This is a genomic window from Amycolatopsis sp. NPDC059027 (assembly GCF_042739735.1).
GTDB lineage: Bacteria > Actinomycetota > Actinomycetes > Mycobacteriales > Pseudonocardiaceae > Amycolatopsis.
Genome location: NZ_JBHYIK010000028.1, coordinates 1 through 47,965, shown reverse-complemented (window position 1 = coordinate 47,965; position 47,965 = coordinate 1). Strand labels below are relative to the sequence as shown.

Here is a 47,965-nt window from a genome sequence, read left to right as displayed (position 1 = left end):
CGCCGTCGGCCGCCCGGGCGCCGCCCCCCCCCCGCCCCCCCCCCGACACACGCCCCGGACCCACCGCATGCCGTGAAGGCCTCCTTACCGGCGCTCAACGCCGTCAATGTCCCCTTCGCGACACTCCAGTGCCGGGCCCCTGTCCCGAACACGGACCGACGGCCGATTGTCCACACGGGACTTCGCTGCCAGCGGCACAGTCCTTTGTGGATCTTGGCCCCCGCGGTGCGGGCGGGAGCGAAGGGGTATTCCGCGAGCGGTCCGCGGGGCTTACGCTGACCGCCATGACTCGCCTTGCTCGCGGCCTGACGGCCGTAGTGTTGCTGGGAGCGCTCGCCGCCTGTTCGGGGGACCGGACGCCGGGGCGGGACGAGATCATCGCCAAGATCAAGGCGGACCCGCAGACGCGGGGAACCTCGGACCAGACCGCCGGGTGCCTCGCCGACTGGTACCTGCGTTACGCCACCCCGGCGGAGACCAAGGCGTTCGTGGACGGGACGGCGGGCGGGAAGGCGCCGGACAGTCACGGTGAACAGGCGCGGGCGGCGATGCTGGACTGCCTGAAGACCGCCGCCGACACCCGCTGACTCGTCTGGTCTGTCCGATCGCTCCTAAGATCGTCTGTTTGGCTCTATATCGGACAGTCCGGCGCTGGTTAAGCTCATCCCAGCACGAGCGGCTCGTCCATCCTGCCTGGGGGAACGGCGTCCGCTCGCCGTGACCTGGGGGGAACAGTGCGCGTGCCGCGTCGTTTCGTTGTGCTCTCACGCCTTCTGGTACTGGCGATGGTGTTCGCCGTCGTTTCGCTTGGCCTGCCCGCGTCGGCTCCTTTGCCGCGTGGCAAGGAAAACGCGGCGTCGGCGCAGGCACAGAAACCCGCGGGACCGCCGACCCGGGTACGGGAACTGGCCGATCGCCGTGCGTCGGCGATGCGGGTGTACGAGCTTTCCAACGGCCAGTACGAGGCCGAGGTTTCCGCTCAACCCCAGCATTTTCGCGATGCCAAGGGGACGTGGCAGCCGATAGACACGACGGTGCGCGCCCGGGCCACGGACGGCTATCGGTTCGGTAACGACACCAATGCGTTCACCAGTTCTTTCGGTGACCGGACCGATCGGCTCGCCCGGTTCGCGCTGAACGATACCCGGGTGGAAATGGGCCTCGACGGCCCGGCCAGGCCGCTCGAACCGAAGGCGGAACGGGATTCGGTCAGTTATCCGAACGCCGTGGACGGCGCGGAGCTGCGTTATCAGGTCACGGCTGATTCCCTCAAGGAAAAAATCGTCCTCGCGGCGCCGCCGAAGGACGGGACGTACCGGTTCACCTTGCGCGCGCAGGGAGTCGTCGCACAGCCGCGGCCGGACGGTTCGATCGCTTTCTTCGCTTCCGCCCCTGGTCTCGCGGACGGTCCGCCGTTGTACGTGATGCCACGGCCGTTCATGACCGATTCCGCCGACGACGCCAAGTCGCCGCACGGAAAGTCGTGGAGTGACAAGGTTTCGCAAACCGTGGAACAGCACGGTGAAACGATCACCGTGGTGGTGCGTGCCGACCGGGAATGGCTGGCCGCCCCGCAGCGGAAGTATCCCGTGGTGATCGACCCGACGATCCGGGTCGAGCCGACGTCGAATTCGGGGCAGGACAGCCAGATCTGGTCGGACAGCCCGGACCGCAACGACGGCGCGGACTACCAGCTTTCGGTGGGGACCGACGACACCGGCATCGCGCGCAGCCTGGTGAAGTTCGACATGTCGGTGGTGCCGGCGGGCACGAGCCTGACGTCGGCGAAACTACGGATGTACTACGACAACGAGCTGTACACCGGCGCGAACGACGTCACGATGGAAGCGCGCCGGATCACCAGCCCGTGGGCGCAGAACACCGTCACGTGGAACAACGCCAACGCCGCGTTCGCCGAGGCGGGGCTTTCGGCCGCGGTCAAGCGCGCCAACGTTTCCCAGGTCTGGTCCGAATGGGACGTCCGCAACATCGCCCAGTCGTGGGTTTCCGGTTCGGCGCCGAACCACGGTCTCCTGGTGAAGGCGACCGACGAGACGCTCAAGCGCGGCGGCGCGGTCCACCACGCGGCCGAGTTCGTCTACAACGGCGACACGGCGACGTTCCCGAAACTGGTCCTGACCTATGGACGTCCGGGCGCGGTGCTCCAGACCATCACGAAGGCCTACGCCACCGGCGCGGAACTGAACTGGGCGCCCTACACCGATCCCGATCCCGCCAACGTGAACGACGACATCGTCGAATACCAGGTGCACCGCTCGGTCTCGCAGGTCTTCACGCCCTCGTCGGCGACGCTGATCACCTCGGTGGGCGCGCAGGCGACCCGGTTCGTCGACACCACCGCCCCGGTCACCCCGGACAGCGCGCCGGACCTCGGGTGGAACGCGTATTACTACATGATCGTCGTCAAGACCCGCGACGGCCAGCTCGTCCCGAGTGCCACGCAGATGACCAGGACACCCAAGGCGGGTCAGGTCCGGCAGACCTTCCGGGCGAGCGCGGACACCACCCTCGCCGCGAACCAGCCGAACACGAACCTCAACGTGCTGACCGGGCAGCCGTGGCTGCAGGTCGGTAACAACAGTGGCACCTTCGGCAAGACACGGGCGGTCGTGAAGTTCGACGGCCTGACCTCGATCCCGGCGGGAACCAGGATCGTGGACGCCGACCTTTCGCTCTGGGGCTTCTACTCGAACGGTGCCGGTGCGACCTTCGACGGGCATACGCTCACGAAACCGTTCGTGGAGAACGAAGCCACCTGGAACCGGGCGTCGGCGGCGACGGCGTGGTCCGCCCCCGGCGGGGACATCGCGGCCAGGGCCGACTTCGTCTCCGGTGTCCCCGACAAACCGACCTGGCACATCTGGGAAAACGCCGGCATGGTCCAGGGCTGGGTGGACAACCCGGCCACCAACAACGGGTTCCAGGTCAAGCTGCGTGACGAGGCGGGCGCGGCACAGCGCGTGCTCTTCCTGTCCGACGAAGCGACGGAACCGTTGCTGCGCCCCACACTCGCTGTGTCCTATTTGGGCACTCCGCCCGCCCCGCCCGCCGCTCCCGTAGTGTCCTCTTCGGACTATCCGGCCGACGGACAGCCGCACGGCGGCGCGGGCAAGGCGGGTTCGTTCACCTTCAAACCGGGTAGTACCGCGCCGATCAGCAAGTTCGTCTACCAGCTCGATTCCGACGCGAAGCCGACCGAAGTCCCGGCGACCGGCCAGGTTTCGGTGAACCTGACGCCCGCCGCGTCGGGCACCAGGACGTTGACGGTACGCGCGCTGGACGCGACCGGCGTGTCGTCGATCGCGACCACCTACTCGTTCGTCGTCGCCGAACCGTCGCGGCACAAGAAGACGAAGACCGACTTCAACGGGGACGGCAAGGACGACATCGTCACCTTCACCCGCGGAGACACGGCGGCGGTCTACGTTTCGCTTTCCGACGGCACGAAGTTCGTCCAGGACGGCTGGAAATGGCACGACCATTTCGCCGTGCAGAACGAGATCCCGCTGACCGGTGACTTCAACGGCGATGGCAAGGCCGACATAGCGACGTTCACGCGAGGAACCGGCGCGAAGGTCTACGTCGCCCTGTCCGATGGGACGAAGTTCTCGCCGACCGCGGGGCTGTGGCACGACTATTTCGCGGCGGGCGAGGAAATTCCGCTGGTCGGTGACTTCAACGGCGACGGCAAGGACGACATCGCGACGTTCACCCGGGGTGGCGACGGAGCCGTCTACGTGGCGCTGTCGGACGGGACGAAGTTCCTGCCGTCGGTGAAGTGGCACACCGCCCTCGCCCGTGGCACCGAAATGCCCGCGGTCGGGGACGTGGACGGTGACGGCAAGGACGACATCGTCGTGTTCACCGGTGGCGAGGCCGCCGACGTGTACGTGGCGCGTTCCGATGGCACGAAGTTCGCGCCCACCGCCGAGAAGTGGCACGACAACTTCGCACCCGACGCGAACCGGGCGGGCGTCGGCGACATCGACGGCGACGGTAAGGACGACATCCTGTCGTTCACGAACGGTCAGGTGACCGCCGCGCTTTCCAGCGGGACCGCGTTCGGCGCGGCCCGCCAGTGGAACGCGAACTTCGCGCCGGGCGGCGAACTGCCCGGTATCGGGGACTTCACCGGGGACGGCAAGTTCGACGTCGCCACGTTCACTCGCGGCACTGACGCGAAGGCCTACGTCGGCGTCTCGGACGGCACGCGTTTCGGCGCCGGTGCCCAGTGGCACGGCCATTTCGCCGTGGGCGCCGAAGTGCCGCGGCCGAGCCTGTTCGCCGCGGGGCCGGGCACACCCGCCCCGGTGCCGCCCGCCAAACCGCTGGTGTCCTCTGTGGACTATCCAGCCGACGGACAGCCGCACGGCGGCGTGGGCAGACCGGGCACGTTCGTCCTGAAGCCGGGCGATGCGGTGTCGGTCGCGAAGTACGTGTACCAGCTGGACACCGATGCTCAGCCGACCGAGGTCGCGGCGGCCGGGGACACCTCGGTGACCGTGACCCCGGGTGCGGCGGGCAACCGGACGCTGACCGTGCGCGCGTTCACCGCCGGTGGCCTGGCCTCGCAGCCGTCGACCTACGCCTTCGTGGTCGCCGCGCCGGCCCAGCCGCCCGCGGCGCCTGCAGTGTCCTCTTCGGACTATCCGGCGGACGGGCAGCCGCATGGTGAGCCGGGCAGGGAAGGGATCTTCGTCCTCAAGCCGTCCAGCGCCGTCCCGGTCACCGGATACCGGTGGCAGCTCGACGACGGCGGGCCCGCGGACGTCGCGGGCAGCGGCGAGGTGCAGATCAAGGCGACCCCGCGGACGCCGGGCCAGCACACGCTGACCGTCCGGGCGCTCGGCGCGGAGAACACCGTGTCACCACCGGCGACCTACACCTTCGTGGTGGCCGATCCGCCGGGTGGACCCGGTGCGCCGCAGGTGCTTTCGCTCGACTACCCCTCGGGCGGCGCCCCGTACGGCGCGCCCGGCAAGGAGGGCGCGTTCACCTTCCGGCCCACCGGCTCGACGGCGATCGCGGGATACCGCTGGCAGCTGAACGGCGGTCCGGCCGCCGACGTGGCGGGCACCGGCAAGGTCCTGGTGAAGATCACGCCCACCACAGCGGGGCCGCAGACGCTGACCGTGCGGACGTTCACCGGCGCGGGCGCGGTTTCCGCACCGACCGACTACCGGTTCGAGGTCGCCCCGCTGGCCCCGCCGGACGCCCCTGCTGTGTCCTCTGTGGACTATCCGGCTGACGGACAGCCACACGGCGACGCCGGTCGTGAGGGCGTGTTCACCTTCCGCGCCAACGGAACCACGCCGATCTCGGGTTATCGCTGGAAACTGGACGACGGCGCGACGAGCGACGTCCCCGGCACCGGTGACGTCCAGGCGCGGATCACGCCGCCGACCGGCGGAACGCACACGCTGGTGGTCTGGGCGATCGGCAGCGCGGGCTCGGCGTCGGCGCCCACGACGTACACCTTCGTCGTCGCCGGGGCGGCGCCGACCCCGGACGTGCCACTCGTTTCGTCGGCCGACTACCCGGCGGACGGGCAGCCGCACGGCAGCCTCGGCCAGGCCGGGACGTTCACGCTGCGCTCGCAGGGCGCCGTCGCGGCGGACGTGCTGCGGTACCAGCTCGACACCGACGCCGCGGCCACCGAGGTCCCGGCGGGCACCGGCACCGCGACGATCAGCCTCACCCCGGTCCGCTCCGGGCAGCGCACGCTGACCGTCTGGGCCAAGGTCACCGCGTCCGGTGTGCAGTCCGCGCCGGCGAAGTACGTCTTCGTGGCCGGCGCCCCCGCCGGTCCGCGCGACTACTTCTACGACGCCGCCGGGCAGCTCGCCGGGGTCACCAACAACTCCGGCGAGGCGGCCGCCTATCGGTACGACGCCGCGGGCAACCTCGAAGCCACCGACCGGTACCGCACGGACACCGCGTCGATCTTCGCCATGGTCCCGGCGCGCGGCCCGATCGGCAGCACCGTCGAGATCAGCGGAACCGGCTTCGCGGCGCAGCCCGCGGACAACAAGGTGACCTTCGACGGGATCGCCGCGCAGGTCACCGCCGCCTCGGTGAACCGGCTCACCGTGGTGGTCCCGGCGGGCACCGGCGCGGGCGCGGTGAAGGTCACCGCCAACGGCAAGACGGCGGCCGCGCGCACCCCGTTCATCGTCAGCCGCGGCGTCCCCGCACCCACGGTGACCGGGGTTTCCACCGACCGCGCCAACTCGGGCGACACCGTCACGATCACCGGTACCGGATTCGATCCCGACCCGGCGCGCAACGTCGTCCTGTTCCACCAGACCACCGCGCGGGTCAAGCAGGCGGGCACCACCAGCCTGACCGTCGAGGTGCCCGCGGCGGCGTCGTCCGGCCGGATCACCGTCCGCACCCCGGGCGGCACGGCCGCCAGCGGGAGCGATTTCCTCGTGGCACCACGGGGTTTCGTGATCGACAAGCTGGTGTACGGCGGCCGGATCGAACTCGGCAAGCCGCTGGAGCTCGACATCCCGGCAGGCAAGGACGCGGTGGTCCTGATCGACGGCAAGGCCGGCGAGCGGGTGCACCTCGACCTGGAGAACAACACGATCCCGGTCCGCTCGGCGATGTGGATGTTCACCCCGCACGGCGGCGACTTCGCCCGCCGCACCATGGGCGATCCGCTCGACCTGTGGGCGGGCAGCACGCTGCGCCAGGACATCCCGGTGTTCGGTGCCAACGGCACGTACTCCATCGTCGTGGCGCCGGACGACACCGCGTCCGGCAAGGTGCGGATCACCGCGTCGCACGAACTGACCGGCGACAAGCTGACGCGCGACGGCACCGGTGTCCCGTTCACCGTCACCGTGCCGCAGCAGCGCGCGGAGATGACGTTCACCGCCACCGCGGGTGAATGGCTGAGCTTCGGCCTGACCGATCTGAGCATGCCGGCCAACACCTTCGACGTGCTGGTCACCTACCCCGACGGCCACGGCGGCGGCACCTGGAAGGCGTCGCTGACCACGTACACCCCGACGATGGTGTTCCGGGCGAAGACGACCGGCACCTACAAGGTCGGCGTGACGTTCGGGCCCGAGGAACTCGGCGCGGGCAAGGTGTGGCTGTCCAGCGTGCTCGAACCGGGCGCGCTGGCCGTCGACGGGCCCGGCACGCTGATGAAGATCAACCGGCCTGGCCAGTCCGTCCGGCTGCCGTTCACCGGGGTGGCGGGCAAGCCGCTGCGGTTCGCCACCACCGAGAACACGTTGCGGGAGAACGGAAGACCCGGCTATCCCAGCGGCATCCTCGTCGAGCCGGACGAGAACCAGGTCGAGCTGCGGAACGGCACGCAGGAGATCCGCAACATCCCGGTCCGCAAGAACGGCGAGCACAACCTGTTCATGAGCGGCTGGGAGGCCGTCGGCGCCGCGCGGGGCTGGCTGACCTCCGGGACCGAAGCGGGCAAGCTGCCGATCAACGCGCACACCAAGGTCACCATCGACCGGCCCGGCCGCGAGGTGTGGTTCGACTACGACGGCGTCAAGGATCGCCCGCTGCACCTGCAGACCCGCGACAAGAGCCTGCCCGGCACCCTCACCATGCGGGTCTACCAGCCCACCGGTGGCAGGCTGGTGAACAGCTCGATCGACGGCAAGCTGGACATCCCCGCGCTGCCGGAGACCGGGAAGTACCGCATCCACCTCGATCCGGGCTACGCCACGACGGGCAGCGTCACGATCGCGGCGTCGGAACCGCTCGACCTCGGCCAGCTCGCGATCGACGGGCCGATCCCGAATCCGGCGATCTCCGTCACCGGCCAGACGGTGACCGGCAAGTTCGCCGGGCAGGCGGGGCAACGGCTCAGCCTCGGCTTCACCTCGCCGAACATCCCGTTCCTCAAGGTGAAGGTGCTCAAGCCGGACGGTGGCACGCTCGACGGCCCGCAGACGTTCAACCTGCCCAACGCTCTCGACCTCACCACGCTGCCGGTGACCGGTGACTACCGGATCCTCCTCGAACCGCTCGACGAGTCGAGCGGGCCCGCCACCGGTGAGCTGGGGATCGCACTGTCCGGGGAAGCCGACGGCGGCAAGGCCGAAATCGGCGGCCCGGCCAAGACGATCACCATCGCCAGGACCGGGCAGAACGGAAAGGTGACCTTCGACGGCACCGCGAACGACGTCCTGCAACTGGACGTCACCCGCAGCTTCCCGAACAACTACGGCGCCTACTACAGCCTGATCGCGCCGGACGGCACGGTTTCGCCGCGGCACTCGTGGATGTCGTACGACCGCTTCAAGCTGTCCCCGCTCAAGGCGACCGGTACCTACACGCTCGTGTTCGACCCGGCGGGCGCGGTCACCGGTTCGATGACCGTCGCGATCAGCAAACCGGCGGCGGCAGTGCTCGCGCAGAGCACGCGCATCGATCCGCCGAAACCGGTCACCCCGAAGTGCGTCCCGGCCGAGCCGCGTCCGCAGCCCGCCAAGGGTTCCCCGGTCCCGCAGGGGTCCGCGCAGCCACCGGCCGCACCGGAGCCCGCGGCCGCGCCGCCGTCCCCGTCCACCTGCGCACCGGCCGGTGGCTGGCAGCCGGACGCCGCCAACCTCGGCGGTACGGACTGGAACACGCGGTACGAGCCGGTGCCCGCGCGGGACCGTCCGCTGCAGTTCGCCGTCGGGTTCACCGGTGTCGTCGGCAAGATCGCCGCGACGTCCGGGCAGGCCCTGGCCGGTGTCGCCGTCAGTGCCGGCGGACAGCGGGTCGTCACCGACGACCAGGGCAAGTTCGCGCTCACCGGGCTGCCGGACGGGCACGTCGTCCTGCGCGTCGACGGCCGCGCGAACGCCACCGGCCGCGCGTTCGGCGCGTTCGACATCGGCGTGGACACCCACGCGGGACAGATGCTCGTCCTGCCGTACACGGTGTTCCTGCCGGAGATCGACACCGCCGCCACGGTGCACGTCCCGAGCCCGACCACCGGCGAGACCGTGCTCACCACCAAGGCCATCCCCGGCCTGGAGGTGCGGCTCCCGGCGGGCAGCGTCGTCCGCGACGCCGACGGCACCGTGGTGACCGAGCTGAGCCTCACCCCGATCCCGATCGACCGGCCCCCGTTCCCGTTGCCCCCGACCAAGGTCCCGGTGTACTTCACCGTCCAGCCCGGCGGCAGCTATCTGTTCCCCGAGGGCGCCACGATCGTCTACCCGAACTACACCAAGGAGGCGCCGGGCACCCGGACCCAGTTCTGGAACTACGATCCGGACGGCAAGGGCTGGCACATCTACGGCTACGGCACCGTTTCGCCGGACGGCAAGCAGATCGTCCCCGACGGGAACGTCAAGTTCTACCGGCTCACCGGCGCGATGACCGCGGTGCCGGGGATGAACCCGCCGCGGATCGCGCCACGGCCCAACGGCACCCGCGTCGGCGACCCGGTCGACCCGTCCACCGGTCTGCTGGTCGACGAGACCACGGACCTGGTCGTCGACGACATCGCCCCGATCGAGATCAAGCGCACCTACCAGCAGGGCGACACCGACATCCGTGCGTTCGGCGTCGGCACCAGCTTCAACTACGGTTTGTACCCCTGGTCGCCCGGCATCATCGGGCAGTTCACCTTCCAGGAATTCGACCTGGTGCAGCCGGACGGCAGCCGGATCCACTACCGGCGGACCTCGCCGGGCAAGGACTACGCGGGCGCGGTGTTCAAGGCCGACCCGACACCGACGAAGTTCGACGGCTCCGTGGTGCGCTGGATCGACAGCGGCTGGGACGTCACCCTGCGCGACGGCACCGTGATGGTGATCGGCGAAGAGGCGCCGCTGCAGGAGATCCGCGACAAGTTCGGCAACACCACCACCCTCACCCGCGCCACCGCGCCGCCGGGCACCGACGGCAAGGTCCGCGCGAACGGGCCGGTCACCCAGATCACCTCGCCGAACGGCCGCTGGGTGAAGTTCACCTACGACGAGGCGAACCCGCCGCGCGTCAAGTCCATTGAGGACAATCTCGGCAGGCGCGTCGGGTACACCTACGACGCCACGGGCCACCTGGAGACGGTGACCGACGTCCGCGGCGGCGTCACGCGGTACACCTGGGACAAGGGCCTGCTCAAGTCCATCACGGACGGCAGGAACACCCGGTACCTGCTCAACGAGTACGACGACAAGGGCAGGGTCAAGACGCAGACCGCCGCCGACAACGGGGTCACGAAGTTCGACTACGTCGACTCGGGGGACGCGATCGTCGAAACCCGGATCACCGACCCACGCGGGCACGTCCGGCGGTTCACGTTCAACGACAAGGGCTCGGTGCTCACCGACACCAAGGCGTTCGGCACCGCGCTCGCGGCCACCACGACGAACGAGTACGAAGCGGACGGCGTGCGCCGCAAGGCGATGATCGATCCGTTGCAGCGCAGGACGACCTACGTCTACGACGCCAACGGCCAGCTCAAGGAACAGACCGTGCTGGCGGGGACGCCGGACGCGCGCACCGAGAAGTGGGAACGCAACGGCCCGCACGGCGAGCTGACCAAGTACACCGACATCTACAACAAGGACACGGTGTACGGGCTCGACGCGCGCGGCGCGGTCGAATCGGTGACCGATCCGGCGAACCGGAAGACGACCTACAGGACCGATGAGAAGGGCCTGGTCACCAAGGTCACCGATCCGGCAGGCAAGTTCACCACGACGGACTACGCCGGCGTGGATCCGATCCGCGGCACCGATCAGCTGGGCCGGGTCTCGACGACGGCGTTCGACGCCCTCGGCAGGCGGGTGCTGGCCGCCGATCCACGGGGCGCGGTCTCCGAAACCGCCTACACCGCGGCGGGACAGGTCGCCTCGGTGACCGATCCGCTCGGCCGCAAGGTGTCCTACGAGTACGACGCCAACGGCAACCGCACGAAGGTCACCGACGCCCGCGACGGGCAGACCGTCTTCGACTACGACGCGATGGACCATGTCGCCAAGGTCACCGACCCGCTCGGCAAGTTCGAGCTGGCGGAGTACGACGCCAACGGCAACCAGAAGAAGCACACCAGCAGACGCGGCATCGTCACCGAACACGACTACGACGAGCTGGACCGGCGCCAGGAGAGCCGGTACGGGACCGAAAGCAGCACCAAGTTCGGTTACGACCTCGGCAACCGGCTGAAGCGGACCGAGGACTCGGCCGCGGGCGTCGCGACGATCGACTACGACGGCCTCGACCGGGTCAAGGCGGAAACCACCCCGCACGGCAGCGTGTCCTACGACTACAGCGCGACGGCGCGGGACCGGACCATGACCGTGCCCGGCCGGGCCCCGGTCCGGCAGGTCTACGACGCCGTGGGCGCGCTGTCCGAGGTGCAGCAGGGTGGCAGCGCGGTGACCACCGTGAGCCGTGACGCGGTGGGCCGCGCGGAGCGGGTCGGCGCCCCCGGTGACGGGTTGTCGCAGACCTACGCCTACGACGACGCGGGCGAGATCAAGTCGATCACCTATCGTTCGGGGCAGAACGTCCTCGGCGACCTCGCCTACGACTACGACACGGCGGGCCAGCCGACGAGGACACGCGGAAGCTACTCCCGCGCGATGCTGCCCGAGGCGTTCGGGGACGCCAGCTACGACAAGGCGAACCGGATCCGCAGTGTCGGTGCCACCCCGGTCAGTTACGACCCGGACGGCAACCTGCTTTCCGACGGGACGGCCACCTACACGTGGAACGCCCGCGGGCAGCTCGCCGGGCAGACCTCGCCGGGCATGACGGCCAGGTTCGACTACGCGGCCGACGGCAAGCGGCAGGGCCGCACGATCAACGGCGTCACCACCAACTACCTGTACGACGGGGACAACCCGGTGCAGGAGAAGGTGAACGGCGCGGTCACCGCCACCATGACGTCGGCGGGGGTGGACGGGTTCCAGCTCCGCGAGTCGGGCGGCACGACCCGCCGCTTCCTGACCGACGCGCTGGGCAGCGCCGTCGGCCTGGCCGACAACACCGGCGTGGGCGCGTCGTACTCCTACGAACCGTTCGGCCGGACCTACGTCACCGGGAACGACGGCGGCAACCCGTACCGGTTCGCGGGGCGCGAGGACGACGGCACCGGGCTGTACTACAACCGCGCCCGGTACTACAGCCCCGGCCTGCAACGGTTCCTCAGCGAGGACCCGATCGGGTTCGACGGCGGGATCAACCTGTACGGCTACGCCGGCAACAAGCCGACCCAGCTCACCGACCCGATGGGCACGAAGCCCGCGTCTTCGGGCAATGGCTGCGGTTCGAACAGCTTCACGCCCGAAACCAGGGTGCGGATGGCGGACGGCTCCGACAAGCCGATCGCCGAAGTGAAGCCGGGCGACAAGGTGCTCGCGACCGATCCGGCCGACGGGCACACGGAAGCTCGAGTGGTCACCGCGGCCATCGCGGGTGATGGCCAGAAGCACCTCGTCGCCATCTCCGTCGACACGGACCGGGACGGCAAGGCCGACAGCACGATCACCGCGACGGACGGACATCCGTTCTGGGTCGCGGCCGGTCCCGGCGAGTGGCGGGCGGCGCGAGACCTGCGTCCCGGTGCCCTGCTACGCACCTCCGCGGGCACGTACGTCCAGGTCACCGCTGTCGAGCAGCGGGCGGAGACACTCCGGGTACACAACCTTTCCGTCGACGGACCACACACGTACTACGTGCTGGTCGGCGACATCCCGGTACTCGTCCACAACTGCGGTACGGGGGACGGCGGTAAGTACGGTGATCTGCAGCCTGCCGGGCAGGGATACGAGATCAACCACATCCCGGCCAATTCCATCAGCCCGCTCAGCAAGTACAGCGGCCCCTCGATCCGGATGGACCGCGCCGACCACCGTGAGCTCTACAGCACCGGTTCCTCCCGGGAATCACAAGCCTGGCGGATGCGGCAGAAGGAGATGATCGACGCCGGGGACTTCCGAGGGGCGATGATGATGGACATCCAGGACATCCGCAACCGCTTCGGCACCAAGTACGATCGGCAGATCGCCGAGATGTGGGCGAGCCTGAGCCAGAACCGGGCTCTCCGGAACTGGCTCGAAAACAGGTGAATGCACGGACAAGCGAACGCGGAACGAAATGGGACTCGGTGTGTCTTCAGAGTGGAAAGCGGAAATCGTGGCGTGCGGCGACCTCATCCAGGACGACGACGATTCGGCGCCTCCGGAAGAGGCCGAGCGCCGCTGGAACCGGTACGTCGAGCTCGCCGACGCCGTGACCGGCGCGGAGGGGCCGGAAGGAGTCGCGGCAATCGTCGCCTCGCTGAAAGCCGAGGACGACTACGGGGCCTACCAGGCCGCGCACGCGGCCCTTTCCCGGTTCCCGCACAAGGACCTGGGGGAGGGAATGGCGCAGGCCGCCGGCGACCTGCTCGCCCTGCCGAAGGACAACAACGGCAACGTTCTGCTCATCCTCGCGCACGCGGGACCGGACGCGGTACGTGCCTTCACCGATGCGGTGCGTGGCGCTACTCCGGAAGTCCGCGCCGCATTGCGTGAACTGGTGGAGTTCCATGAATCCGAGGAGTGGCTCACGGACGAAAAGGCGCACGGGTTCATCCGGATCCGGGATGAATAGCAGTGGACCAATTCGGTGTCGATGTTCCTCGTCACCGTCGAGCACGGGGACATCGGCCCGGTCGACATCGCGTGCGGATCTGGCTGGACAACCCTGAGGAAGCGCAACGGGTGAGGATTCGCCTCACCACGGAGTGATGCACGGTCGGTGCGGACAGGCGTCCGCGTAGCTGGGGGCGTGAATATGCGTGCGTGGGCAAGAACGCGTCGGTGGCTCGTCGCGGGGGCGGTGCTGGCCGTCGCGGCGGGAGTTCCCGTGTGCTCCGCCGGGACGGCACAGGCCGCGGAAGGCCAGGTGCACAAACCGGCGGACGCCAAGGTGATCGAGGGCCGCTACATCGTCTCGCTCAAGGCACGGCCCGGGCTCGCGGCCGCCGCGAGCGCGAGTTCGCTCGCGGGCAAGTACGGCGGCAAGGTCGAGCGCACCTACCAGGCGGCGCTGACCGGGTTCACGCTTTCGGCGTCGGAGGAGCAGGCGAAGCGCCTGGCCGCCGACCCGCGCGTGGACCGGGTGGAGGCTGACGCGGTCGTGCGTAGCACCGGCACGCAGACCACCCCGCCGTGGAACCTCGACCGGGTCGACCAGCGAAGCACCGTGCTGGACGACACGTACACCTACCCGGATGGCGCGGGCGCCGGAGTGACCGCGTACATCATGGACACCGGGGTCCGGACGTCCCACGCCGAGTTCGAGGGACGCGCCAGCGTCGGCTTCGACGCCATCGGCGACGGCTGGAACGGCCAGGACTGCAGCACTTTCGGGCACGGCACGCATGTCGCGGGCACCGTGGGCGGTGCGACCTACGGCGTGGCGAAGAAGGTCAAGCTCGTCTCCGTACGTGTGCTGAGCTGTGAGAACGTCGGTGCCGTCAGCCAGATCATCGCGGGCGTCGACTGGATCACCCAGCACGCACAGCGGCCCGCGGTGGTCAACATGAGCCTGGGCGGCGGGAAGTCCGCGGCCCAGGAACTCGCGGTCAAGAACTCCATCGCCTCCGGCCTCACCTACGTGGTGTCCGCCGGGAACGACGACCGGGACGCCTGCAACGCCAGCCCCGCCGCCCTGCCGGAGGCGATCACCGTCGGCGCGAGCAACCCGGTCGACGAGCGGGCGCGGGACTGGAAGGATCCGGGCAGTTCGATCGTCAGCGCGTCGAACTACGGCCCCTGCCTCGACTTGTTCGCCCCCGGGGAAGCCATCAAGTCGGCGCACAACGCCACCGACACCGCGACGGTGATCCTCCGCGGCACGTCGATGGCGTCCCCGCACGTGGCGGGCGCTGCCGCGCTGCTGCTGTCGCAGTCGCCGAACCTGGCACCGGCCGAGGTGACGAACGCGCTGCTCGGCCGGGCCACGGTCGGCGTGCTGAAGCAGGACACACTGAAAACCGGCTCACCGAACAAGATGCTCTACACCGGAGTGCCGCCGCAAATGGTCTGTTCGGGCACGAACGACTCCCGGCGGTCCATTCCCGATCTCGGCAGCGTCACGAGCACGATCGAACTGACCGCGTGCCCCCGAAAAGTGGCGTCGACGGCGACGGTGCGGGTGCGCGCCGAACATCCGGCACGCGGTGACCTCTCGGTCCGCCTCGTCGCGCCCGACGGCTCGGAGCGCGTGCTGAAGGAAGCCGACGGCGCCGACGCCACCCCCAACCTCGACCAGACCTACTCGCTCACCGATATGTCCACAAAGGACGCAAATGGGGTCTGGAAACTGGTGGTACGGGACAACTTCGGCTTCGACGAGGGTGCGTTGGTCGGCTGGAACCTGGTGCTGGCCGAACCCGCGGTCGCGTTGCCCGTGGTGTCGTCGGCGGTGTATCCCGCCGACAACCAGCCGCACGGCGGTGTCGGCGTCGGCGGCACGTTCGTCTTCAAACCGGGCAGCTCGGTGCCGGTCGCGAAGTACTCGTACCAGCTGGACGGCGAAGCACAGCCGAAGGAAGTAACCGCGACGAACGGCGAGGCGTCGGTGACCATCACCCCGGACGCGGCGGGCCGCCGGACGCTGACAGTGCGCGCGTTCAACGCCGTCGGCGAGCCTTCCGCTCCGGTGCCGTACGACTTCGTGGTCGCCGACGTGCCACCGCCCGCGGCCCCGGTGGTGTCCTCCTACGACTATCCCGCGGACGGACGTCCCAGCGGTGGCGCGGGATTGACCGGCGGCTTCACCTTCAAACCGGGCAGTGCGCAGGCGGTCAAGAAGTACTCGTACCAGCTCGACACCGACGCGCAGCCGGCCGAGGTCGCGGGCACCGGCGAGGTTTCCGTACCCGTCACGCCGAGCGCGGCCGGCCGCCGGACGCTGACGGTCCGCGCCATCGACGGCGGCGCCCCGTCCGCGCCCACCACCTACACGTTCACCGTGGCCGCGGCGACGGATCTCCTCGACGGCGGCACCCTGGTCGCCGACGGTGCGGCCGTCACCCAGACCATCCCGGTCGACAAGGCGCTCCGGCTGCGGTTCGACGGCACGGCGGGCGACAAGCTCGGCCTCGGCATCCCGTCGAACGCCGTCACGACCTTCGCGAAGGTGTGGGTCGTCGACCCGGCAGGCCGCTCGTTCACGGTGGAGAACAACAACGGCCCGTCGTACACGAGCCCGGCGACCAGCCGCTACATCCCGATACCGGCACTGACGACGACCGGGTCGTATCAGGTGTTCGTCGATCCGGACGCCGCCGGAACCGGTGCGGTCACCGTGCAGCTCTCGAAGAGCCTCACCGGGACGACCGACCCGGCGGCGCAGGGATTCCCGTACAGCCTGACCAGATCGGGCCAGTCCGTGGACCTTTCCTTCGACGGCGCGCAGAACACCTGGTACGACCTCGGTGTCACCGATCAGCCGAGCACCCAGTACCTGACCGTGCACGTGTTCGACCAGAACGGGACCAGGGCCGGGAACCCGCTGGTCCTCTATTCCGGCTCGCCCGTCCGGTTCCGCACCGCGGCGCCCGGCAGGTACCGGGTGGTCGTCGGCGACTACTTCGGTGGAAGCACCGGCGGCGGGAAGCTGTGGCTGTCGACCGAGGCGGACGCCGGTGACATCACCACCTCCGGACCTGCCAAGACGCTGACACTGAGCAGGCCTGGGCAGCACGCGCGGCTGAGGTTCGACGGCACGGCGGGGCAACGGCTCGGCTTGGCGTTCACCGACCTGTCGTGGCAGTTCGGCTCCCCCAACACGGTGGCCACCGGGCCGGACGGGGGCGCGCTGAACGTGGAGAAGTACGGCAGTGGCGCGATCTTCCCGGCACTCAAGCAGACCGGCGGTCACGAACTGGCCGTGAACAGCGGCAGTGCGAACACCGGGACCCTCAAGGCCACGTTGTCCGAGGAGGTCGCGGCCGGCCCCATCGCCGTGGGCGGCGCGGCCAAGCCGATCACGGCCGGCCGCGTCGGGCAGCACACCCGCCTGAAGTTCGACGGTACGGCCGGTCAGCGGCTGAGCCTCGGTGTCACCGACGCGACGACGGGCTTCGGCAACCACTTCATCCGCGTCTACCAACCGGACGGGACGACGCTGAGCTACGGGTCCCACACCACCGGTGCCGACCGGTACGTGTTCGAGGTGCTTCCGGTGACCGGCGCCTATGAGATCCTGGTGAGCCCGACCAACAGCGCCACCGGAACGGTCACGCTGACCCTGTCCGCTCCCGCGGACGCGGGGACCGTCACGGTGGGCGGTGCCGCGGTCGCGGTGTCGGTGCCCCGCGCGGGGCAGGAGGGGAAGGTTTCCTTCACCGGCGCGGCCGGTGACAAGCTCAGGCTGACGTTCAGCGGCAGCACGTTCGCGGACAAGATCTTCTCCCTCACCGTCCTCAAACCGGACGGGACCACTCTGGTCGACAGGGCCTACAAGCCCGACCTGAACCCGTACGACCTCCCGGCGTTGCCGACGGCGGGCACCTACGTGGTGCTCATCGATCCGTCCGTCGCGGGGACGGGGTCGCTTGCGGTCGGTCTGGTCCGGTCACCGTGACAGGACGGAAAACCTGGGGCAGGCGGTCGTTCCTGGCCGCCGTGGGCGTGGCGGGCCTCGCCGGATGCGCGGGCCCGTACGTCCCCGCCCCGTCGCCATCCCGCGCCTTGCCGCATCAACCGGGGGTGGTGGACCCGGCGTTGGCCAGGACGGAACTGGTGGCCTTCGACGTGACGGCTCGGGACAGGGACGGACTCGCGGCGGTACTGCGGGCCCTGAGCGCGCCGGCGCCCGGGGCGACGGCGACCGTCGCGGTAGGGGCCTCGCTGTTCGACGGACGGTTCGGCCTCGACCGTCCGCGACGGCTGACCCCCATGCCGTCCTTCCGCAACGACGTCCTGGATTCCCAGTGGTGCCACGGAGATCTGCTCGTCCAGGTGAGCGCGGACACCGAGGAGCCGATCAGAACGGCGCTGGCGCGGGAAATCCCGGGCGTCACCCCGCGCTGGCGCCTGCCCGGCTTCCACCCCGGCGGTGAAGCGCGCAACCTGTTCGGCTTCCGGGAAGGCGCCGGAAACCCCGACACGGCGGACGCCGGGCTGATGGACCAGCACATCTGGGTCCAACCCGGCGACGACGAACCCGCGTGGTGCGCGGGCGGGAGCTATCAGGTCGTCCGCCTCATCCGGCTCGCCATGCCGATCTGGGACGCGGAGCCGGTCGCGACCCAGGAACGGGTGTTCGGCAGGAGCAAGGACACCGGGGCGCCGCTCGGGCAGGCCAGGCTGTACGAGAAACCCGACTACACCAACGATCCTGGGGGCCGGGTGATCGCTCTCGACGCCCACATCCGCCGCGCGAACCCTCGGACGCCGGGCAGCGACGCGCGGCAGATCCTGCGCCGTAGTCACTCCTATCGGCGTACCCCGGAGGACAGCGGGCAGATCTTCGTGTGTTTCCAGCGGGACGTGGAGCTGGGCTTCGCCACCATCCAGCGGCGGCTGGCCGGTGAGGCGCTGGAGAAGTACCTGCTGCCGTTCGGTGGTGGTTACTACTTCGTTCTGCCGGGTGCGACGGGCGACGACTTCCTCGGCGCCACAATGCTTTCCGGACGCTGACAGACCTCGCCCGCGAGGGGACCGCGTTCCGTGAATGCCACATTGAGGGACTCAGAGCCCGTCAATGTGGCATTCACGGACTTGACGCCCCCTACACGTGCAAGGAAGACGGCACGACGAACTCCGACGATCCGGCGCACTGAGGAACAGCCCCGCCTGGGCGGGGACGATATCCATTGTGGACACCAGCGCGACAAGGGCGTCCCTCGGTGCATCGAACGCACCGAATGACCCCCTCGGCACATCGGGAACCCACGAAAGGATGTTCGGTTCCCGTACATGTGTGCGACAGCCGTAGTCCACATCTGCTCGGGATCACTCGCTTACGTTCGCGAACGACGTTCAGACGTGAGGAGTTCGGAAGATGGATCGCAGAGCGTTCATGGCGGCCGCCGGTGCCGCCGCGGCGGGGACCGTGCTGGTTCCCGGTCAGGCGGAGGCGCAGCCGGGATGGGGACCGTCCGGACCGGTCGTGCGGTTCAACATCCTCAGCGACATCCAGGGCGACCTCGCCGACTTCGGCCGCGCGCTCGACGATCTGGACGCGATCAACCCGGGCAGTGCGGGCCTCGGCATCGCGGGGGACATCACCCCGCGCGGCTACGACTTCGAGTACGCCCAGGTCCGCGAGACGCTCGACAAGCACCGGCACCCGCGCGAGGTCGCTTGGGCGATCGGCAACCACGAGTTCTACGTGCCGAAGTGGCGGGACCCGGACACGCTCGCCCAGGAGACCTGGCCCAACGGCACGACCGAGGATTCGCTGTTCCGCAGTTTCTTCCGTTTCGCCGGGCGCAACACGATCTACAGCGAGTCGTCGTTCGGCGGCATCCCGGTGCTGTGCCTCGGCACCGAGCGCTACGCGAAGTACCACGACCCGAAGCTCTGGGACGAGGTCTGGATCAGCGACCAGCAGTTCACCTGGCTGGAACAGCGCCTGCGCTACTGGTCGAACCGGCGCAAACCGGTGATGGTGCTGACCCACCACCCGCTGCCGAACACGGTTTCCGGTACCCACAACAAGCTCTACCTGTCGGACTACCTGCAGCCCGACCGCCTGCTCTCGATCCTCGGCCGCTACCCGGACGTCTTCCTGTTCTCCGGGCACACGCACTGGGATCTCAACCTGTCCGACTGGGTGGTACGCCGGGTGGTCCCCGGTACCGGCAACCTCGAAGGCTTCACCGTGGTCAACACCGCCGCCGTGCAGGTCGGCTGGATGGACGACGGCAAGGGCGGCGAGGTGTCGCTCGGCGGCGCGTTCAACCAGGGGCTCCAGATCGAGGTCTCGCTTCGCTCGGTCGTCATCAAGGCGCGCGACTTCACCACCCGCACCTGGCTCAAGCAGCTCACCGTCCCGCTGCACAACTCCATCGGCGGCCCATGGTGACCCTCAGACCGTCCTTTATGGATTGACGGTCCGTGAAGGCCTCATTCGCAGCGCTCAACGCTGTGAAGGAGGCCTTCACGGCATCGAGTGTCCCCTTTACCGCGCCGCGCACGATGATCATTTCGGAAAAGTCGTGCCGGTGAAAGGCGGCCGGAGCGTTGGAGTAACGTGTCCGACCTCACGGAGGGGGAGAGGTGCGGGGGGACGGGAGTGCCGGCGGTCCGGTTTTCGGTGCGCCGTGGGGAAAATCGGCAGGTCGGAGCGCATGTCATCCGCTGATCTGCCATCTGCTCGACACCGCCGCGGTGGCGGGAATACTGGCTCCCGTCCTGCTGGCGGGCAGGCGCTGGCGCGTGCTGCGGGAATCGTGTGCGGTACTGCGAGATCCGCGGTCATGGGTGGCATTACTGTGCGGTATTCACGACATAGGAAAGTATTCGCCGACTTTTCAGTCGCTCAATTTCCCGCTCGCCGTCACCCGGCTGGGGCCGTGGGCGCTCGGCGATCTCACCCTGATGCGCAGGCCCGGCGGCCTGTCCGGCCGGGTCGACACCCCGCACGGGTTGCTGACCGCCCAGCAGGTGAAGGACCTGCTGCTCTCGTGGGGCACGACGCGGGAGACGGCGATCGCCCTCGCGGTGGCGCTGGGTGGGCACCATGGGCATTTCCCGGCGAGCAGCGGCGTCGCGCAGGCGCGCAGCGAGCGCAACGCCCACGGTGGGGCGGCGTGGGCGGAGCGGCGCACGGACATGGTCCTCGAACTGGCCCGGTTGCTCGGCTTGCCCGATCCGCGATCGCTGCACTGGCACGAGGTCCGGCTGTCGCTGGACGCGCTGACCGGGCTGGCCGCGCTCGCGACGGTGAGCGACTGGATCGCCTCCGACGCGGCCGGCTTCCCGTCTCCTGAAGGGGACTTCGACCTGGCCGCCTATGCCAAGGGCGCCCAGGTACGGGCCGAGGCCGCGGTGGCGAGGCTCGGGATGACGCCCTGGCAGCCACCCGCGCGGACGACGTTCGCGACGCTGTTCCCCGGCTCGCCGTTCCCGGTGCAAACCGTGGTCGAGCGGGTGACCGAGGGGATTTCCGGCCCGGTCATGCTGCTTGCGGAGGCACCGACCGGCGAGGGCAAGTCGAAAGCGGCTCTGCAGGCGGCCGCGACGATGGTGCGCCGGCTGGGCATGGCGGGCGTCTACGTCGCGATGCCGACCCAGGCGACCAGCGACCAGATGCACGCGGTCATCGAGGGCATGCTGGCGGGGCTCGGCGACGAGACGCCGGTGCACCTTGCCCATTCCGGTGCCCGCGACCACCTGGTCGCCCGGCCCGGCGACGCGGGGCGCGACGACCCGCGGGACGTCATGGCACAGACGTGGTTCACCCGGCAGAGGAACCTGCTCGCCATGCTCGGCACCGGGACCGTCGACCAGGCGCTCAAGGGTGCGATCCGGTCGGGCCATGTGTTCGTCCGCCTCGCCGCGCTGGCGAACAAGGTCGTCGTGTTCGACGAGGTGCACGCCTACGACGTCTACATGTCGACACTGCTGGAGCGCTTGCTGATGTGGCTCGGCGCCCTGGGAGCACCGGTGGTCCTGCTGTCGGCGACCCTGCCCGCGAAGCGACGCCACGACCTGCTCGCCGCGTGGCAGGCGGGATTCCGTGGCTGCCATCCCCGGGAGATCGCGGACACGCCGAGCACGTCTTACCCGGGTGTGCTCGTCGCCGACGGCCAGGAGATTGTCGTGCATGCCGCCGACGTGTCCCCGGTGAACGAGGACCGGGTGATCCGCCTCGAACACGTCGCCGACGAGGATGTCGTGGAGTGGCTGCTCGGGCACGCGATGCGCGACCGTTGTGTCGCGGTGATCCACAACCTCGTCCGGCGGGCCGTCGCGACGTACGACGCACTGGGGCAGCGCATCGCCTTGATGCCCGAAGACGAACGTCCGATGCTGGTCGCCATCAACGGCACACTGCCCGCCGGGCAACGGCAGCCGGTCGAAGAAGAGCTGCGTCGTAGTTTCGGGCAGGGTGGTGAGCGGCCACGCCGGGCGATCGTCGTCGGTACGCAGGTCCTCGAACAAAGCCTCGACCTCGATTTCGACGGTATGGTCAGCGATCTGGCCCCGATCGACGCGATGATCCAGCGTGCGGGCCGGGTCCACCGGCACACGCGGGACGTCGCGCGCGGTCCGCAGGTGCTGGTCGTCACGGGCGTCGCCGATACTCCCAGTGGTCCGGAATTTCCGCCCTACCTGAGAACGGTCTACGCGCCGATCGTGCTCATGCGCACCTGGGCACTGCTGAAGAACCGGCAGCGTATCGAGTCCCCTGTGGACATTCCCGGTATCGTCGACCTTGTCTACGGCGCACGCGTCGAGTGCCCTTCGGGCTGGGAAACGATGTGGCACAAAGAAAGCGAGTACCTCGACGATGTCATCGCGAAAGACAGAAAGGCCGCGCGGACAAGGTATCTCCCGTTGCCCTACGCGGTCGAAGATCTCTCCGAGCTGACGGAGCGTCCGAAGCAGACTCAGACGAGGAAGAACCGGGGGAACCGCCGATGACCGACGAGCTGTCCGGCGTTCTGCGGCTACGCGAGCGAGGAGGAGTCATGATCCCCTCCTTCGACGTCGGCGCCGAACCGTGGCTCCCGGTGGTCGGTTTCGACCACGCGCTGGAACAGGTGAGCCTGCGCGAAGTGCTGTCGCGTGCCCACCTGATCCGCCGGATCGCCGGAGATACCCCGCCGATGACAGCGGCCTTGTACCGGCTCGTCCTGGCCCTGTTCCACCGGGTTTACGGGCCGGAGCGGCGGCAGGACTGGGGTACATTGTGGACAGAAGACGCCTTCGACGTCACTCCGCTGACGGCGTACTTCGACGCGAACGCGAAACAGTTCGACCTCTTCGACTCCGAGCGGCCGTTCCTGCAATGTCCGGAGCTGCCTGCGGAGCGGAAGGCCAGCGTCGCGAAACTGATCCCGCACCGGTCCGTCGGGAACAACGTGACGCTGTTCGATCACACCACCGCCGAGGACCGCGTCGAGCTGACTCCGGCCGAGGCCGCGCGATGGCTCGTCACCGCGCAGGCCTTCGACCCGGGCGGGATGAAAACGCCGTACCTGAAGGAAAAGAACTCGGTGCGTGCGCCATGTTCGGGGCTCGGTGTCGTGCTCGTCGAGGGAGCCACGCTGAAGGAGACCTTGCTGCTCAACGCGGTGCGGTACGCCCCGAGCGCCGAGAAACCGCTGTTGACGACGTCCGAGGACGCGCCCGCGTGGGAACAGGAGCCGCCCTCACCGCATCCCGGTTCCCGGAACGCGTTGGGCTGGACGGATTTGCTGACCTGGCCCGCCCGCCGCATCCGGCTGCTGCCGGAGATCGTCGACGGCGTCCCCGTCGTCGCCGAAGCCGTGCTGACGCCCGGCGAACGCCTTCTCGACGAGTTGCCGGACGTCGAACTCATGGCGGCCTACCGGACGCCGGTGGGAGCCGACGGAAAACCGAAACCCGGCGCGCCGATGCTGCCGCTGCGGCTGCATCCGGTGCGCGGGATCTGGCGGCACAGCGTCGAGTTGCTGCTCGAAGACAGCTGGGCAGAGGAACGGACCCGGCAACGTCCGAGGGCGCTCAAACAGATCGCCGAACTCGTGGAGTACGAGCACATCCCGCCGGACACGCTGTACACGCTGCGGGTGTTCGGTCAGCAGCTGGACGCGAAATCTTCGGTCGTCGAGGGTTATCTCGAAGAAGAGGTCCTCGCGCCGGTGGCACTGGTGCGGGCGACCGATGACGCGCTGGCCGGGTTGATCGGCAGCGCGATCCAGCTCGCCGACGAGGCGGGCGCGGCGCTGCGTTCCCTGCAGGGCGAGTACCACAAGTCGTTGCGTGCCAGGCCCGACGTGACCCTCGACCTCGCCTACTGGCCTGCCTTGCCGCAGCCGTTCGCCGTTTTCCTGCGCGCGGTCAACGACGCTCGGCTCGAGGGACGGCCGGAGGCACGGGCCGCCGCGACGTGGAAACGCGCGGTCACGCTCATCGCCGAGCGTGCCGCCGAGGACTGGGCCGCCGGGGTCGCGGCGGGAGACCGCAGCCTCAGCATGCTCGGGAAGGAGCACGCCGCTTTCCGGCTGCGGCTGGCCAGGATCGCCATGGCCTTCGACGCCCACGCCGCCAAATACCTCACGAAGGGGCCGAACCGGTGAGCACCTCGGTCGCGCAACGACGCGACACGTTCGTCAAAGCGTTGTACGCCTTGCACAACGGCGCCGGCTCGGGCATTCCCCGGCACCAGTCGGACTGCCGCCGGACACTCGCGCGCCTGCGGCGGAGCCTCGCGGGACCACGGCAGCAGAGCGAGGCGTACGAACTCGTCTTCCGCCACGATCCGCCGGAGTCCGAACAGGACACTTGGCTGCTGGTGGCCGGTTTGTTCGCCGCACATCCCCAGCCGCATCGCCGGGGCGACCGGTCGCTGGGGACCTCGATGCGGGCATTGCGCGAGAAACGCGGCGAGTCCGTGACCCGCCGGTTCGAACAGCTGCTGGGCCGCGAACGCGAGGCCCTGCCGCATCACCTGCGGCAGCTCGTCCGGCTGCTGGCCTCCGACGACGTCCCGGTCAACTACGGCGCACTTCTGGACGATCTCGTGATCCTGCTCGGCGACGACTACCGCGAACCCGCCGCGCACCGCGTCCGGCTGCGGTGGGCCCGGGACTTCCACAGCCCCGCACCGGCCGCCACCCTCTGAGAACCATCCGGAGAACCAGTGATCATCGAACTGCACCTGCTCCAGTCCTTTCCGGTCAGCAACCTCAACCGGGACGACGTCGGCCAGCCCAAGACCGCCACGTTCGGCGGCAGCACCCGCGGCCGGATCTCCAGCCAGTGCCTCAAACGGTCCGCCCGGCTCCTGTTCACCGAACACGGCCTCGGCGAGCAGGAGACCGGTGTGCGCACGAAGCGGTTGCGCGACCGCGCCGTGCGGCTGCTCGCCGAACGGGGCCGCGACGAGCAGGCCGCGCCCGCCGTGGTCACCGCGGGCCTCGAACACCTCGGCTTCGGTGTCGACCAGGCCAAGGGGCTCACCGAATACCTGTTGTTCGTGGGCAGGGAAGCGGTCCAGCACCTGGCCGATTACTGCGACGGGCACTGGGACGAGCTGGCGGCCGCGGCGGCGGCCAAGGACGGCAAGAAGAAACCGGCGAAGGTCAAACCGGACAAGAACGCGCTCGCCGAAGCCCGGCGGATGCTCGACGCGACGCGGGTCGCCGACGTGGCGTTGTTCGGCCGGATGATCGCGGACAACAAGGATTTCAGCGTCGACGCCGCCTCCCAGGTCGCGCACGCCCTGTCGACTCACGCCGTGGCAACCGAATTCGACTTCTACACCGCCGTCGACGACCTGAAACCGGACGCGGAGGCCGGTGCGGACATGATCGGCACCATCGACTTCACTTCCGCCTGTTACTACCGCTACGCCAATCTCGACCTCGGCCGGTTGCGCGAGAACCTCGGCGGGGACGAGGAACTCACGGCACGCTCGGCGAAGGCGTGGCTCGGCGCGTTCATCCACGCCGTGCCCAGCGGGAAACAGAATTCGATGGCCGCCCGCACGATGCCCGACACGCTGCTCGGTGTCGTGCGTGACGCGGGTGCCTGGAACCTCGCCAACGCGTTCCTCGCACCCGTGACCGCCGGCGACCTCATGGCCGAGTCCACCGCCCGGCTCATCCGGCATTTCCGGCAGCTGCGCGGGTTCTACGGTGACAGCGGCATCCGCGCCGCCGTCGCCGCGTCGGTGACCGGCACGATTCCGGACACCGGGGAAACCGAACTCGCGGTCTCCGCGGGCGAATTCACCTCCCGCGTGCTGAGCGCCGCGGGATGACGGCCACGCTGGCCCTGTGTTTCGACGCGCCCATGCAGTCGTGGGGGCTGCGCTCCTGCGGCGTGCTGCGGGACACCGCGCTGGAGCCGACGAAGTCCGGTGTGGTCGGCCTGCTCGCGGCCGCCATGGGCGTCGAACGCGACGACGAGGCCGGGATCGCGGAGCTGGCCGCGCTGCGGCTGGGCATCCGCGTGGATCGCGAAGGACTCCTCGAACGCGACTACCAGACAGCGCAGAACGTCCCCACCACGCTCGGCACCGGACATCGCACGGTGGTGAGCGAGCGGTACTACCTCGCGGACGCGTTGTTCCTCGTCGCCCTCGAAGGCCCCGGCACCCTGCTCGGGCAGCTGGCCGACGCCGTCCGCGCGCCACGATGGCCGCTGTGTTTCGGGCGCCGCGCCTTCGTGCCCGCCCGTCCCGTACTGAGCGGGATCCACGACGGCACCCTCGAACGGACACTGCGGGAGCATCCCTGGCTCGAACATCCCGGACGGGCCGCGGTCGGGAACCACCAGGAGCGGCCGGGCCTGCGGACGGTGGTCGACTGCGGGGTGCGCGAGGCCGGGGCCCAGCCGCGGCACGACGTCCCGCTGTCGTTCGCCCGGACCGCCCGCCGCTTCGCCACCCGCGCGGTCCGGATCGGCGAGGTACCCCTGACCGACGACCTGATCACCACGGGAGAGCCGCCGTGTTCCTGAGCAAACTGAACGTCGACGTCCGCGCGCGTACGTTCCGCCGGGACTACGCCAATGTCCACGACATGCACCGCACGCTGATGTCGGTCTACCCCGATCCGCCCGCGACGGTCGAGAAGCGGCAGGCCCACGGCGTCCTGTGGCGGCTGGACGGCAGTCGCGGCGGGTTCGTGCAGTACGTCCAGAGCCACACCGAACCCGACTGGGCCAAGCTGCCGGCCGGGCATCTCACGGCACCGGCCGAGGTGCGGTCGCTGCGTCCCGTGCTCGACGCCGTCACGGCCGGGCGCAGGTTCGCCTTCCGGATGGTCGCCAATCCCACGAAATGCGGCCACGAGACCCGCAAACGCATCCCGCTCCGGCTGCCTGCCGAGCAGCTCGCCTGGCTGATCCGGCAGGGGGAACGCCACGGGTTCGTCATTCCCGCGGCCGGGGATGGCGGGCCCGACGTCGCCGCGACGCCGCTGGCGACGATCAGCGGGCACAAGAAGGAGACGAAGAAGATCACCGTCGAACCGGTCCGCTTCGACGGCCATCTCGTCGTCACCGACACCTGCGCGTTCACCCGTGCGCTGGCCGACGGCGTCGGCCGGGCCAAGGCGTACGGCTGCGGCCTGCTCAGCCTCGCACCGCCGCGTACCCGCTGACATCGTCCATTGTGGTCTCCTGGACGCGCGTGCGGCGGATGCGGCACGATCATCGCGGGCAGCGGGCACGAGGAGGCGCGGTAATGAACTCACCACAATGGACTGGCGGGCCGCTGCCGCCCTATGGTCAGCCGCCCTACGGCTACCCGCCGCGGCCGGGGTACCCGCCACCGAAGAAACGGCGCCTCGGGCTGCTGATCACCGCGATCGCCCTCCCGGTGATCCTGCTGCTCGGCGGTGGGATCACGGTGTTCGTCATCTACCAGAACGTGCACGCCGACGGCGGCGAGCCACCATCGAACGCCCAGCTCGGCAAGGCCTGCGCGGCAGTGAGCCCGCAGACGCTGGCCGCGCTGCGCACCACCAATCCCTATCCGCCCCTGAGTTCGCAACAGACGGGGTACACCTCGTGCGTCTGGGTGCAGACGAAGGGCCAGGACGGTCCCGGCCACCGTCAGCTGACGTTCCAGGTCAGCGACAGCACCAACTACGACTCCCAGTGCGACGGCACGCCGGCCCAGCCGCCGCCGATCGGCGACATGACCTGTCTCGGCCTGAAAGGCTCCGGCAGCAGCAACATCCGCCAGAGCCAGCTGCAGTTCACCAAGAACGGCAAGCACGTGCTCGTCCAGTTCGAGGGCTGGGACGTCGGTTTCCTGGGCAACACCCCGTTCTCGGACGACGTCCTCGTCAAGGCGGTCACCGACGTCGGCACCGAAGTGGTGAACCGCCTCTGAAAGACGCCGCGCTCGGAGGTGGGCGTGGTCCGTGAAGGCCTCCTTCACAGCGCTCAACGCTGCGAAGGAGGCCTTCACGGCCTTGAAGTCCACAAAGGACAGAGGTGTCTCAGCTCTCCCCGAGCGTACGGCCGAGAAGGGCGAGCAAGCGTTCCCAGTGACGCCGCAACGCGGCGGGATCGAACGCAGCCGTGTCGGACATCGTGAAGCCGTGGATCGTGCCGGGGTAGATCTCGCAGCTGTGGCCGACCCCCGCGTCATCCAGCGCCTGTTCGAGTTCGCCGAGGGCCTCCGAGGACATGTCGCCTTCGGCGAGACCGATGTGGACCTCCGCGGCGAGCCCGGAGACCAGCCGATGCGGGCTGTCGGGCGCGTCGGTGACCAACGGGCTGGGGTGGAACCCGGCAACGGCGGCCACCTGATCGGGATGGGCCGTCGCGGTGCGCATCGCCAAGCCCGCTCCCATGCAGTAGCCGGTCACGGCGACCGGACCGGCGCCGACCTCCGGCTGCGCGGTGAGGAACCCGAGGTAGGCGTCGGCGTCGCGCAGGGCGCGTTCGGTGGTGTGTGCCTCGATGAAGGGCATCAGCCGCTCGAAGACCGCGGGCCGGACCTCTTCGCCGATGTGCTCGGGAAGGTCGATCACCGGCGCCGGGCTGTGCCGGTAGTAGAGGTTGGGGAGGAGCACGTAGTACCCGTGCCCGGCCAGTTCGCGGGCCATCTCGCGCAGCACGGGCCGCACGCCGAAGGCGTCCGCGTACATCAGCACCCCGGGGTGCCGGTCGCCGTCGTCGGGGAAGGCGGCGAAGGCGTCGGCTTCGCCGTCCGCGGTGGAAATCCGCAGTGTCTTGGTGGGCATGAACTCTCCTGTCGTGGTTGATGTGTGGAGCTCGTGATCAACACGACAGGGGTGGAGCCCGCGCGGCGCTCAGAAGAGCACCGGGTCACCAATCCGTGTGTGGCGCGTGGCCGTCCCGGTAGTCATCGCCGCACAGCATAGCGAGGGTGTCGAAACGGCGCCTTCCTTTTCGTCGGTGGGGCATGAACACGGAAAAGATCGTCGAAACCGGCGGCGTCGAACTCGCCGTCGAGACCTTCGGTACCCGGGACGACCCCGCGGTGCTGCTGATCGGCGGCGGCTCGATGCTGTCGTGGGACGCCGGGCTGTGCGCGCGGCTGGCCGCCGGGGGCCGGTTCGTGCTGCGGTACGACCTGCGCGACCACGGCAGGTCGGTGACGTACCCGCCCGGCGCGCCCGAGTACGACCTGCGTGCTCTCAGCGCCGACGCCGTCGGCCTGCTCGACGCGTACGGACTGCCGAAGGCACACATCGTGGGCAGGACCGTCGGCGGGTGGATCGCGCAGCTCACCGCGCTGGACCACCCGGAGCGCGTCGCCACGCTCGCCCTGGTGTCGACCAGGCCGACCGCGCACGGCCCGAGCGACCCCGACCTGCCCGAGCACGCTCCCGAGGTGATGGCATACGTGACGGGCACGCCACAGCCGGACTGGTCGGATCGGACGGCGGTGGTGGAGTACCAGGCCGGGTTCGCGAGGGCCGCGTCCTCCGGGGCTCCGCACTTCGACGAGGCGTCGGTGCGCTCGGTCCTCGAACGGACGTATGACCGGGCCACCGACATGGCGTCGTCGTTCAACATCGCGGCCACCGATCCCGGTGCGCGGTGGCGCGAGCGGCTGGGCGAACTCGCGGTGCCGACCCTCGTCCTGCACGGCACCGCCGACCGGTTCTTCCCGTACGGCAACGCGGTGGCGCTCGCCGCCGAGATCCCCGGCGCGCTGCTGCTCCCACTCGAAGGCGTCGGGCAGGAGCTGCCGAGCGTCGTCTGGGACACCGTCGCGTCCGCACTCCTGGGGCACACGGCGGGCCGAACTGAGTAGTTCCGCGGATGCGGCGAGGGCGGGCGGATCGGCAGGCTCGCGGACATGCGAACCGACGTTTCCCTCGCGCCCGCCCTCGGCTCCGGCGAATCGAGCCTGCGTCGCAAAGCGGTCACCGGCGCGCTCCACGGCTTGCTCGCCGGACCGGCACTGGGCGTGCTCCTCGTCCTGATCGCGGTGGCCGGGCTGTGGGGCCGCACCGGGCTGGACGGCCCCGGCGTGTTCTTCCTGATGCTGCTGGTCGGCGTGACGCAGTACGGCCTCTACGCCTGGCTCGTCGTCACCGGCGCGGCCGCGCTGGCCGCGGCCTTCGGTCCCGCGCACCGGGCTCGTCGTCGTGCGTGGCTCACCGCCGTGCTCGCTTTCGCGGTCTACGTCCTGGCGCTGGCCGGAGTCCTGATCTTCTGGCCGTGAGGGCCGTACTCCTCGCGGTCACCCGAGCATGCGCAGGATCTCGCCGATGATCAGCTCCGGTTCGGTGAACATCACGAGGTGGCCGGACTTCGACGCCTCGACCAGCCGTCCGTTCGGCAGCGCGTAGGCGGTGCGCCGGTGGGCCGCGGTGATCGCCTTGCGGGTGCTCGCGGTCAACCGCGTCGACCGCATGCCGGTGATGACGCTGACGTCGAAGCCGCCGAGTACCGGCGGCCGGTCCCGCAGCCCGCGCAGTTCGCCGGGGAACGGCGCCATTTCGGCGAGCATCGCGCCGACGGCCCGCATGGTGAAGTCCTCGGCCCGGTGATCGGTGACGACGTCGGCGGGCTGGACGCGGCCCGGTTTGCTGCCCAGCAGCCGGTAGAGTCCGAGCCTGGCCACCGGCGGCAACGCGAACTGCATCATCCGATGCCGTTTTTCCGTCGCGGGGTCGAAGAACAGGTCGCAGTTCTCGTCGCTCTGGTCCACCAGGACGAGACCGCGGACGCGGCCCGGATCGGCCGCCGCGGCCACGCGCACGATCGGCCCGCCCCAGCTGTGCCCGACCAGGATGAACGGGCCCGGCCCGAGCGCGGTCAGCAGCGCGCCGAGATCGCCGGCGATCCGCTCGAGCGTGCGTGGCCGCGGATCGGGGTCGCTGCGGCCCGTGCCCGCCCGGTCGTAGACCACCGCGCGGACGTGCCCGGCGACGGCCGGTTGCACGAGTCCCCAGGTGGACCGTGAGAAGCCCATGCCGGATTCGAACACCACGACCGGCCCGCCGGTGCCGCGTTCCATGTAGTGCAGCCTGCGGCCGTCGTCCAGCGGCACGAATCCGCTCGTGCCGAACGTGTGGGTGCTCGCCGTCATCCCGCCTCCCGCCATCAAGTAAGGCTTACCTTAGTCCAGAGGGGAACGGATTCGGCGGCCGGTGCTGTCGATCGCGGGCGGTGTCGTTCGCCGTAGGTGAGGAAGGCATCGGTACGAGCGAAGGAACGACATGCGCGAACTGAAGGCGATCACGTTCGTGACCCTGGACGGGGTCATGCAGGCGCCCGGCGGCCCCGACGAGGACCGCGACGACGGTTTCGAGCACGGTGGCTGGGCGGTACCGCACATCGACGAGGGGATCCTCCGGCTGATGACGGGGCTGACCGCCGAAGCCGGCGCGTTGCTGGTGGGCCGCCGGACCTACGACGTCTTCGCCGCCACCTGGCCGCTGGCCGAACCGGGCGATCCGATCGGCGACCGGATGAACGGCCTGCCCAAGTACGTCGCGTCGCGGGCACTGGGCACCGTGTCGTGGCGGAACTCGACGCTGCTCACCGGCGACGTCGCCGAAGCGGTTCGCGAACTCAAACGCGGCGAGGGCGCCGAGATCCAGGTCCACGGCAGCGGCGACCTGCTCCAGACGCTCCTGGCGCACGACCTCGTCGACGAGCTTCAGCTGCTGGTGTTCCCGGTGCTCGTCGGCTCGGGCAAGCGGCTCTTCGGGACCGGGACCGTCCCCGGCCGGCTCCGGCACGAGTGCACCACGGTCTCCGGCAGCGGCGTCGTGATCAGCCACTACGTCCGGGACGGCGTGGTCGAGTACGGTGCGATGGGGCCGGAAACCGGGAACTGGTGACGGGACGGACGATGCCGCAGTACGCGATTCTGATCTACGAAAAGGAAACGCCGGGCGGCGTGGCCGACATCCCGCCCGAGGTGATGGAAGCGAACCTGGCCGCCGGGCCGAAGATCGCGGAGATGGGCGTGAAGGTCGTCCACGAGCAGGCACTGCAGCCCAGCGCGGCGGCCCGCACCATCCACCGCGACGGCCTGGTCACCGACGGTCCCTTCCTGGAGACCAAGGAGGTCATCGCCGGGTTCTTCGTCGTGGAGGCCGCCGATCTCGACCAGGCGATCGCCGTCGGGAAGCTGCTGCCGATCATGGACGGCGCGGTCGAGGTGCGGCCGCTGCTCGAGATGTGACCCCGGCCGAACGGGCCGTCGCGGACGCGCACCGTCGCGAGTGGGCCACCGTGCTCGCCGCGACGGTGCGCGTCACCCGCGACCTCGACCTGGCCGAGGAATGCGTCCAGGACGCCTATGCCGACGCGCTGGCGGCCTGGGCACGCGGTGGCGTCCCGGCCCGGCCGGGAGCCTGGCTGACCACCGCCGCCCGGCACAACGCGCTGGACGCGGTGCGCCGGGCCAAGACCCTGCGTGCGAAACTGCCGCTGCTCGTCGAGCCCGCGGCGGCCGAAACGGTGCTCCCCGAGGATCCGGTGGTGCGTGACGACCGGCTGCGGCTGGTGTTCCTGTGCTGCCATCCGGCGTTGTCCGCCGAGGCGCAGGTCGCGCTCACCCTGCGGCTGGTCTGCGGTGTGTCCACTCCGGACATCGCGAAGGCGTTCCTGGTCGCGGAAACGACCATGGCCGCCCGGCTCACCCGCGCGAAGAAGAAGATCGCGGGAGCGCGGATCCCCTTCCGGCTCCCCGCGCCTGCCGAGCTGCCGCGCCGGCTGGACGCGGTCCTCACCACGATCCACCTGCTCTTCACCACCGGGCACACCGCGCCGACCGGGCCCGCGCTGGCCGACGAGGACCTCGCCGAACGCGCGCTCGCGCTGGCACGCGTGCTCCGGGACCTGCTGCCCGGTGCACGCGAGGTCTCCGGGCTGCTCGCGTTGTTGCTGGCCAACCATGCCCGCCGGGCCACTCGGTCCACTGAGGACGGACAACTCGTGCGGCTGGCCGACCAGGACCGCGCGGCCTGGGACCGGCAGGCCATCGCCGAGGCGGACACACTGGTCGTCGAGGCGCTCCGTGGTGGTGATCCCGGCCGGTTCGCCCTCCAGGCCGCCATCGCGACGCTGCACGCGGACGCGCCTGCCTACGAGGACACCGACTGGGCACAGATCCTTGTGCTCTACGACGCGCTGCGGAAGGTATGGCCTTCGCCCGTGGTCGCGCTCAATCGCGCCGTAGCGGTCTCGATGGTCGACGGCCCGGCAGTCGCGTTGGCCGAGATCGAAAACCTGGAAGGGGATCCCCGGCTTTCCGGCTATCGTTACCTGCCCGCGGTCAAGGCGGACCTGCTGCGCCGCCTCGGTCGGGACGCCGACGCCGCGGTGGCGTACGAACAGGCTCTCGCTTTGGCGGGCAACGACGTCGAACGCGCGTTCCTCGCCGGGCGGCTCGCCGAGCTGCGCTGAGTGTCCACAGAAGACTGTCGGGAAAGGACAGTGCATGGCCGGGGTGTTTCCGCCGATCGAACCGTACGACCACGGACTGCTCGACGTCGGCGACGGTAACCACGTCTACTGGGAGACCTGCGGGAAGCCGGCCGGGAAGCCCTTGGTGATGCTGCACGGCGGCCCCGGCCAGGGCTGTTCACCGCAGATGCGGCGGATGTTCGATCCCGAACGCTATCGGGCCGTGCTGTTCGACCAGCGGGGCTGCGGACGCAGCGTGCCGCACGCGAGCGACCCCGCCACCGATCTGCGGCACAACACCACCGAGCATCTCGTCGCCGATCTGGAACGGCTTCGCGCGCACCTCGGCATCGACCGCTGGCTGGTGACAGGTGGCTCGTGGGGGAGCACACTGGCCCTCGTCTACGCGCAGCGGTACCCGCATCGGGTCTCGGAGATCGTGGTCAGCGCCATCTCGACGGCGCGACGTTCCGAGATCGACTGGCTCTACCGCGGCGCCGCGCGCTTCTTTCCCGAGGCATGGCAACGGTTTTCGAGCCTGGCCCCGAACGGCGACGACCTTCTCGCCGCCTACGCGCGGCAGCTGGAGGATCCCGACCCCCGGGTGCGTGACCGTGCCGTGAACGCCTGGTGCACCTGGGAGGACACCGTCCTCTCCCTGGAACCGAACGCGCCCCTGACCGTCCACAATGGTCATCCGGACCCTGGCAGCGTGGCGTTCGCCCGGCTCACCGCGCACTACTACTCCCACGCCGCCTGGCTCGAGGAGAACGCCGTGATCCGCGACGCCGGACGCCTCGCGGACATCCCCGGCGTCCTGATCCACGGCCGCCTCGACCTGAGCTGCCCGGTGACGACCGCCTGGGAACTCGCCCGCGCATGGCCCGGCGCCGAACTCCTCGTCGACGACCAGTCCGGCCACCACGGCAGCGTCACCAAACTCGCCTGGACCTTGGCCGCACTGGCCAGCTTCGCCACCCGCTGACACGGATCCCCCGCGCCGGTCCGTCCTCCAGTTTCCGGGATGTGTTTCGCGAGGGTCAATGAGCCGTTCGAGTAGCGCCTTCAGCGGTTGCCTCTCATCTGTCCTATGTGGAGAGACAGCGGTTTCGGGGCCACAGGCAGTGATCATGCATTACACGTCTGGACCCTTGTCCCACCGGTTCACCGTTGCTTAACCTGGGAAGACGCGGCACGTTCACGCCGCGGCTGGGGTTCGGCCAACTGGGGTTGGTTCCTCGTGACGGTGGCGAGCGCCACCGATGATTCCCGCTGCCGGAAAGGAATTCCGATGTCTGTCGCGCCGGATCGGTCGGTTTGCACGCGCTGCGGGATGCCGCTGGCCTACGACAGATTCATCGCGGGCCTCGACGGCAGGGAGGTCCCGGCCGCGACGGATCTGTGCACGCATTGCGTGAATCCGCCGGATCCCGCGGACCTGCGAGAACCGGAGGACCGGGGCGCGCTGCTCGACCTGGTCTTCCGGATCAGCCGTGGCGAGGAGGTCGGCGAACTGCCTGCCGAACTCGGCGAACTGGTCGCCAGCGTGCCTGCCCGGCGGGCCGGGGCGAAGGCCGACGCGGTGGTGCTTTACAGCGGGGGCAAGGACTCCAGCTGGATGTTGCACGACCTGGCCGCCCGGGACGTCCGGGTGGTGGCCTGGATGCTCGACCAGGGATACCAGTCGCCGCTCGCCATCCGCAACGCGCGATCGTTGTGTGACAAGCTCGGCGTGGAACTGGTCATCGCCCGGCCGGAACGCGATCCGATGAACACGTTGTTCCGGCTCGGTTTCGCGATGAACGAGGAGGACGACCCCGCGCTGCTGCGCGCCGCGATGTCGTGGGGCTCGGCCTGCTGGCCGTGCTTCTCCACCATTCTCGCGCAGGCTTCGGTGTTCTGCCTGGACAACGCGATCCCGCTGTGTTTCGTCGGCACGCACAAAGGGCAGAACCGGACCACCGCCGGGGACAGCCCGATCGTCAAGGTCGACGGCCTGACGCCGTTGGACGGAGTGGTCGAGGATCAGGTTTCGCTGCTGCGCAAACACGCCGAACGAAAAGCGCCCGAGGCCGCCGAACTGCTGCGCACGGGCTACAGCGGGACAGCGCTCGTCCCGTTCTACGAATTCGTGCCGAAACCGCCGACCGAGCGGATCATCGCGGATCTCGAGGCGATCGGCTGGGAAGTCCCCCGCAACACGGGAAGCTGCAGCACGAACTGCATGATCAACGAGCTGGGCTACCGGATCATGCGCAACCAGTACGGATTCGACATCTACCAGATCGCGGAAGCACACGAGCGACGGCTGTCACCGGATCCGGCACCGGCGAATATCGCGGTACTGGACGAGGAAGCGATCCGGCGGGGCGCCAAACTCATCGAGCTGACCCCGGTCGAATCGCGTCGCTGGGGCGTCGAGAAGTGACCGAGGAGACCGACTGGGCCCGGGTACGGGCCGAGTTCGATCTCGATCCCGCGTACGTGCATCTGAGCCTTTCGGTGATCGCGCCGCATCCGCGCCCCGTCCGGGCGGCCATCGAACGGCACCGTGCGGGTCTCGATCGCAATCCGGCTCTGTATTTCCACCGGCGGGACGACCTGCACCGGCGGGTGCTGGAGAAGGCCGGGCACTACCTCGCGGCCGATCCCGACTCGATCGCGCTGACCGAGAGCACCACGATGGGCCTGGCGGTGGTCTTCACCGGCATGGTGCTGCGCCAAGGGCAGGAGATCCTCAGCACCGGCCACGAGCACTACGCGGCCAAGGAACTGTTGCGGTTCAAGGCGGAATCGAGCGGAGCGGCACATCGGACGATCGATCTCTACGAGGATCCGCGCACGGCGACCGCGGACGAGATCGTGTCCGCCGTCGCGCGCGGCCTCGGCGAGCGGACCCGGCTGCTGGCGCTCACCTGGGTGCACTCCGGGACCGGGGTCAAACTGCCACTGGCCAGGATCGGCGCGGTGGTGGCGGAGGCCAACCGCGGGCGGGCCCCCGGCACCGAAATCCTCGTCTGCGTCGACGGCGTGCACGGGATGGGCGTGGAGGACTTCGAGGTCGGCGACCTCGGCTGCGACTTCTTCGTCGCGGGCTGCCACAAATGGCTGTTCGGTCCACGGGGCACCGGCCTGGTGTGGGGGAGCGAGCGCGGCTGGGCGGCGGTGCGGCCGATCGTCACCTCGTTCGACGTCGAGGTGTTCTGGCCGTGGTACCAAGGGTTTTCCCCCGACGAGAAGGCACCCAAGGCGCGGCTGTGCACGCCGGGCGGTTTCCCGGCGTACGAACACCGCTGGGCGCTGGCGGAGACCTTCGACTTCCACCAGGCGCTGGGCAAACCGCGAGTGGCCGAACGGATCCACACCCTCAACGAGCACTGCCGCGCGGCGGTGGCCGGCATCCGGGGTGTGCGGGTGCGCACCCCGGACAATGCGGAACTGACCTCGGGCATGGTGTGTTTCGACGTGCCCGGTCTCGACCCCGCCAAGGTGGTCGAACTCCTCGAAGCCGACGGCGTGATCGCCGGGCAGACCCCGTACCGCAGCAGCGCGGTCCGCTTCGCGCCCGGTGTGCTCAACACCTTCGGCGACATCGATCGCGGGGCGGAAGCGCTGGCGCGACTTGTCAAGGCGCACACCTGACTTCGTCCATTGTGTACCGAAAGCGAGAAGACGCTTGGCGGACAAAGATATCGCGGACACCGGCACTGCGGACGACGAGGCGGTGGCGAAGGTGGCACGCGCCGCCACCCTGTTCACGCCATGGGCTCTGCGGGCCGCGGTCACCTTGCGGCTCCCCGATCTCATCGCCGAGGGCGTCACCGACGTCGGCGAACTCGCGCTCCGGGCGGGCGCCGAGCCATCGGCGTTGCGCAGGCTGGTCCGGTATCTGGTGCTGCTGGAGGTGCTGCGGGCACCGTCGGCGGACCGGGTCGAACTCGGCGAACTCGGGGCGGTGCTGTGCCAAGGACATCGGGCGGGGCTCGCGAGGGCGCTCGACCAGGCAGAGCCGTTCGCCCGCCGCGGAGACGAGGCGATTTCCGGGCTGGTGGCGGCGATACGCACCGGCAAGAGCGTCTGGGCGTCGTTTTCCGGCCGCCCGTTCTGGGACGATCTGGCCGCCGACCCCGAACTCGGCCGCTCCTTCGACGGCGCGATGGCGGGACACGCCGCCGCGGTCGGGCCCGCCATCGCCGCGGGGTACGACTGGTCCGGCGTCCGGCACGTGGCCGATGTCGGCGGCGGGACCGGGCTGGCACTGGCCGCCGTCCTCGCGGCACACCGCCACCTCACCGGGACGCTGGTGGACCGGCCGGACACGGTGGCGCGGGCCGATGCGGTGCTGCGCTCCGCCGGGGTGGCCGATCGGGCCACGGTGTTCGGCGGCAGCTTCTTCGACCCGCTCCCCGCCGGGGCGGACGTCTGCCTGCTGGCCAACATCCTGCACGACTGGCCGGACGACGAGGCGACGGCCATCCTGCGCCGGTGCGCGGCCGCCCTCACCGGCGGCGGCCGGGTCGCGGTCATCGAGCGGACGCTGGACGAGGTGCCCGCGGCACCGGCCGACCCGGGCCAGTTCGTTGCGAGCCAACGGGATCTGGCCATGTTGCTGCTGCTCGACGCCGGCGAGCGGACGACGGCCCAGTTCCGCGCCCTCGGCGCCGCCGCGGGGTTGCGGCTGGCGGGGATCACCCCGCTGATCCCCGGGCAGGGCCTGTCCGTGCTGGCCTTCGAGGTGCGGTGAGCGGACGGTCAGCCCGCCCAGCTCACCGCGAGCGGCAACGCGCGATAGCCGATCGCCTTGCGCGCGTCCTCGGCGATCGCCCCGTCCGCGACGGCGAAATCCGGCCACCGCCGCAGCACCGCACGCAGCGCGAGGTCCTGTTCCAGCCGGGCGAGCGCGGCGCCGACGCAGAAGTGGATCCCCCTGCCGAATCCCAGATGCCGGTTGGCGGCGCGCCGGATGTCGAACCGGTCCGCGTCCGGGAACTGCCGTTCGTCCCGGTTGGCCGAGGCGATCCAGACGAGCACCACCTCGCCCGCCGGGATCCGGGTGCCGCCGATGGTGACCTCGCGGGTGGTCCGGCGCGGTGTCGCGGGAAGCTGGCCGCGGAACCGCAGGACTTCCTCGACCGCATCGGGAATGAGCGCCGGGTCCGCGCGCAGCTGTGCCGCGGCCCCGGGGTGGGTGGCCAGCAGCTGCACCGCGTTGCCCAGCACCAGCGTCGTGGTGATGTGCCCGGCCACCAGCAGGAACCCGCAGACGCCCAGTACTTCCTCGTCGGTGAGCCGGAATCCGTCGACCTCGATCGAGGCCAGCTTGCTGATCAGGTCACCGGCCGGATGCTTCCGCCGGTACCGGATGTGGTCGAGGAAGTACGCGTTCATCTCGCCGATGAGCGGTTCGATGGACAGCAGCATCTCCTCGGTCGCCACGACCACCGGCTCGTCGCCGCGGCCCTGGAAGAACAACGCGTCGGCCCAGGCACGGAACCGGTGCCGGTCGGCCAGCGGAATGTCGAGCAGTTCGGCGATCACGATCAGCGGCAGCGGATAGGCGAGGTCGGCGACCAGCTCGACCTGGTCCTTCCCGGCGAGCGCGTCGAGCAGCTCCTCGGCGATCGCGGTGATCCTCGGGCCGAGCCCGGCGATCATCCTCGGCGTGAGCGCGCCCCGGACCAGGCTTCGCAGTTTCGTGTGCTCGGGCGGGTCGAAACCGTTGAACGCGCCCTTGGCCACGATCGCGAACTGCTCGGGCTGACGGACGGCCGAACGCAGGTCCGAGGAGAACGTCTCGTGGTCACCGACGATCCGGACGGCGTCGGCGTAGCGGAACACGTGCCAGTTGCCCAGCTCCGGATCGTGGGAAACCGGTTTCTCCTCGCGCATCCTGGCCCACCAGCTCACCAGCGACGCGTACTCGCCGCCTTGCGCGGCAAGGGCTTCGGCGGTGGTCATCCCGCCACCACCCCGGTTGTCTCGGTGTTCTCGGCCCGGCCGGGGTCGGCGTCCATGATCCGGAAGATCTCGTCGTGAAGGCCGCGCAGGATGGCCGGGTCGCCGGGATCACGCCGGTCGATCAGGCCCAGCTCGGTGGTCCTGGTGACGAGATCCGCCACCGTGTTCAGCCGGTAGTGCCCGAGAAACGCGCGTACGGCAGGGGAATAGCGCTCCTGGCGCAGTTCCGCCGTGCCGGGCGCGGGCGTGATCCGCCGGGGATGTTCGGTGAGTTCGCCGACGACGTCACGCAGGACACGCATCGTCTCGTCGTAGGTCGCCCACGCCGGGACGCGGTAGTCGCGCAACGGTCCGTGTTCCAGCACCCGATGGCACTGGTCGGCGAGGTCGCCTGCCCGGACCCTGGCGAAGTCGAAGGGGCTGCTCTGCGGTTCTTCGCAGTAGTCGACGTCGGCGAGCGCGCCGTTGTGTTCGCCGACGAAGTAGGGAAAGCCGTCCCACCGGGGCACCACCGCCGGAATGCCGCAGGCCATCGCCTCCAGCGGGGCCTTGCCGTAGGTTTCGAAGATGCTCGTGGCGCCGGACACGTAGAGATCGGCGGCGTTGTAGAGGTTCACCGTGTCCCGCCGTTCGAGGCGCTGGAACTGCACGACGTGTTCGAGCCGGGCGGCGAGCTGGTTGTACAGCACGGTGTCCACATGGGTCATCGACATGACCAGCAGCGCCTCGGGGATCCGGCGGCGCAGTCCGTGGTAGGCCTCCAGCAGCGGGCCGATGCCCTTGTCGGCCATGAACCTGCCGGTGTAGGCCAGGATCGGCCTGCCGGCGGGGAGGCCGAGCCGTGCGCGGGCGGCGGCCTTGTCCCCCGGCCGGTAGATGTTCTTGATGCCGAACGTGCAGATGTTGCGTGCCGGGATCCCGGCGACCCGCTCGTAGGCGGCCGCCGCGTTGGTCGAGCCGCAGATGACCAGGTCGCCGGGATGCGCGGTTTCGGCCACCAGTAACAGCTGGGAGAGGATGTTGAGCGGATACGGGTTGGTGTGCGGGATGATCAGCGCCGGACAGGAGTACCCGTCACGCCGCATCAGGTACAGCAGCGGCAACGCTTCGGTGTACTCGGCGATCACGAGGTCCACAGAGGACAGGTCGCACGCTTCCCGCAGTCTCTGGTACACCTGCTCGAAGAATGCGAAGCTGTGCCGGCTCGCCGGCATCTGCTCGATCCGGAACAGCAGCAGTTCGCTGTCCTGGCAGAAGATCCTGACGTCGTCGGGCGCGTCGGTCAGCGCCAGTACGCGTTTCATCCCTTGTCGTTCCCGTCCGTCGGAGCACCCGGTGCTGGTTCAGTGGCGGGGCAGGGTCTCGAAGTACATCTGCTGCTTCCCCAGCTCGGGCCAGCGGTCTTGAGCCGCCTTCGCCGACTCGATCACCCGCCGGACACCTTCTTCCACGGTGACCGAAGGATGGAAGCCGAGGATGTTCTCCGCCGCGCGCGTATCCGCCCAGAGCCGTTCCGCGTAGATGGCGATCGGGGTGGGTACGTACTGCGGAGTGAATTCGATGCCGAGTTCGGCGCCGACGAGATGCAGGACACGGTTGAACGTCGTCTCCAGACCGGTGCCGACGTTGAACTCCTGGGTCTTGAGATCCTGTTCCAGCGCGAGCTGGAAGGCGCGTCCCGCGTCGGTGACGTAGATGAAGTCACGGGTCTGCTGGCCGTTTCCCCACACGACCGGCGTTTTCCCGCTCAGAGCCGCCCAGACGAACAGCGAGATGACGTTCGCGTAGCCACCCTTGCTGAACTCGTCGTGCCCGTAGACGCTGAACGGCCGGAGCCCGATCGCGGTGATCCCGTACCGGTCCGAGTACTGCCTCGCGGCCTCCTCGTTCCACTTCTTCGACAGCGCCTTGAGATCCGGCGGGGCCAGTGTCATGTCCTCGGTGTAGGGAACCGGATTGCCCTCGTACACCGCGCTCGTGCTGGCGTAGACCAGCTTGCCGACGTCGTTGCGGCGCACGGCTTCCAGGATGTTGAGGAAGCCCTGGGTGGTGACCGAGGCCCCGTCGGTCGGATCCTCCTCGTACATCAGGAAGGACGAGGGCGCGGCCAGGTGGATCACCCCGTCCTTGCCCTTGGTGAGCTCGGCGATGAGCCCGTAGTCGCGGGAGTCGCCCTCGACCCAGTTGACCTGGTCACGGATCTCGTCGGCGAGGAACTCCTTCCCGCCGATCTTGTAGTTGTCCAGTGCCGTGATCGTGTAGCCGTCCAGAACCATCTGGGCAATCATGTTGCGGCCGATGAAACCCGCGCCGCCGGTGACGAGCACATTCGTGCAGGAAGGCATAGCGCTCCTCATGAAGTCATTTACTGGAGCCGGTGCCGAGTCCGCCCAGTGACACCGGTGAGAGTTAATCCTCTTCATTGGACCAAAGGTTTACGGAAGGTGAAATCCGCCGATCGGGTGGAAGATCAATTTAGCTGAACGCGCTTACCGATCAAGGTGTTCCTGTCTCTCGACAGGATTTGAAACCGTTGCTGTGAAAGGGAAAACGAGATCTCGTACGCGTGTACGAGAAGGTGATCACGGTGTCGTGGAACGAGGTCCGTTCGGGTGCCGTGCGGTCCCGATAGGAACAGAGCGCGACAGAACCGGGCACCGATGGACCATTGAAGAACGCTTGACCGTGATGCTACAAAAGGTTTGGCGCGATCTACCGGCGACTGGGGCGATCGAGGGTAAACCGTCGGAGTCAGGTCGGATATCCGTTCGTCCATTGTGGAGTCACAGGTGTTCGTGCCCGCCGGGTGGCACGTGTCGCAGGGCACGCCTCCCGGATGTCCTGTCACGGGCGGCCGCGCCGTCCGGGCATTTCTCTTCGAGCCAGGAAAGGAGGGAACATGGAGATGAACTGGGTAGCGGACCGGGCCAACTGGGTCTCGGACCGCGCGAACTGGGTTTCCGACCGCGCGAACTGGGTGTCGGACCGGAGCACGTGGTTCTCCGACCGGGCCAACTGGGTCTCGGACCGGGCGAACTGGGTGTCGGACCGCAGTGAATGGGTCTCGGACCGGGCGCTGAGCCCGTCCGCCGGTGTTTACGACCTGATCGCGGTGTAGTCACAGCGCGGCCGGCGCGGTTCATCGTCCGCGGTGATCGGCCGCGCCGGCCGCGCCTGCTGGGGGCGCAGGACGCTTGGATGCCCGATTCCGTCGAGAGTCATGGGAAAGGTGCCGCGTGATCGTCGTTGCCGTGCTGTTGGTGCTCGTCGCGGCGTTCGCGCACGCGGGGTGGAACGTCGTGGCCAAGCGGATGGGTGCGTCGGGGACGCTGTTCGTCTTCTCCTACATGGCGGTGGGCAGCGTGGTGGTGCTCCCGCTCGGACTCGGCACGCTCCTGCTGGGCGGGCCGGTGGACCTGGGCAGATGGGCGGTGTCGGCCGCGGTGGGCACCTGTCTCCAGCTGAGCTATTACCTGTTGCTGCAACGGGCTTATCGCACCGCCGAGCTTTCGGTGGTGTATCCGCTCTCCAGTGGTGCCGCACCCGTTTTCGCGATCACCGCCGCGGTGCTCGTGCTCGGCGAACGCCCGGGAGTACTCGCTCTGCTCGGCGCGGCGACGGTGATCGCCGGCGTGCTGGTCATCACCGTCGACCGGTCCCCGGCGCCGGTGAACAGGGCGGCTACCTTGGCAGCGCTGGGTTTCGGCCTGCTCATCGGCCTCGCCAACGCGGTGGCGACGTTGTGGGACAAGCACGTGGTGAGCGGCTTCGGGATCTCACCGCTGCTGGTGTTCTGGGGCGTCTCGGTCGGCGAGGTCCTGGTGCTCTCGCCGGTCGCGCTGAGCCGGATCCGGCGGCTCCGGGAACTGTGGGCAGGGCACTGGCGGAACATCCTGCTGGTCGGCGTCCTTGTCCCGGCCGCCTATGTGCTGGTCCTGTTCGCGATCCGGCTGGCGCCGGTCAGCGTCATCGCGCCGGTCAAGGAGCTCAGCATCGTCACCGCCGTGCTGGGCGGGTGGTACTTCCTCGGTGAGCAACAGCTGCACCGCAGAGTCGCGGGCTCGCTCGTCGTGATGGGCGGCGTGGCCATGCTGACTTTCGCCTGAACCCCGGAAACCGAATCCCGGAAACTGCGGAGGGAACGAGCAATGAACCGAACTTCCCCCGACGCGGCCGTGCGGTCGACCTTCGACACGGTGGCCGAGTCCTACGACCAGAACGGCGTCGAGTACTTCCAGCCGGTGGCCGGGAGACTCGTCGAACTGGCGGGACTCGCAGAGGGGGAGTACGTGCTGGACATCGGATGCGGTCGTGGCGCGGCGTTGTTCGCCGCCGCCGACGCGGTCGGTGACACCGGGCAGGTCGTCGGGATCGACGTCTCGGCGGCCATGGTGGAGCGCACCGCCGCCGAACTGCGCCGGCGGCACGCCCGCGGCGCGGTCGTCGCCGTGATGGACGGTTCCCAGCCGGGTTTCGCGCCCGGCTACTTCGACGCCGTCATCGGCAGCAACAGCGTGCACATGGTTCCCGACCTGGAAAACGCCTATGGGCGGTACCGGCGGCTGTTGGCACCCGGCGGCAGGCTGGCGGTGTGCGCCCCGGCGACGGTGACCGAGCCCGAGGCCCGGGTGTTCGGCCTGCGCTCCATCGCCGAAGCGAGCGCCCGCTACTCGGTTTCGCCACGGGTGTACCCGCAGGAGGAGGCCTTCGGCGGGGCGGCCAAGGCGGAGGCGGACCTGCGGCGAGCCGGTTTCGCCGATGTCCGCGTCCACGTGGAGGACGTACTGCTCAGAGCGGAGTCGCCCCAGCAGTTCGTCCGGTGGACCTGGACCCACGGCATGCGGATGATGTGGGACACGATGCCGGAGGACCGGCGGGAGGCGGTGGCGGAGACGATCGCCGACGAGGCGGCGCAGTACCGGACCCCTTCCGGCGCCCTCGAGATCCCGTCCCCGATCCGGTATTTCATCGCGCACTGACGACCGCTCGCCCGGCGCCGCTCCACCCGCCAGTGCGGGCACGTTCGTTTGCGGAGCGTGCAGGACCGAGGTGACCACTGCTGGGGTCCGGGGCGTAGCCTCCGGGCGGGTGCGGGGTTGCACCCCGCAGGGGATGGCGAGCCCCGGCGAGGCAAGCGCGTTCCGCGAGCGCGATTCATCCGTGGGTGAACGTGTTCGTTTGCGGAGCGTGCAGGACCGAGGTGACCACTGCTGGGGTCCGGGGCGTAGCCTCCGGGCGGGTGCGGGGTTGCACCCCGCAAGGGATGACGAGACCGGCGAGGCAAGCGCTCTCCGCGAGCACAGCTCGCCACCGGTCGAGTGCCCTCGGCAGGATTCGAACCTGCGACACCTGCCTCCGGAGGGCAGTGCTCTATCCCCTGAGCTACGAGGGCGTCTCGTTGCTGAGCAAAGCCTAGCGCATACCCGCGCATGGGTGTCTCGCCGGGTGCCTTACGCGGAGCAGCGCGCTCGAATCGGCTTCGCGTCCACGGAACGGTAGCGTTGGCGTTCGTGCAGTTGAGTGTCGTGGTCCCGTTGGTGGTCACCGTGTTCGTGGCCGCGACCGGTTACGGAGCGACCTATCTGACGAATCTGCGCCTGGCGCGCCGCAAGGATCGGCTGGAGCGGGTCAACCGTCAGCTCAGCGAACTCTACGGACCGCTCTACGCGCAGGCGGAGGCCGTGGACCGGGCCTGGAACAAGTTCTCCGGCCGGTACGGGGTCGTGTGGGTCAGGTCGGACGTCGCCACCGAGGAGCAGGCCGCTACCTGGCGGTTGTGGATGTCGACGGTCTTCATGCCGCTCAACCGGCGCATGGTCGAGACGGTCGTGTCCCATGCCGACCTGCTGCGTGAGGACACCATCCCCGAGCCGCTGAAGGCGCTGTGCGCTCACGTCGTCTGCTACGAGCCTCTCGTCGCCCGCTGGCAGGAAGACGGGTTCGATTCCGTCCGGTTCGACGATCATGTGTCGATCGCCGGTGATTTCCCGCGTGCGGAGCTGGACGCCTACATGCGGACCTCTTTCGAGTCCCTGAAGCGCGAACAGGCACGGCTGCTCGCGCGGATGCACCGCCTGCGCTGACCGGCCGGGGCGGCTGTGCGTGACGCCACAGCGTGGGATCGCCTCGCCTGGGGGATAGGGCGGGAGTGGCGTTCTCCGGTACCGTGCAGGAGCCGAGGTTAGGGTTACCTTTCTTAGCGGTATGCGCATGCGGCCATACGCGAGCGGAGGCTGGACGATGGGCCACGGACACGGGCACAGTCATGGACACGCCACCGCGACGGCGAGCGCGTCCGGGCGCTACGTCCGCGGGCTGGTCGTGGCGCTGGCGATCGGTGCCGGTTTCATGGTGCTGGAGGTCGTGGTCGGGTTCGCGACCGGCTCGCTCGCGCTGATCTCCGACGCGGCGCACATGTTCACCGACGTGCTCGGCGTGGGGATGGCGCTGGCCGCGATCCTGCTCGCCCGGCGCAGCGGGCCGACGTTCAGCCGGACGTTCGGGCTCTACCGCGCCGAGGTGCTCGCGGCGCTCGCGAACGCGCTGCTGCTGTTCGGCGTCGCAGGGTACGTCCTGGTCGAGGCCATCGGCCGGATCTCCGACCCGCCCGCGGTGCCCGGCCTGCCGGTGCTGCTCGCCGCGGCGGCCGGACTGGTGGCGAACATCGTGTCGTTCCTCGTCCTGCGGGCCGGCGCGCGGGAGAGCCTCAACGTCCGCGGTGCCTACCTCGAAGTGCTGGCGGACCTCATCGGCTCCGTCGGAGTGTTGCTGTCCGGGCTGATCACGCTGCTGACCGGCTGGCGGTACGCGGACCCGATCATCGGCGTGGCGATCGGCCTGTTCGTGTTGCCGCGCACCTGGACGCTCGCCCGCCGTGCGCTGCGGATCCTGTTCCAGCACGCGCCACACGGGGTGGACGTCGCCGCGATCAGCGCCGAACTCGCCGCGCTGCCCGGGGTTTCCGACGTCCACGATCTGCACGTCTGGACGCTCACCTCCGGAATGGAGGTCGCTTCGGCGCATTTGACGGTGGCGTCCCCGGCGGAACAGTCGGACGTCCTCACCGAGGCGCGGAACCTCCTGGCCGACCGGTATTCCATCGAGCATGCGACGTTGCAGGTCGAAGCTCCACAGAGTGCGCGCCGGTGTCAGGAACTCACCTGGTGATCCGATGCGCGGCCCGGTCAGCCGCGCCGCGCGAGGGTGTAGCGCACGACCTGGCGCATCACGATGCGGCCGTCGGGCTCACGAAGCCGGTCGAGTTCGTCGAGGACTTCGGAGCGCACCCGCTGCTGTAGTTCGTCCGGCACGAACTCCCAGAACGCGCGCTGGCCATGGGAAAGTGACCAGTCGACCCACTGCTCCGGGCCGGAGAAGACAATCGGGTGTTCCCGGGTCGCCGAGGAGGTCGCGGTGAAGCCCGCGGAGCCGAGCGCGCGTTCGAAGTTCTCCGGGGAAACCACGGGACTTTCCGGGTTCACCATCGCCCAGATGATCGCGGGCGGCACGAAGGGCCGGAACACCCGCTCGACCCCGGACCAGCGGGGATCGTTGCCCCCGAACAGCGTCACCCCGAGCCGCCCGCCCGGCTTCAGCAGCCCGTGCCAGGCCCGCAGCCCCGCGACCGGGTCCGGCAGGAAGAACACCACCGCCGAAGCGAGCACGACGTCGAAACTCGCGCGCGGTAGCGCGGGTTCCTGGGCGTCCATGACCTCGGCGGTGACGTTGGTCAGGTTCCGCTCGCGAATGTCGTGGGCGGTGCGTTCGATCATCCCGGGTGACAGGTCGATCCCCGTCACCCGTCCCTGCGGGCCGACGCGCTCGGCGGCGGGGAAGAGCACGGCGCCGCGGCCGCAGCCGACGTCGAGGACGTGCTCGCCGGGCCGGAGATCGACGTCTTCGAGCAACTGCCGTGCGAAAACGGGGAAGAACTCGACGCCGACCGCGTCGTAGGTCTCCGAAGACCGGTCGAACAATCCCGCGACGGATTCCCGGAGATCGGTTTCGCTCATCGGCCCAGCCTAACCGCCGGCACGCCGGTTTTCCTTGCTGTGCAACGGAAATCCGCGTTCTTGTGTCGCACGTTCGGGTGCCCGCGGCGGCGATACTCACCGTCGTCACAAAAGCGCGCGCGACGGGGCCGCCGAGCCGATGGCGCGAACGTTCACATTGCGGGCGGGAGGCACCGAGGGACGCCCTTGGTGCGTTGGGTGCGACGGGGGCGTCCCTCGGTGCGTTGAGCGCACTGAAGGCGTCCCTCGGCAATATCTGTGTGGGAGCAGTGCCGCGAACGACGCGTACGAGACGTTGAGCGTCCCGACCGCGTCGTTCAGGACGTGCCAGCCACCTCCCCGCGCGGAGTGTCCCTTGTGGACTCTCGCTGGAGCCCGGAAAGCCGTGAAGGCCTCCTTACCGGCGTTGCGCGCCGGTAAGGAGGCCTTCACGGACCGAACGGCAGAAGTCAGGGGGCGGGCAGCGGATCGGCGCCGCGG

At 69.4% G+C, this 47,965-nt stretch carries 33 protein-coding genes and 1 tRNA gene; 27 read left to right on the top strand and 7 right to left on the bottom strand.

Annotated features, from left to right (window positions below):
• Positions 1–284 precede the first annotated feature (284 nt).
• The 13 genes from ACFWY9_RS20595 to ACFWY9_RS20535 all read left to right on the top strand — a co-directional run bounded on the left by ACFWY9_RS20595 (position 285) and on the right by ACFWY9_RS20535 (position 28,002).
• The gene (locus tag ACFWY9_RS20595) at positions 285–587 is read left to right on the top strand and encodes a hypothetical protein (protein ID WP_378325857.1); all 303 of its coding nucleotides are present in this window, start codon (positions 285–287) and stop codon (positions 585–587) included.
• Between the two features lie 171 nt (positions 588–758).
• Complete coding sequence (locus tag ACFWY9_RS20590; RefSeq protein ID WP_378339570.1) at positions 759–13,073, top strand: DNRLRE domain-containing protein; 12,315 nt, start codon at positions 759–761, stop codon at positions 13,071–13,073.
• A gap of 40 nt (positions 13,074–13,113) precedes the next feature.
• Entirely contained in the window at positions 13,114–13,599 is a 486-nt protein-coding gene (locus ACFWY9_RS20585; protein ID WP_378325859.1) for a hypothetical protein, read from the top strand.
• Positions 13,600–13,782: 183 nt separating this feature from the next.
• Positions 13,783–17,583: a S8 family serine peptidase gene (locus ACFWY9_RS20580; RefSeq protein WP_378325860.1), complete on the top strand. Its 3,801-nt coding sequence runs from the start codon at positions 13,783–13,785 to the stop codon at positions 17,581–17,583.
• On the top strand, positions 17,580–18,641 hold the full coding sequence (locus ACFWY9_RS20575; protein WP_378325861.1) for a Dyp-type peroxidase: 1,062 nt from the start codon (positions 17,580–17,582) through the stop codon (positions 18,639–18,641). Before ACFWY9_RS20580 ends, ACFWY9_RS20575 begins: the two co-directional genes overlap by 4 nt.
• A 364-nt stretch (positions 18,642–19,005) precedes the next feature.
• Positions 19,006–20,031 carry a metallophosphoesterase family protein gene (locus tag ACFWY9_RS20570; RefSeq protein ID WP_378325862.1) on the top strand — a complete coding sequence of 342 codons (1,026 nt, stop codon included), beginning with the start codon at positions 19,006–19,008 and terminating at the stop codon, positions 20,029–20,031.
• Between the two features lie 194 nt (positions 20,032–20,225).
• Positions 20,226–22,595 (top strand): CRISPR-associated helicase Cas3', encoded by a 2,370-nt coding sequence (gene cas3, locus ACFWY9_RS20565; RefSeq protein WP_378325863.1) that lies wholly within the window; start codon positions 20,226–20,228, stop codon positions 22,593–22,595.
• The gene (gene casA, locus ACFWY9_RS20560; RefSeq protein WP_378325864.1) at positions 22,592–24,235 is read left to right on the top strand and encodes a type I-E CRISPR-associated protein Cse1/CasA; all 1,644 of its coding nucleotides are present in this window, start codon (positions 22,592–22,594) and stop codon (positions 24,233–24,235) included. The genes cas3 and casA overlap by 4 nt, the downstream gene beginning before the upstream one ends.
• Positions 24,232–24,780: a type I-E CRISPR-associated protein Cse2/CasB gene (gene casB / locus ACFWY9_RS20555; RefSeq protein WP_378325865.1), complete on the top strand. Its 549-nt coding sequence runs from the start codon at positions 24,232–24,234 to the stop codon at positions 24,778–24,780. Before casA ends, casB begins: the two co-directional genes overlap by 4 nt.
• Positions 24,781–24,798: 18 nt before the next feature.
• Positions 24,799–25,920, top strand: a complete 1,122-nt coding sequence (gene cas7e / locus ACFWY9_RS20550; protein ID WP_378325866.1) for a type I-E CRISPR-associated protein Cas7/Cse4/CasC — start codon at positions 24,799–24,801, stop codon at positions 25,918–25,920.
• On the top strand, positions 25,917–26,621 hold the full coding sequence (cas5e, locus tag ACFWY9_RS20545; RefSeq protein WP_378325867.1) for a type I-E CRISPR-associated protein Cas5/CasD: 705 nt from the start codon (positions 25,917–25,919) through the stop codon (positions 26,619–26,621). Before cas7e ends, cas5e begins: the two co-directional genes overlap by 4 nt.
• Positions 26,612–27,265 (top strand): type I-E CRISPR-associated protein Cas6/Cse3/CasE, encoded by a 654-nt coding sequence (gene cas6e / locus ACFWY9_RS20540; protein ID WP_378325868.1) that lies wholly within the window; start codon positions 26,612–26,614, stop codon positions 27,263–27,265. Before cas5e ends, cas6e begins: the two co-directional genes overlap by 10 nt.
• Positions 27,266–27,348: 83 nt before the next feature.
• Complete coding sequence (locus ACFWY9_RS20535) at positions 27,349–28,002, top strand: hypothetical protein (protein ID WP_378325869.1); 654 nt, start codon at positions 27,349–27,351, stop codon at positions 28,000–28,002.
• 109 nt (positions 28,003–28,111) lie between these two features.
• On the opposite strand, the gene ACFWY9_RS20530 is transcribed toward ACFWY9_RS20535, so the two are convergent.
• Complete coding sequence (locus tag ACFWY9_RS20530) at positions 28,112–28,861, bottom strand: dienelactone hydrolase family protein (RefSeq protein ID WP_378325870.1); 750 nt, start codon at positions 28,859–28,861, stop codon at positions 28,112–28,114.
• Positions 28,862–29,043: 182 nt separating this feature from the next.
• Here ACFWY9_RS20530 and ACFWY9_RS20525 point away from each other — a divergent pair, with 182 nt between their 5' ends.
• Together ACFWY9_RS20525 and ACFWY9_RS20520 are read left to right on the top strand one after the other, a co-directional pair.
• Positions 29,044–29,901, top strand: coding sequence for an alpha/beta fold hydrolase (locus ACFWY9_RS20525; protein WP_378325872.1), 858 nt, complete (start codon positions 29,044–29,046; stop codon positions 29,899–29,901).
• A 45-nt stretch (positions 29,902–29,946) separates the two neighbouring features.
• Positions 29,947–30,315 carry a hypothetical protein gene (locus ACFWY9_RS20520; protein ID WP_378325873.1) on the top strand — a complete coding sequence of 123 codons (369 nt, stop codon included), beginning with the start codon at positions 29,947–29,949 and terminating at the stop codon, positions 30,313–30,315.
• An 18-nt stretch (positions 30,316–30,333) separates the two neighbouring features.
• Here the strand turns inward: ACFWY9_RS20520 and ACFWY9_RS20515 are convergent, their stop codons facing one another.
• Entirely contained in the window at positions 30,334–31,185 is an 852-nt protein-coding gene (locus tag ACFWY9_RS20515; protein ID WP_378325874.1) for an alpha/beta fold hydrolase, read from the bottom strand.
• Between the two features lie 130 nt (positions 31,186–31,315).
• On the opposite strand from ACFWY9_RS20515, the gene ACFWY9_RS20510 reads away from it, so the two are divergent.
• The 7 genes from ACFWY9_RS20510 (at position 31,316) to ACFWY9_RS20480 (ending at position 38,259) form a co-directional block, all read left to right on the top strand.
• Positions 31,316–31,942, top strand: a complete 627-nt coding sequence (locus tag ACFWY9_RS20510) for a dihydrofolate reductase family protein (protein ID WP_378325875.1) — start codon at positions 31,316–31,318, stop codon at positions 31,940–31,942.
• Complete coding sequence (locus ACFWY9_RS20505; RefSeq protein ID WP_378339568.1) at positions 31,939–32,289, top strand: YciI family protein; 351 nt, start codon at positions 31,939–31,941, stop codon at positions 32,287–32,289. The genes ACFWY9_RS20510 and ACFWY9_RS20505 overlap by 4 nt, the downstream gene beginning before the upstream one ends.
• Complete coding sequence (locus ACFWY9_RS20500; RefSeq protein ID WP_378325877.1) at positions 32,286–33,515, top strand: RNA polymerase sigma factor; 1,230 nt, start codon at positions 32,286–32,288, stop codon at positions 33,513–33,515. Before ACFWY9_RS20505 ends, ACFWY9_RS20500 begins: the two co-directional genes overlap by 4 nt.
• Positions 33,516–33,549: 34 nt before the next feature.
• Positions 33,550–34,500 (top strand): prolyl aminopeptidase, encoded by a 951-nt coding sequence (gene pip, locus ACFWY9_RS20495; RefSeq protein WP_378325878.1) that lies wholly within the window; start codon positions 33,550–33,552, stop codon positions 34,498–34,500.
• A gap of 306 nt (positions 34,501–34,806) precedes the next feature.
• Positions 34,807–35,943, top strand: coding sequence for a hypothetical protein (locus ACFWY9_RS20490; RefSeq protein WP_378325879.1), 1,137 nt, complete (start codon positions 34,807–34,809; stop codon positions 35,941–35,943).
• Positions 35,940–37,157 carry an aminotransferase class V-fold PLP-dependent enzyme gene (locus ACFWY9_RS20485; protein WP_378325880.1) on the top strand — a complete coding sequence of 406 codons (1,218 nt, stop codon included), beginning with the start codon at positions 35,940–35,942 and terminating at the stop codon, positions 37,155–37,157. Before ACFWY9_RS20490 ends, ACFWY9_RS20485 begins: the two co-directional genes overlap by 4 nt.
• 34 nt (positions 37,158–37,191) lie before the next feature.
• A complete protein-coding gene (locus ACFWY9_RS20480) occupies positions 37,192–38,259 on the top strand; it encodes a methyltransferase (protein WP_378325881.1) in 1,068 nt (355 codons plus the stop codon).
• A gap of 8 nt (positions 38,260–38,267) precedes the next feature.
• On the opposite strand, the gene ACFWY9_RS20475 is transcribed toward ACFWY9_RS20480, so the two are convergent.
• From ACFWY9_RS20475 to ACFWY9_RS20465, 3 genes are read right to left on the bottom strand one after another with little or no spacing between them, the layout of a single operon-like run.
• Positions 38,268–39,473 (bottom strand): cytochrome P450, encoded by a 1,206-nt coding sequence (locus tag ACFWY9_RS20475; protein ID WP_378325882.1) that lies wholly within the window; start codon positions 39,471–39,473, stop codon positions 38,268–38,270.
• Positions 39,470–40,777, bottom strand: a complete 1,308-nt coding sequence (locus ACFWY9_RS20470) for a glycosyltransferase family 4 protein (protein ID WP_378325883.1) — start codon at positions 40,775–40,777, stop codon at positions 39,470–39,472. The genes ACFWY9_RS20475 and ACFWY9_RS20470 overlap by 4 nt, the downstream gene beginning before the upstream one ends.
• A 39-nt stretch (positions 40,778–40,816) precedes the next feature.
• Entirely contained in the window at positions 40,817–41,818 is a 1,002-nt protein-coding gene (locus ACFWY9_RS20465) for an NAD-dependent epimerase/dehydratase family protein (RefSeq protein ID WP_378325884.1), read from the bottom strand.
• Between the two features lie 554 nt (positions 41,819–42,372).
• Between ACFWY9_RS20465 and ACFWY9_RS20460 the strand changes: the two genes are divergently transcribed.
• The 3 genes from ACFWY9_RS20460 (at position 42,373) to ACFWY9_RS20450 (ending at position 44,452) form a co-directional block, all read left to right on the top strand.
• Complete coding sequence (locus ACFWY9_RS20460) at positions 42,373–42,591, top strand: hypothetical protein (RefSeq protein ID WP_378325885.1); 219 nt, start codon at positions 42,373–42,375, stop codon at positions 42,589–42,591.
• 118 nt (positions 42,592–42,709) lie between these two features.
• Positions 42,710–43,579, top strand: coding sequence for an EamA family transporter (locus ACFWY9_RS20455; protein ID WP_378325886.1), 870 nt, complete (start codon positions 42,710–42,712; stop codon positions 43,577–43,579).
• A 42-nt stretch (positions 43,580–43,621) separates the two neighbouring features.
• Positions 43,622–44,452 (top strand): class I SAM-dependent methyltransferase, encoded by an 831-nt coding sequence (locus ACFWY9_RS20450; protein WP_378325887.1) that lies wholly within the window; start codon positions 43,622–43,624, stop codon positions 44,450–44,452.
• 340 nt (positions 44,453–44,792) lie between these two features.
• Here the strand turns inward: ACFWY9_RS20450 and ACFWY9_RS20445 are convergent.
• A tRNA-Arg gene (locus ACFWY9_RS20445) sits at positions 44,793–44,865 on the bottom strand.
• 118 nt (positions 44,866–44,983) lie between these two features.
• Here ACFWY9_RS20445 and ACFWY9_RS20440 point away from each other — a divergent pair.
• Together ACFWY9_RS20440 and ACFWY9_RS20435 are read left to right on the top strand one after the other, a co-directional pair.
• Entirely contained in the window at positions 44,984–45,556 is a 573-nt protein-coding gene (locus ACFWY9_RS20440; RefSeq protein ID WP_378325888.1) for a hypothetical protein, read from the top strand.
• A gap of 157 nt (positions 45,557–45,713) precedes the next feature.
• Entirely contained in the window at positions 45,714–46,640 is a 927-nt protein-coding gene (locus tag ACFWY9_RS20435) for a cation diffusion facilitator family transporter (RefSeq protein ID WP_378325903.1), read from the top strand.
• 17 nt (positions 46,641–46,657) lie between these two features.
• Here the strand turns inward: ACFWY9_RS20435 and ACFWY9_RS20430 are convergent, their stop codons facing one another.
• Complete coding sequence (locus ACFWY9_RS20430) at positions 46,658–47,485, bottom strand: class I SAM-dependent methyltransferase (protein WP_378325890.1); 828 nt, start codon at positions 47,483–47,485, stop codon at positions 46,658–46,660.
• Positions 47,486–47,965: the final 480 nt, after the last annotated feature.

Coding starts and splice junctions, on each gene's coding strand:
- cas5e (WP_378325867.1), top strand. CDS start 25,917: ATGACGGCCACGCTGGCCCTGTGTTTCGACGCGCCCATGCAGTCGTGG.
- casA (WP_378325864.1), top strand. CDS start 22,592: ATGACCGACGAGCTGTCCGGCGTTCTGCGGCTACGCGAGCGAGGAGGA.
- ACFWY9_RS20515 (WP_378325874.1), bottom strand. CDS start 31,185: ATGACGGCGAGCACCCACACGTTCGGCACGAGCGGATTCGTGCCGCTG.
- ACFWY9_RS20475 (WP_378325882.1), bottom strand. CDS start 39,473: ATGACCACCGCCGAAGCCCTTGCCGCGCAAGGCGGCGAGTACGCGTCG.
- ACFWY9_RS20580 (WP_378325860.1), top strand. CDS start 13,783: ATGCGTGCGTGGGCAAGAACGCGTCGGTGGCTCGTCGCGGGGGCGGTG.
- ACFWY9_RS20430 (WP_378325890.1), bottom strand. CDS start 47,485: ATGAGCGAAACCGATCTCCGGGAATCCGTCGCGGGATTGTTCGACCGG.
- ACFWY9_RS20520 (WP_378325873.1), top strand. CDS start 29,947: ATGCGAACCGACGTTTCCCTCGCGCCCGCCCTCGGCTCCGGCGAATCG.
- ACFWY9_RS20525 (WP_378325872.1), top strand. CDS start 29,044: ATGAACACGGAAAAGATCGTCGAAACCGGCGGCGTCGAACTCGCCGTC.
- ACFWY9_RS20465 (WP_378325884.1), bottom strand. CDS start 41,818: ATGCCTTCCTGCACGAATGTGCTCGTCACCGGCGGCGCGGGTTTCATC.
- ACFWY9_RS20530 (WP_378325870.1), bottom strand. CDS start 28,861: ATGCCCACCAAGACACTGCGGATTTCCACCGCGGACGGCGAAGCCGAC.
- ACFWY9_RS20535 (WP_378325869.1), top strand. CDS start 27,349: ATGAACTCACCACAATGGACTGGCGGGCCGCTGCCGCCCTATGGTCAG.
- ACFWY9_RS20595 (WP_378325857.1), top strand. CDS start 285: ATGACTCGCCTTGCTCGCGGCCTGACGGCCGTAGTGTTGCTGGGAGCG.
- ACFWY9_RS20570 (WP_378325862.1), top strand. CDS start 19,006: ATGGATCGCAGAGCGTTCATGGCGGCCGCCGGTGCCGCCGCGGCGGGG.
- pip (WP_378325878.1), top strand. CDS start 33,550: ATGGCCGGGGTGTTTCCGCCGATCGAACCGTACGACCACGGACTGCTC.
- ACFWY9_RS20510 (WP_378325875.1), top strand. CDS start 31,316: ATGCGCGAACTGAAGGCGATCACGTTCGTGACCCTGGACGGGGTCATG.
- ACFWY9_RS20435 (WP_378325903.1), top strand. CDS start 45,714: ATGGGCCACGGACACGGGCACAGTCATGGACACGCCACCGCGACGGCG.
- ACFWY9_RS20450 (WP_378325887.1), top strand. CDS start 43,622: ATGAACCGAACTTCCCCCGACGCGGCCGTGCGGTCGACCTTCGACACG.
- ACFWY9_RS20470 (WP_378325883.1), bottom strand. CDS start 40,777: ATGAAACGCGTACTGGCGCTGACCGACGCGCCCGACGACGTCAGGATC.
- ACFWY9_RS20460 (WP_378325885.1), top strand. CDS start 42,373: ATGGAGATGAACTGGGTAGCGGACCGGGCCAACTGGGTCTCGGACCGC.
- ACFWY9_RS20490 (WP_378325879.1), top strand. CDS start 34,807: ATGTCTGTCGCGCCGGATCGGTCGGTTTGCACGCGCTGCGGGATGCCG.